The organism is Alcanivorax sp. REN37 (genome assembly GCF_041102775.1).
GTDB lineage: Bacteria > Pseudomonadota > Gammaproteobacteria > Pseudomonadales > Alcanivoracaceae > Isoalcanivorax > Isoalcanivorax beigongshangi.
The window spans coordinates 2,513,905-2,571,575 of record NZ_JBGCUO010000001.1 but is presented as its reverse complement, the minus strand read 5'-3'; the positions used below and the strand labels follow the sequence as shown (position 1 = coordinate 2,571,575).

51 protein-coding genes and 1 tRNA gene are annotated in these 57,671 nt (G+C 59.5%); 40 read left to right on the top strand and 12 right to left on the bottom strand.

Annotation, left to right across the window (positions count from 1 at the left end; genetic code table 11):
- Positions 1–37: 37 nt before the first annotated feature.
- Positions 38–124, bottom strand: a tRNA-Leu gene (locus AB5I84_RS11675).
- A gap of 111 nt (positions 125–235) precedes the next feature.
- Between AB5I84_RS11675 and queA the strand changes: the two genes are divergently transcribed.
- The 5 genes from queA to secF are packed head-to-tail and all read left to right on the top strand — an operon-like array spanning position 236 to position 5,676.
- Positions 236–1,273 carry a tRNA preQ1(34) S-adenosylmethionine ribosyltransferase-isomerase QueA gene (gene queA / locus AB5I84_RS11670; RefSeq protein ID WP_369456037.1) on the top strand — a complete coding sequence of 346 codons (1,038 nt, stop codon included), beginning with the start codon at positions 236–238 and terminating at the stop codon, positions 1,271–1,273.
- Between the two features lie 24 nt (positions 1,274–1,297).
- Positions 1,298–2,419, top strand: a complete 1,122-nt coding sequence (tgt, locus tag AB5I84_RS11665; RefSeq protein ID WP_439650213.1) for a tRNA guanosine(34) transglycosylase Tgt — start codon at positions 1,298–1,300, stop codon at positions 2,417–2,419.
- A gap of 12 nt (positions 2,420–2,431) precedes the next feature.
- Positions 2,432–2,812, top strand: coding sequence for a preprotein translocase subunit YajC (yajC, locus tag AB5I84_RS11660; protein ID WP_369456035.1), 381 nt, complete (start codon positions 2,432–2,434; stop codon positions 2,810–2,812).
- A 22-nt stretch (positions 2,813–2,834) separates the two neighbouring features.
- Complete coding sequence (gene secD / locus AB5I84_RS11655) at positions 2,835–4,730, top strand: protein translocase subunit SecD (RefSeq protein WP_369456034.1); 1,896 nt, start codon at positions 2,835–2,837, stop codon at positions 4,728–4,730.
- 7 nt (positions 4,731–4,737) lie between these two features.
- The gene (secF, locus tag AB5I84_RS11650) at positions 4,738–5,676 is read left to right on the top strand and encodes a protein translocase subunit SecF (protein WP_369456033.1); all 939 of its coding nucleotides are present in this window, start codon (positions 4,738–4,740) and stop codon (positions 5,674–5,676) included.
- Positions 5,677–5,727: 51 nt separating this feature from the next.
- Here secF and AB5I84_RS11645 read toward each other — a convergent pair whose 3' ends face one another.
- Positions 5,728–6,393, bottom strand: a complete 666-nt coding sequence (locus AB5I84_RS11645; RefSeq protein ID WP_369456032.1) for a class I SAM-dependent methyltransferase — start codon at positions 6,391–6,393, stop codon at positions 5,728–5,730.
- Positions 6,377–7,195: an inositol monophosphatase family protein gene (locus AB5I84_RS11640; RefSeq protein WP_369456031.1), complete on the bottom strand. Its 819-nt coding sequence runs from the start codon at positions 7,193–7,195 to the stop codon at positions 6,377–6,379. The genes AB5I84_RS11645 and AB5I84_RS11640 overlap by 17 nt, the downstream gene beginning before the upstream one ends.
- 142 nt (positions 7,196–7,337) lie before the next feature.
- On the opposite strand from AB5I84_RS11640, the gene AB5I84_RS11635 reads away from it, so the two are divergent.
- The 9 genes from AB5I84_RS11635 to dacB all read left to right on the top strand — a co-directional run bounded on the left by AB5I84_RS11635 (position 7,338) and on the right by dacB (position 16,155).
- Positions 7,338–8,117, top strand: coding sequence for an RNA methyltransferase (locus AB5I84_RS11635; RefSeq protein ID WP_369456030.1), 780 nt, complete (start codon positions 7,338–7,340; stop codon positions 8,115–8,117).
- Positions 8,118–8,126: 9 nt separating this feature from the next.
- Positions 8,127–8,903 carry a serine O-acetyltransferase gene (cysE, locus tag AB5I84_RS11630; protein WP_369456029.1) on the top strand — a complete coding sequence of 259 codons (777 nt, stop codon included), beginning with the start codon at positions 8,127–8,129 and terminating at the stop codon, positions 8,901–8,903.
- A gap of 64 nt (positions 8,904–8,967) precedes the next feature.
- The gene (locus AB5I84_RS11625; RefSeq protein WP_369456027.1) at positions 8,968–9,444 is read left to right on the top strand and encodes a Fe-S cluster assembly transcription factor; all 477 of its coding nucleotides are present in this window, start codon (positions 8,968–8,970) and stop codon (positions 9,442–9,444) included.
- Positions 9,445–9,487: 43 nt separating this feature from the next.
- Entirely contained in the window at positions 9,488–10,633 is a 1,146-nt protein-coding gene (locus tag AB5I84_RS11620) for an aminotransferase class V-fold PLP-dependent enzyme (RefSeq protein WP_369456026.1), read from the top strand.
- Between the two features lie 101 nt (positions 10,634–10,734).
- Entirely contained in the window at positions 10,735–11,847 is a 1,113-nt protein-coding gene (gene potA, locus AB5I84_RS11615) for a spermidine/putrescine ABC transporter ATP-binding protein PotA (RefSeq protein ID WP_369456025.1), read from the top strand.
- Positions 11,840–12,697 (top strand): spermidine/putrescine ABC transporter permease PotB, encoded by an 858-nt coding sequence (potB, locus tag AB5I84_RS11610; protein WP_369456024.1) that lies wholly within the window; start codon positions 11,840–11,842, stop codon positions 12,695–12,697. Before potA ends, potB begins: the two co-directional genes overlap by 8 nt.
- 11 nt (positions 12,698–12,708) lie before the next feature.
- Positions 12,709–13,464: a spermidine/putrescine ABC transporter permease PotC gene (gene potC, locus AB5I84_RS11605; RefSeq protein ID WP_369456023.1), complete on the top strand. Its 756-nt coding sequence runs from the start codon at positions 12,709–12,711 to the stop codon at positions 13,462–13,464.
- Positions 13,461–14,516: an extracellular solute-binding protein gene (locus AB5I84_RS11600; RefSeq protein ID WP_369456022.1), complete on the top strand. Its 1,056-nt coding sequence runs from the start codon at positions 13,461–13,463 to the stop codon at positions 14,514–14,516. Before potC ends, AB5I84_RS11600 begins: the two co-directional genes overlap by 4 nt.
- 226 nt (positions 14,517–14,742) lie before the next feature.
- Positions 14,743–16,155 carry a D-alanyl-D-alanine carboxypeptidase/D-alanyl-D-alanine endopeptidase gene (gene dacB / locus AB5I84_RS11595; protein ID WP_369456021.1) on the top strand — a complete coding sequence of 471 codons (1,413 nt, stop codon included), beginning with the start codon at positions 14,743–14,745 and terminating at the stop codon, positions 16,153–16,155.
- 578 nt (positions 16,156–16,733) lie between these two features.
- On the opposite strand, the gene AB5I84_RS11590 is transcribed toward dacB, so the two are convergent.
- From AB5I84_RS11590 to sufB, 7 genes are all read right to left on the bottom strand, one after another.
- Positions 16,734–17,183 carry a SufE family protein gene (locus tag AB5I84_RS11590; RefSeq protein WP_369456020.1) on the bottom strand — a complete coding sequence of 150 codons (450 nt, stop codon included), beginning with the start codon at positions 17,181–17,183 and terminating at the stop codon, positions 16,734–16,736.
- 8 nt (positions 17,184–17,191) lie between these two features.
- On the bottom strand, positions 17,192–17,761 hold the full coding sequence (gene sufT / locus AB5I84_RS11585; protein WP_369456019.1) for a putative Fe-S cluster assembly protein SufT: 570 nt from the start codon (positions 17,759–17,761) through the stop codon (positions 17,192–17,194).
- Positions 17,761–18,078, bottom strand: a complete 318-nt coding sequence (locus AB5I84_RS11580) for a HesB/IscA family protein (RefSeq protein WP_439650212.1) — start codon at positions 18,076–18,078, stop codon at positions 17,761–17,763. Before AB5I84_RS11580 ends, sufT begins: the two co-directional genes overlap by 1 nt.
- A 70-nt stretch (positions 18,079–18,148) precedes the next feature.
- The gene (locus tag AB5I84_RS11575; protein WP_369456017.1) at positions 18,149–19,375 is read right to left on the bottom strand and encodes an aminotransferase class V-fold PLP-dependent enzyme; all 1,227 of its coding nucleotides are present in this window, start codon (positions 19,373–19,375) and stop codon (positions 18,149–18,151) included.
- Positions 19,376–19,378: 3 nt separating this feature from the next.
- Entirely contained in the window at positions 19,379–20,620 is a 1,242-nt protein-coding gene (gene sufD, locus AB5I84_RS11570; RefSeq protein ID WP_369456016.1) for a Fe-S cluster assembly protein SufD, read from the bottom strand.
- On the bottom strand, positions 20,617–21,375 hold the full coding sequence (gene sufC, locus AB5I84_RS11565) for a Fe-S cluster assembly ATPase SufC (protein ID WP_369456015.1): 759 nt from the start codon (positions 21,373–21,375) through the stop codon (positions 20,617–20,619). The genes sufD and sufC overlap by 4 nt, the downstream gene beginning before the upstream one ends.
- A 35-nt stretch (positions 21,376–21,410) precedes the next feature.
- On the bottom strand, positions 21,411–22,853 hold the full coding sequence (gene sufB, locus AB5I84_RS11560) for a Fe-S cluster assembly protein SufB (protein WP_369456014.1): 1,443 nt from the start codon (positions 22,851–22,853) through the stop codon (positions 21,411–21,413).
- A 296-nt stretch (positions 22,854–23,149) separates the two neighbouring features.
- Here sufB and ndk point away from each other — a divergent pair, with 296 nt between their 5' ends.
- The 12 genes from ndk (at position 23,150) to AB5I84_RS11500 (ending at position 37,115) form a co-directional block, all read left to right on the top strand.
- A complete protein-coding gene (gene ndk / locus AB5I84_RS11555) occupies positions 23,150–23,581 on the top strand; it encodes a nucleoside-diphosphate kinase (RefSeq protein WP_369456013.1) in 432 nt (143 codons plus the stop codon).
- A 25-nt stretch (positions 23,582–23,606) separates the two neighbouring features.
- A complete protein-coding gene (gene rlmN, locus AB5I84_RS11550) occupies positions 23,607–24,761 on the top strand; it encodes a dual-specificity RNA methyltransferase RlmN (protein ID WP_369456012.1) in 1,155 nt (384 codons plus the stop codon).
- Positions 24,758–25,552, top strand: coding sequence for a type IV pilus biogenesis/stability protein PilW (gene pilW, locus AB5I84_RS11545; protein ID WP_369456011.1), 795 nt, complete (start codon positions 24,758–24,760; stop codon positions 25,550–25,552). Before rlmN ends, pilW begins: the two co-directional genes overlap by 4 nt.
- Positions 25,549–26,358, top strand: coding sequence for a RodZ domain-containing protein (locus tag AB5I84_RS11540; protein WP_369456010.1), 810 nt, complete (start codon positions 25,549–25,551; stop codon positions 26,356–26,358). The genes pilW and AB5I84_RS11540 overlap by 4 nt, the downstream gene beginning before the upstream one ends.
- A gap of 78 nt (positions 26,359–26,436) precedes the next feature.
- On the top strand, positions 26,437–27,516 hold the full coding sequence (gene ispG / locus AB5I84_RS11535; protein ID WP_439650211.1) for a flavodoxin-dependent (E)-4-hydroxy-3-methylbut-2-enyl-diphosphate synthase: 1,080 nt from the start codon (positions 26,437–26,439) through the stop codon (positions 27,514–27,516).
- 67 nt (positions 27,517–27,583) lie between these two features.
- On the top strand, positions 27,584–28,852 hold the full coding sequence (gene hisS, locus AB5I84_RS11530) for a histidine--tRNA ligase (protein ID WP_369456008.1): 1,269 nt from the start codon (positions 27,584–27,586) through the stop codon (positions 28,850–28,852).
- A 54-nt stretch (positions 28,853–28,906) separates the two neighbouring features.
- Positions 28,907–29,554, top strand: coding sequence for a YfgM family protein (locus AB5I84_RS11525; RefSeq protein ID WP_369456007.1), 648 nt, complete (start codon positions 28,907–28,909; stop codon positions 29,552–29,554).
- 28 nt (positions 29,555–29,582) lie between these two features.
- The gene (gene bamB / locus AB5I84_RS11520; RefSeq protein ID WP_369456006.1) at positions 29,583–30,740 is read left to right on the top strand and encodes an outer membrane protein assembly factor BamB; all 1,158 of its coding nucleotides are present in this window, start codon (positions 29,583–29,585) and stop codon (positions 30,738–30,740) included.
- 75 nt (positions 30,741–30,815) lie between these two features.
- Positions 30,816–32,213 (top strand): ribosome biogenesis GTPase Der, encoded by a 1,398-nt coding sequence (gene der / locus AB5I84_RS11515; RefSeq protein ID WP_369456005.1) that lies wholly within the window; start codon positions 30,816–30,818, stop codon positions 32,211–32,213.
- Positions 32,214–32,281: 68 nt separating this feature from the next.
- Complete coding sequence (locus AB5I84_RS11510; RefSeq protein ID WP_369456004.1) at positions 32,282–34,342, top strand: TonB-dependent receptor plug domain-containing protein; 2,061 nt, start codon at positions 32,282–32,284, stop codon at positions 34,340–34,342.
- On the top strand, positions 34,315–35,202 hold the full coding sequence (locus AB5I84_RS11505; RefSeq protein ID WP_369456003.1) for a hypothetical protein: 888 nt from the start codon (positions 34,315–34,317) through the stop codon (positions 35,200–35,202). Before AB5I84_RS11510 ends, AB5I84_RS11505 begins: the two co-directional genes overlap by 28 nt.
- Positions 35,199–37,115, top strand: coding sequence for a response regulator (locus tag AB5I84_RS11500; protein ID WP_369456002.1), 1,917 nt, complete (start codon positions 35,199–35,201; stop codon positions 37,113–37,115). Before AB5I84_RS11505 ends, AB5I84_RS11500 begins: the two co-directional genes overlap by 4 nt.
- A 330-nt stretch (positions 37,116–37,445) precedes the next feature.
- Here the strand turns inward: AB5I84_RS11500 and xseA are convergent, their stop codons facing one another.
- Positions 37,446–38,798 (bottom strand): exodeoxyribonuclease VII large subunit, encoded by a 1,353-nt coding sequence (gene xseA / locus AB5I84_RS11495; RefSeq protein WP_369456001.1) that lies wholly within the window; start codon positions 38,796–38,798, stop codon positions 37,446–37,448.
- Positions 38,799–38,918: 120 nt separating this feature from the next.
- On the opposite strand from xseA, the gene guaB reads away from it, so the two are divergent.
- From guaB to AB5I84_RS11470, 5 genes are all read left to right on the top strand, one after another.
- Positions 38,919–40,388, top strand: coding sequence for an IMP dehydrogenase (gene guaB, locus AB5I84_RS11490; protein ID WP_369456000.1), 1,470 nt, complete (start codon positions 38,919–38,921; stop codon positions 40,386–40,388).
- A 133-nt stretch (positions 40,389–40,521) separates the two neighbouring features.
- Positions 40,522–42,087, top strand: a complete 1,566-nt coding sequence (guaA, locus tag AB5I84_RS11485; RefSeq protein ID WP_369455999.1) for a glutamine-hydrolyzing GMP synthase — start codon at positions 40,522–40,524, stop codon at positions 42,085–42,087.
- A 308-nt stretch (positions 42,088–42,395) separates the two neighbouring features.
- Positions 42,396–43,583 carry a tyrosine-type recombinase/integrase gene (locus AB5I84_RS11480; protein ID WP_369455998.1) on the top strand — a complete coding sequence of 396 codons (1,188 nt, stop codon included), beginning with the start codon at positions 42,396–42,398 and terminating at the stop codon, positions 43,581–43,583.
- Positions 43,571–44,698: a nucleoid-associated protein gene (locus AB5I84_RS11475; RefSeq protein ID WP_369455997.1), complete on the top strand. Its 1,128-nt coding sequence runs from the start codon at positions 43,571–43,573 to the stop codon at positions 44,696–44,698. Before AB5I84_RS11480 ends, AB5I84_RS11475 begins: the two co-directional genes overlap by 13 nt.
- Complete coding sequence (locus AB5I84_RS11470) at positions 44,698–45,708, top strand: GTP pyrophosphokinase (RefSeq protein ID WP_369455996.1); 1,011 nt, start codon at positions 44,698–44,700, stop codon at positions 45,706–45,708. The genes AB5I84_RS11475 and AB5I84_RS11470 overlap by 1 nt, the downstream gene beginning before the upstream one ends.
- Positions 45,709–45,718: 10 nt before the next feature.
- Here AB5I84_RS11470 and AB5I84_RS11465 read toward each other — a convergent pair whose 3' ends face one another.
- A complete protein-coding gene (locus AB5I84_RS11465; RefSeq protein WP_369455995.1) occupies positions 45,719–46,762 on the bottom strand; it encodes a LuxR family transcriptional regulator in 1,044 nt (347 codons plus the stop codon).
- A 53-nt stretch (positions 46,763–46,815) separates the two neighbouring features.
- On the opposite strand from AB5I84_RS11465, the gene AB5I84_RS11460 reads away from it, so the two are divergent.
- The 9 genes from AB5I84_RS11460 to AB5I84_RS11420 all read left to right on the top strand — a co-directional run bounded on the left by AB5I84_RS11460 (position 46,816) and on the right by AB5I84_RS11420 (position 57,034).
- On the top strand, positions 46,816–47,079 hold the full coding sequence (locus AB5I84_RS11460; RefSeq protein WP_439650202.1) for a helix-turn-helix transcriptional regulator: 264 nt from the start codon (positions 46,816–46,818) through the stop codon (positions 47,077–47,079).
- Positions 47,080–47,083: 4 nt separating this feature from the next.
- Positions 47,084–47,947: a helicase RepA family protein gene (locus AB5I84_RS11455; protein ID WP_369455994.1), complete on the top strand. Its 864-nt coding sequence runs from the start codon at positions 47,084–47,086 to the stop codon at positions 47,945–47,947.
- Positions 47,934–48,689, top strand: a complete 756-nt coding sequence (locus tag AB5I84_RS11450) for an ABC transporter ATPase (RefSeq protein ID WP_369455993.1) — start codon at positions 47,934–47,936, stop codon at positions 48,687–48,689. The genes AB5I84_RS11455 and AB5I84_RS11450 overlap by 14 nt, the downstream gene beginning before the upstream one ends.
- Positions 48,690–49,777: 1,088 nt before the next feature.
- Positions 49,778–50,554 (top strand): P-type conjugative transfer protein TrbJ, encoded by a 777-nt coding sequence (gene trbJ / locus AB5I84_RS11445; protein ID WP_369455992.1) that lies wholly within the window; start codon positions 49,778–49,780, stop codon positions 50,552–50,554.
- A gap of 202 nt (positions 50,555–50,756) precedes the next feature.
- Entirely contained in the window at positions 50,757–52,052 is a 1,296-nt protein-coding gene (trbL, locus tag AB5I84_RS11440; protein ID WP_369455991.1) for a P-type conjugative transfer protein TrbL, read from the top strand.
- A 55-nt stretch (positions 52,053–52,107) separates the two neighbouring features.
- The gene (locus AB5I84_RS11435) at positions 52,108–52,305 is read left to right on the top strand and encodes a hypothetical protein (RefSeq protein WP_001076797.1); all 198 of its coding nucleotides are present in this window, start codon (positions 52,108–52,110) and stop codon (positions 52,303–52,305) included.
- Between the two features lie 20 nt (positions 52,306–52,325).
- Positions 52,326–52,580 (top strand): hypothetical protein, encoded by a 255-nt coding sequence (locus AB5I84_RS11430; RefSeq protein WP_369455990.1) that lies wholly within the window; start codon positions 52,326–52,328, stop codon positions 52,578–52,580.
- A 72-nt stretch (positions 52,581–52,652) separates the two neighbouring features.
- Positions 52,653–52,880: a type I toxin-antitoxin system ptaRNA1 family toxin gene (locus AB5I84_RS11425; RefSeq protein WP_208159749.1), complete on the top strand. Its 228-nt coding sequence runs from the start codon at positions 52,653–52,655 to the stop codon at positions 52,878–52,880.
- 839 nt (positions 52,881–53,719) lie between these two features.
- On the top strand, positions 53,720–57,034 hold the full coding sequence (locus AB5I84_RS11420; RefSeq protein ID WP_369455989.1) for a VPA1262 family protein: 3,315 nt from the start codon (positions 53,720–53,722) through the stop codon (positions 57,032–57,034).
- The last annotated feature ends 637 nt before the right edge of the window (positions 57,035–57,671 follow it).

The following is a 57,671-nucleotide window of genomic DNA, read 5'->3' as shown; positions in this document are numbered from 1 at the left end:
GCGTTCTCCTCGGCGGAGTCGCAACGCTATGAAGCAGTGGTACCAGAGGCCGGACTCGAACCGGCACGGGTTTTACCCCAACGGATTTTGAATCCGTCGTGTCTACCAATTTCACCACTCTGGCAACGTGGGCGCGCAGTATAACAACTTCGCTGGCGCAGGGAAGCGTCTCTGGTATGAAAACCGGTCGATCGGTATGCTGTGCGCCCCCTGTCCTTCGTGCCGGTCAAGTACGATGCGCGTTGAAGATTTCGATTTCGATCTGCCGGAAGCGCAGATTGCCCGGCGTCCGGCGGCCCAGCGCACCGGTTCCCGTTTAATGGTGTTGGGTGAACAGACCCCAACCCATGGTCGTTTCACGGACTTACTGCAGCTGCTCAATCCCGGTGATCTGCTGGTGTTCAACGACACCCGCGTGATCCCGGCGCGGCTGTGGGGGCACAAGGACAGCGGCGGCCGCGTTGAGGTGCTGATCGAGCGGGTGCTCGATGATCAGCGTGCGCTGGCCCACATCCGCGCTTCTAAGGCGCCGAAGCCGGGCACCACATTGCTGTTCGAGCAGCAGGTGCAAGCCACCATGGTGGCGCGGCATGAGGCGCTGTTCGAGCTGGCGTTTGCTGGGCCCGAGCCCTTGCTGGCGGTGCTGGACCGGATTGGCCACATGCCGCTGCCTCCTTATATAGACCGGGCCGACGACAGCCAGGACCAAGAGCGCTACCAAACCGTCTATGCCCGTCATCCCGGCGCGGTGGCCGCGCCCACCGCCGGGCTGCACTTCGATGCGCCGCTGCTGGCCGACCTGGCGGCGCGCGGCATCGGCCAAGCCTTTGTGACGTTGCACGTCGGCGCCGGCACCTTCCAGCCAGTGCGGGTAGAGCAGGTGGAAGACCACACCATGCACCGCGAGCGCTATCAGGTGCCGGCGCAGCTGGTGGAGCAGATTGCCACGGTGCGCGCCGCCGGCGGCCGGGTGGTGGCGGTCGGCACCACCTCGCTGCGGGCGCTGGAGTCGGCGGCGGCCAGCGGTGTGCTGCAGGCGGGCAGCGGCGACACCGACATTTTTATTCACCCCGGCTACCGTTTCCGGGTGGTGGACGCGCTGCTGACCAACTTCCACTTGCCGCGCTCGACGCTCCTCATGCTGGTCAGTGCCCTCGCCGGCCATGACCGGGTGATGGCGGCCTACCAGGACGCGGTGGCGCAGCAATATCGGTTCTTCAGTTATGGCGATGCCATGTTTATTCCTCAGCGCTGGGATGCCGGCGCGCACTGATCAGGAGGGCGCACCATGTCGCGCATGAGTTTCGACTTGCTCGGACAGGACGGGCTGGCCCGCCGTGGTCGGTTGACGTTTCCGCGCGGAACGGTGGAAACCCCCGCGTTCATGCCGGTGGGCACCTACGGCACCGTCAAAGGCATGTTGCCGAAAGACCTGCTGGAGACCGGCGCTGAAATCTGCCTCGGCAACACCTTCCATTTGATGTTGCGGCCCGGCACCGAAGTGATCGAGCAGCACGGCAGCTTGCATGATTTCATGCGGTGGCCGAAGCCGATTCTGACTGACTCTGGTGGTTTTCAGGTGTTCAGCCTCGGCGCCATGCGCAAGATCAGCGAGGAAGGGGTGGCGTTCCAGTCGCCGATCAACGGCGACAAGGTGTTTCTGTCGCCGGAGCGAGCGATGCAGGTGCAGCGCAGCCTCGGGGCTGATATCTGCATGATCTTCGACGAGTGCACGCCGTTCCCCGCCACCGAGGAGCAGGCGCGCCATTCCATGGAGCTGTCACTGCGCTGGGCGCAGCGCAGCAAGGCCGCCCATGAAGGCAATGACGCGGCCTGCTTTGGCATCGTGCAGGGCGGAATGTATCCGGCGCTGCGCAAAACCTCGCTGGATGGTCTGACCGCTCTGGATTTTGACGGTTATGCCATTGGTGGGCTGTCGGTGGGCGAGCCGCAGGCGGAAATGCTGCGCATCCTCGACGACCTGACGCCGCAGATGCCGACCGACCGACCGCGCTACCTGATGGGCGTGGGCAAGCCGGAAGATTTGGTGGAGGGGGTGCGGCGTGGCATCGACATGTTCGACTGCGTGATGCCCACCCGCAACGCCCGCAATGGTCATTTTTTCACCCGCGAAGGAGTGGTGAAAATCCGCAATGCCGTCCATCGGCACGACACCCGTCCGCTGGATGAAACCTGTGACTGCTATACCTGTCAGAACTTCTCGCGCAGTTATCTCCACCACCTGGAGCGCTGCGGCGAAATGCTCGCTTCACAGCTCGGTACTATCCACAATTTGCGCCATTACCAGCGCCTAATGGCTGGATTGCGAGGGGCAATTGAAGCGGGTACATTGTCCGACTTTATTGACGATTTCTATCAAGCTCGGGGCCTCGCAACCCCTGGGCTATCCACCGACTGACGGGAGCCACCCATGTCTTTGAACCACATCCAGTCCCGCGTACTGCGCGCGCTGCCGCCCACGCTGTTGGCCCTGCTGGTCAGCAGCCCTGCTTTTGCTCAGGCGGCGCCGGAGGGCGGCGGTGCCTTCCAGCTGATCTTCATCGTCATCATGGTGGTGGTGTTCTACTTCTTCCTGATCCGTCCGCAATCTAAGCGCGCCAAGGAGCACCGTGCGCTGGTAGCGGCATTGGATAAGGGCGACGAAGTGGTGACGGTTGGCGGCATGCTCGGCAAGGTCAGCAAAGTGACGGACGACTACGTGATCGTCGAAATCGCGCCGAACATGGAAATCAAATTCCAGAAGCACGCCATCTCGGCGACGCTGCCGAAAGGCACCATCAAGTCCATCTGAACGCGCACCATCGGAGAACTCCATGAACCGCTACCCGCGCGGGAAATTCATCCTGCTCCTGGTGGTGCTGCTGGTCAGCGGCCTGTATGCGCTGCCCAACCTGTACCCGGACGCGCCGGCGATCCAGATCACCCGATCTGAAGCCGGCGCAGACGTCAGCACGGACGCCCTTGACCGGGTGCGCACGGCTTTGGATGAAGCCGGCATTGGCCATGAGCAAGGCGAAAAAGTGGGGGATTCCTTCCTGCTGCCGTTGTCCGGTGGCGAGTCCCAGCAGGCCGGGGCGGATGCCCAGCTGCGGGCGCGAGACATCGCCGCCGGCATTCTTGGTCGCGATTATGTGGTGGCCCAGAACTGGGCGCGTACCACGCCGGGCTGGTTGCGTGCCATTGGCGCCTCGCCAGTGGGCCTTGGACTCGATCTGCGCGGCGGGGTGCATTTTACCCTGCAGGTGGATATGGACACCGCCATTGAGCAGCGGTTGGAGTCTTGGGCTAGCGAGCTGCGGGTGATCCTGCGTGACGCCGGCATCCGTTACCGCGAAGTGCGCCACCAAGGTGAAACTCTACTGGCCCGCTTTGACAGCGCCGACGACGTCGACGCCGCCCAACGTGCCCTGCGCAACAAATTCATGGAATTCACCAGTCGTCGCGACGGCACTACGCTGCGCTTCACCATGACGCCGGAAGCGCTCAAACAGATCCAAGATTACGCCATCGACCAGAACCGTACCGCGCTGAACAACCGCGTCAACGAGTTGGGCGTGGCGTCGCCGGTGGTGCAGCGCCAGGGTGCTGACCGCATCGTGGTGCAGTTGCCGGGCGTGCAGGATGCCTCGCAGGCGCGGCGTATTCTCGGTCGTACCGCCACCCTAGAGTTCCGTCTGGTGGCTGACGACGCCGACCCAAGCCGGGTCGCCGCCGGCATCGCACCGCCGGGCACCGAGATCTTCCCGTTCAAGGGCGAGCCGAACAACCCGGTGGTGCTGCGTCGTCAGAATATTGTTACCGGCGACCAGGTGACCCACGCACAGATGGGCTTCGACCAGACCAACGGCGAACCGGAGGTGAACATCACCCTCGACGCTGCCGGCGCCCGTGCCATGCAGCGGGTCACCTCGAAGAACGTCAACCGCCCGATGGGGGTGCTGTTCATCGAAACCCGCACCGAGGCGCGCACCGTGGTCAATGCTGACGGCGAAGAAGAAGTTCGCAACGTCAGCACCAAGGACGCCTACGTGATCAACGTAGCGACCATCCGCGATACCCTCGGCAGCCGGTTCCGCATCACCGGCATGGACAGTCCGGCGGCCGCCGCTGAGCTGGCACTGCTGCTGCGTGCTGGGGGCTTGGCGGCACCGATGTACATTGCCGAAGAGCGCACCATTGGCCCCAGCCTCGGGGCGCAGAACATCCAGTCCGGTATCAACTCCATGGTGGTCGGCATCGGCTTGGTGCTGCTGTTCATGCTGGTGCGCTACAAGATGTTCGGTCTGTTCGCCAGTGTGGCGCTGCTGGGCAACCTGGTGATCACGGTAGGGGTGATGTCGGCGATCCCCGGGCTGACCATGACGCTGCCGGGTATTGCCGGGATCGTGCTCGGTATGGGCATGGCGGTGGATGCCAACGTGCTGATTTACGAGCGTATCCGCTTTGAGTTGCGCGACGGTGCGTCGCCGCTGGCGGCGATTGAGGCGGGCTATAATCGCGCCTTCCAGACCATCCTCGACGCCAACCTGACCACATTGATCGTGGCGGTGATCCTGTTCGCTGCGGGCTCCGGTACCGTGCAGGGCTTCGCGGTGACGCTGTTCATCGGCATCCTGACCTCCATGTTCACGGCCATTCTGGGTACCCGGGGGATGGCGGAACTGGTGTACGCGAGCGGCAAGAAAACGCCGACCCGGCTGAGTATCTGAGGTGACTATGAACAGGACGAACACGACGCCGGACCGCGATATCAACTTCATGAGTCTGGCCACCGCCATGGGCGTACTGTCGCTGGTGGTCTGTATTGCCTCGCTGGTGCTGCTGGGCGTGCGCGGGCTGAACCTGGGCCTCGACTTCACTGGCGGTACGGTGCTGGAAGTGACTGCTACCGAGGAGATCCAGCTCGAACCAGTGCGTGAGGTGCTCAGCGCCGAAGGCTACAACGATGCCTTGGTGCAGTACTTCGGCTCTACCCGTGAAGTGTCGGTACGGGTGCCGCCGCGTGATGGCGAGAACGGTGACGAAATTGGCCACCAAGTGTTTGCGCTGATCAAAAGCGTAGCGGTGGGAGCCGAGTTGCAACGGGTGGAGTTTGTTGGTCCGCAGGTGGGCGATGAGCTGCGCGATCAGTCCGGGTTGGCGATCCTGATGGCGATGCTGTTGATGTCGCTCTACATCTGGTTCCGTTTCTCGAATAAGTTCGGCATCGCCACGGTGGTAGCGCTGGTTCACGACGTCATCGTGGTGCTCGGTGCCTTCGCGCTGATGCAGTGGACCTTTGACCTGACGGTGCTGGCAGCGGTGTTGGCAGTGGTGGGTTACTCGATCAACGACACCATCGTGATCGCCGACTTCATCCGTGAGGACTTCCGCTCCTCCCGTGGCAGTCAGGACACCCGCGAGATCCTCAACCGCGCCATCACCCGAACACTAAGCCGAACCATGATCACCGGTCTCACCACACTGTTGGTGTTGGTGGCGCTGTATGCTTTCGGTGGCGAGATGATTCGCGGCTTCTCCATTACCCTGATCATCGGTGTGATCGTCGGCACCTACTCGTCGATCTACGTGGCCAGCTGTGTGTTGCTGGCCATGAAAGTCACCAAGGAAGATTTCTTGGTGCCGGAAGTGAAGGACGTGGAAGAGATGCCCTGAGCATCGGCCGACCAAAAAGCCCCGCGCTGCGGGGCTTTTTTTATGCGCGGCTCATGGCCGCTGCAGTAGCGCAATATCGGTGGCGGGCAGGTGCAGCACCAGATCCCAGCGCGCGGCAATCCATTCGAATGTGGCCGGTTTGTAGAAACAGACATGGGACGGATCGCGGCGGTAATGCCAGCGCTCGAACTGGGGATCGGCCATCAGCCAGCGGGTCATCACCCCGAGCACGCCGCCGGGGCGCAGCAATCGCTGCAGCAGCGCAAAGCTATCGCCAGGCTGGTGGAAATGCTCGGCGACTTCGGTGCAGCTGATGAAATCGTAGTTGCGCGTCAGCAACTGCGGGTCGTTGGCGTAGAGCGGGTCGTAGTCGGCACAGGAAAAACCTGCCTCGCGAAACATCAACGACAGCGTCGGACCGGGGCCGCAGCCGAAATCGAGACCGGTCGCCGCCGGTGGCAGCAGGGCTTGCAGCGGCGCGGCGAGGCGCGCCAAAAATGCGCGATAACCGGCATCCTGCGGGTCATTGCAGTGTAAGTCGTATTCGGCTTTTTCTTCCGCCAGCGTCGGCAGCTGGGCCGGCGCGACGAAGGTTAGGCGGCACTCGCTGCAGCGGTAATAATCCAGCAGCTTGTCGCCTTGCGGGGCGGTACAGAACAGCGAACTGCCCGCTGTATGGCACAGCGGGCAGGCAGGGCGCTCAGCGACGCAAGGCATCGGTGAGGTGGGGCTGGATCTTTTGCAGCAGCGCTTTGAACACCTTGTTGCTGCCGGCCACCACGTTGCCGGATTTCATGTGGTTGTGGCCACCGGTGAAGTCGCCCACCAGACCACCGGCTTCGGTGATTAGCAGGCAACCCGCGGCCATGTCCCACTCGGCCAGACCCATTTCCCAGAAGCCGTCCAGACGGCCGGCGGCGAGCCAGGCCAGATCCAGCGCGGCGGCACCGGGGCGGCGCACACCGGCAGCGTCTTCCATGATGTCGCGCATCATGCCCATGTAGGCGTCCACGTGCAGGGCCTGATCCTTGCGGAACGGGAAGCCGGTACCGATCAGTGCGCCTTCGATGCCGTTGCGCTCGGCAACGCGGATGCGACGGCCGTTCAGCATGGCGCCACGGCCACGGCTGGCGGTGAATTCTTCTTCACGCATCGGGTCCACCACCACCGCGTGCTCGACGCGGCCATCACAGGCCAGCGCGATAGAGATCGCGAATTGCGGGAAACCGTGGATAAAGTTGGTAGTGCCGTCGAGCGGATCAATGATCCACTGCCAGCGGGCGTCCTCGCCCTGGCCGGGCAGGATGCCGGATTCCTCGGCGACTACACCGTAACGGGGGTAGGCCTTGCGCAGCGCGTCGATGAGAAAGTTCTCGGCGGCGCGGTCGATGTCGGTAACAAAGTCGTTGCGGCCTTTCTGCTCGACTTTGAGGCGTTGAACATCATCCGCCGCGCGGCGGATGAATTGGCCGGCCTGACGGGCGGCACGCAGGGCAATATTGACGTGCGGGGCGAGCATAGGAATCCGGATGTCTGTTAAAGAACGGGGAAGCGCGCAGTCTACCAGAATCGACGCCGATTGGCAGATGAACGTTGCGCAGTCGCGGTGCTACACTGGCCCGCTTTCGGCACTCCCGCCGCAGCGCTTCAGGACAGCTCAGATGCTCGAACACATCCGCATCGTCATGGTCGGCACCACTCACCCTGGCAATATTGGGGCCGCGGCCCGGGCGATGAACACCATGGGCCTGTCAGACCTGCGCTTGGTGGCGCCGCTGCACTATCCCCACGCCGAGGCGAGTTCCCGCGCCAGCGGCTCGGCCCACATCCTGATGCAGGCGCAAGTGAGCGACAGCCTCGACGAAGCGCTGGCCGATGCCACCTTGGTAGTGGGCACCAGCGCCCGTCAGCGCCGTATTCCGTGGCCGTGTCTGTCGCCGCGCCAGCTCGGCGCGCGGGTGGCGGAAGGCAGCGGCAGTGAAAAAATCGCCATCTTGTTCGGCCGCGAGGATCGGGGGCTGACCAACGATGAGCTGCACCGCTGCCACTATCATGTGGCGATTCCTACCAACCCCGATTACGGCGTGCTCAACGTCGCGGCGGCGGTGCAGCTGCTCAGCTACGAGCTGCGACTGGCGCTGCTGGGCGATGCTGAGGGCGATCTGGCGCCGCTGCGCGACAGCGCTCACCGCATGCCGCTACCGGAGCTGGAATGGGACAGCCCGCGTGCCGGCGCGGCCGAGGTAGAGCAGTTCATTGGCCATTTCGAGCGCGCCATCAGCGCCGCCGGTTTCATCGACCCAGCGGCGCCGGGCCATGTGATGACCCGCATGCGCCGCCTGTTCCAGCGCGCCCATCCCGACCAGGTGGAAATCAACATTCTGCGTGGCATCCTGACCCAATTTGAACAACACCTGCCGCCGCCGGCGCCGCAGGACTGAGGAGCCGTTATGTTTGAAGGCGTGCGCGAAGACATTCGTTCTGTGTTCGATCGCGACCCGGCAGCGCGCAATGCGCTGGAAGTGCTGCTGACCTACCCGGGACTGCACGCGCTGCTGCTGCACCGGCTAGCGCACTGGTGCTGGGGGCGCCGCCTGAAACTGGTGGCGCGGCTGGTGTCCACGTTCAGTCGCTGGGCCACCGGCATTGAAATCCATCCCGGTGCGCGCATTGGCCGGCGCTTTTTCATCGACCACGGCATGGGTGTGGTGATCGGTGAGACCGCCGAGATTGGTGACGACGTCACTCTTTACCAGGGCGTCACGCTGGGCGGCACCAGCTGGAACAAGGGCAAACGCCACCCGACGCTGGGCAACAATGTGGTGGTCGGTGCCGGCGCCAAGGTGCTCGGCCCGTTCACCGTTGGTGAGGGCGCCAAAGTTGGTTCCAACGCGGTGGTGACCAAGGCGGTGCCGGCCGGCGCCACCGTGGTCGGTATTCCGGCCAAGATCGTGCGTGGCGCGCCGCACCCGGAGCGGGTGACCGAGGGCGACGTGGAGTTCGAGGCCTACGGTGTCACCAGCGACATGCAGGACCCGACCTCCCAGGCGATCCGCGCACTACTGAATCACATGCAGGCGGTGGACGCCAAGGTTGACCGGGTCTGCACGGCACTGGCGGAGCAGGGCATTCGCGGCTGTGATGAGAAATTGCCGGTGCTCAGTGATGATGACCTGATGCTGGAAAACGGCAACGGCAGTAAAAATTCAAATGAGAATCATTCCTAATACTTGACCGCTTTGGTCGGGATTTAGTACGCTCGACGGCATTCCATTGCACTGAGAGACCGTCATGCGTCTGACCACCAAAGGCCGCTACGCCGTTACGGCGATGCTCGATCTGGCGATCCATGCCCAGCATGGGCCGGTATCCCTGGCCGATGTGTCAGAGCGCCAGGGCATCTCCATTTCTTATCTTGAGCAACTGTTCGCCAAGCTGCGTCGGCGCAGCTTGGTGAGCAGCGTGCGCGGTCCCGGCGGCGGCTACCAGCTGGCCGGTGAGGGCATCGGCATCAGCATTGCCGAGATCATCGATGCGGTGGACGAGAATGTGGACGTCACCCGCTGTGGCCGCCAGGGCGATTGCCAGGACGGCGAGGTGTGTCTGACCCACCATTTGTGGTGCGATCTGTCTGACCAGCTGCATGGTTTTCTGTCCGGCATTACGCTCGGCAGCCTGATGGACCGTGCCGATGTGCAGCACGTGGCCAAGCGCCAGAAGCATCGCCAGCAGCAACGCGAGCGCGTACCCTTGAGCATCATCAACTGATCCGTTGGATCAGCGTCCCTGCGACCCATCCGACAGCTGTGCCATGAAACCCATCTATCTCGATTACGCGGCCACCACCCCGGTGGACCCGCGCGTGAAGGCGGCCATGATGGACTGCCTCGATGCCGACGGCCTGTTCGGCAACCCTGCATCCCGTTCCCACCTGTATGGTTGGCTGGCGGAAGAAGCCGCTGAAGACGCCCGCCGCCAGGTAGCGGATGCGCTGCAAGCGGACCCCCGTGAAATCGTCTGGACCAGCGGCGCCACCGAGGCCGATAACCTGGCCCTAAAGGGCGCGGCGCTGGCCCGCCGTGAGCGCGGGCGGCACATTATTTCGTCTGCCGCCGAGCACAAGGCGGTGTTGGACCCGCTCCATTGGCTGGGAGAGCAGGGCTTCGACATCACGCTGCTCAATCCCGGTGCCGACGGCATCATCAGCCCGCAGCAGGTGGCCGACGCGCTGCGCGATGACACCATCTTGGTGTCACTGATGCATGCCAACAATGAGACCGGGGTGCTGACCGATATCGCTGCCATCGGCGCGCTGTGTCGCGCGCGTGAGGTGCTGTTCCATGTGGACGCCGCCCAGACCTTCGGCAAGGAGCCGTTGTCGATGGCGACACTGCCGGTGGATCTGCTGTCGGTGTGCGCCCACAAACTCTACGGCCCCAAGGGTGTCGGCGCGCTCTACGTGCGACGTGCGCCGGGGCTGGTGCTCGACGCACAGATCCACGGCGGCGGCCACGAGCGCGGACTGCGTTCCGGCACCTTGCCGACCCACCAGCTGGTGGGTTTTGGCACCGCTGCCGCCTTGGCGATGGCGGAACGAGAGTCCGAGCAGGCGCGGTTGCAGGCGCTGCGTGCGCGATTGTGGGCCGGGCTGGAGGCCACCGGCGCGGTGCGCCTCAATGGTCATCCAACCCAGCGTGTGGCCGGCATTCTCAATGTGGCGTTTCCGGGCCGCGACGGTGAGCTGCTGATGACTGCCTTTGCCGGCATCGCCATTTCTTCCGGTTCTGCGTGTACCTCCGCCTCGCTGGACCCCAGTCATGTGCTCACGGCCATGGGCCTCGGCGCTGCCGATGCGTTGTCGTCCCTGCGCTTTAGCCTTGGCCGTTTCACCAGTGAAGCGGATGTGGACGTCGCCATCGGCGTGGTCAGTGAGGCGCTAACACGACTGTCCGCCTGACTCTGCCGGGGTTGTAATTGTTGCGCCCGGATGGGTGACAGCCCCGGACCCTTTTCGCACAATGCGCGCTGTTGAAGGGGCGGTGCGAGACGGTGACCACCATGAAGGACGCGACGAGCGCAACGGTCCAGGTGCGCCTTGAAGGGCTGTGCAAGCAGTTCGCAGGCAAGGCGGTGCTGGACGGTTTTGATCTGGATATCCACCAAGGTGAGTTTCTCACGCTGCTAGGGCCGTCCGGTTGTGGCAAGACCACGCTGTTGCGGTTGTTGGCTGGTTTTGAGCGCCCCGATGCTGGGCGCATCTTGCTGGAAGGCGAGGACATCGGCGCCTTGCCACCGAACCAACGCCCGCTGAATACGGTGTTCCAGAGCTACGCCCTGTTTCCACACATGACGGTGTTCCAGAACGTGGCCTATGGGCTGCGCATGGAAGGCCGGCCGCTGGCGGAGCAGCGCCAGCGCGCCATGGACGCGCTGGAGATGGTGCAGTTGGCCGATTACGCCGAACGGCGGCCGCACCAGTTGTCGGGCGGCCAGCAGCAGCGGGTGGCGATTGCCCGCGCGGTGGTCAAGCGTCCACGCGTACTGCTGCTGGACGAGCCGCTGTCAGCGTTGGACTTCAAACTGCGCAAAACCATGCAGTTAGAGCTGAAGCGGTTGCAGCGCGAGCTTGGCATCACCTTTGTGTTTGTCACCCACGATCAAGACGAAGCACTGTCGATGTCGGATCGGGTGGTGGTGCTGAATCAAGGGCACATTGAGCAGCTTGGCACCCCGCGTCAGCTCTATGAACATCCCTCCAGCCTGTTCGTCGCGCGCTTCGTTGGCGACGCCAACCTGTTGCCCGGAGAAATCACCGCGGTCTATGACGATGGCCAAATTGAGGTGGCGCTGCTGGGCCAGTCGCGTCGCCTGCGCCGGCCTCATTTTGACGCGGTACCGGGACAGCCAGTGCAGGTGTTGCTGCGACCGGAAGACATGCGCTTGGAAGCACCTGGCGCGCCGGGCTTCCCCGGCCGGGTGCTGGAGCGCAGCTACAAGGGCAGCACCTTGGATGCGCTGGTGCGGCTAGAAGCCGGCCCGGACATCCTCGCCAGCGAGTTCTTCGACGAAGACTATCCCGATTTTGACCACCAGCGTGGTGAACCGGTGTCGGTGTCGTGGGTGCCGCTGTGGGAATGGGTGCTGCCGGACGAGGCCGAGCACCGTGTTTAAGTCCACCAACCTGTTCCGCAATGCGGTGCTGTGGTTGATCTGGGGCTGGCTGATTGCCTTCGTGCTAGTGCCGAACCTGCTGATTCTGGTGATGAGCGTGCTGGAGCGGGATCCGCGCGATTTTGTGCGCTGGAGCCTATCGCTGGACAGCTATGCGAGGCTGCTTGATCCGCTCTACGCGGGAGTATTTCTGCGCTCACTGTGGATGGCGCTGGTCACCACCGGCCTGTGTTTGGCGATCGGCTATCCGTTTGCCTGGGCGATCAGCCGGCTCGGGCCGCGCTGGCGGCCGGTGATGATGTTCCTGTTGATCGTGCCGTTCTGGACCAACTCGCTGGTGCGTACTTACGCCATCAAGGTGCTGCTGGCTAACAATGGCCTGATCAACCAAGCGCTGCTGGCACTGGGTTGGATCGATGCGCCGGTGCAGCTGCTGTACACCGAGGCGGCGGTGATCGTCGGGCTGGTGTATGTGTTGATCCCGTTCATGATCCTGCCGCTTTATTCCGTGTTCGAGCAGTTGCCGGGCCCCGTGCTGGAAGCCTCGGCGGATCTGGGCGCCAATCGCTGGCAGACGTTCTGGCGCATTGTGGTGCCGATGACGCTGCCAGGCATCATCGCCGGCTGCCTGATGGTGTTGCTGTCGGCGCTGTGTCTGTTCTATGTGTCGGACGTGCTCGGCGGCGCCCGCGTACTGCTGGTCGGCAACCTCATTAAGGGGCAGTTTCTGGACGCCCGCGACTGGCCATTCGGCGCCGCGCTCAGCGTGTCCTTGGCGGTGGCAATGGCGGTGCTGTTGCTGGCGTACTGGCACAGTGTGCGCCGCGTGCGCCAGCAGGTGAGCCTGTGAGCCGGCTCGGTTTGCGTCTTTACGTAGGGCTGGTCTATCTGCTGCTGTACCTGCCGATCCTGGTGCTGGTGGCATTCGCGTTCAACCACAACCGCTCGGCCTACAACTGGGGCGGCTTCAGCCTGCGCTGGTTTGAATCGCTGTTCGCCAATCGGGCGTTAATGGAAGCGGCCGGTCATTCGCTGCTGCTGGCAATGGCGGCCGCCACGCTATCGACGCTGATCGGCGCGCTCACCGCCATTGCACTCACACGCTACCGTTTCCGTGGCAAGCCGGCGCTGAGCGGCATGCTGTTTGTGGTGATGATGACGCCGGATATCGTCATGGCCATTGCGCTACTGGCGCTGTTCATCTTGCTCGGCGTGCAGCTCGGCTTCATTTCATTGCTGATCGCCCACGTGACGTTTTGCCTGCCGTTTGTGGTGGTCACCGTCTATGCGCGGCTAAGCGGCTTTGATGATCGGCTGGTGGAAGCGGCGCGTGATCTCGGCGCCAGTGAGTGGCAGATGCTGCGCACCGTATTGCTGCCGGTGATCTGGCCGGCGCTGATGGCCGGCTGGCTGCTGGGCTTTACGTTGTCGCTGGATGACGTGGTGGTCAGCACCTTCATGACCGGGCCGGACTTCGATGTGCTGCCGCTGCGCATTTATTCCATGGTGCGGGTGGGGCTGTCGCCGGAAGTAAACGCGCTCGGCACCCTGTTGCTGGCGCTGTCGTTGGTGTCACTGTTGCTGTCGCACGTCTTGATTACGAGGAAATCGCCATGATCGGAACCCTGCGGGTGTGGGCGGGCGCGCTGTGCGCCGGGGTGGTAATGCTGGTCGGTTGCAGCGACAAGGCGCCGGAGCAGGTGCTGTATTTCTACAACTGGTCGGAGTACATGCCGCAAAGCGTGCTGGATGATTTCCGTAAAGAGACCGGCATCCGCGTGGTCTACACCACCTACGACAGCAACGAAGCCATGTACGCGCGGCTGCGGTTGCTGGACAGCAGTAACGCCTATGATTTGGCGGTGCCGTCCACCTACTACGTCAGCAAGATGCGCGCCGAAGGGCTGCTGCAACCGATCGATCGCAGCCGGCTGACGCACTTCGAGCAGTTGGACCCGCACTTGGTGGATCAGGCCTACGATCCGGGCAGCCAATACTCGGTGCCTTACCTGTGGGGCACCACCGGCATGGCGGTCAATACTGCCGTGATTGATGCCGGCAGCGTCGATGGCTGGGCTGACCTGTGGCGGCCGGAACTCAAAGGCCGAGTGCTGCTCACCAATGATGTGCGTGAGGTGTTTCACCTCGGCTTGCGGGTGCTGGGTTATTCCGGCAACAGCACTGACGAAGCGGAAATTGCTGCGGCCTACCAGAAACTGAAAACGCTGTTGCCGTCGGTGCGCGCGTTCAACTCCGACGCGCCGCGCATGCCGTTCTTGGAAGGCGAGGCGGACATCGGTGTGATCTGGAATGGCGAGTTGGTGATGGCGCAGGAAGACATGCCGGCGCTGCAATACCTGTATCCGAAAGAAGGCGCGGTGGTGTGGGTCGACAGCTTTGTGATTCCGAAAAATGCCCGCAACGCCGATGCGGCGCATCAGTTCATCGACTTCGCCCTGCGCCCGGAAATTGCCGCCCGCATCAGCGAGGAAATTGGTTATGCCACCCCCAACCTGGTGGCGCGCGATCTGTTGCCGGATGCGGTGCGCAACAACCCAGCCAGCTACCCCACTGATGCCGACCTCGAGCAGGCGGAATTCCAGACCGATGTGGGCGAGGCGCTGCTGGTGTACGAGCGCTACTGGGAGCTGCTGAAAGCCGGAAAATAAGTTGATTTATCACACCTTTACATAAATACGCCGTCCCGCTCGGGACGGCGTCCGCACCACTCAGTACCCTCTTGCAGTGCCAGTGCCAGTGCCAGTGCCAGTGCCAGTGCCAGGGCCAGTGCCAGTGCCCGTGCCAGTGCCAGTGCCAGTGCCAGTGCCAGTGCCAGTGCCGCTTGGCGGGACGCCCCTCTTACAAGACTCGGAATGTCTGATGCGGAATCTCGGAGTGCCCATCCTGTTGCTGGCGCTGTTGGCGTTCGGCGCCCCGGTCCAGGCCGCCACCGATTGGGTGGCCGCTGTACGCGCTGCGGCGCAGCGGGCGCAGGTACCGGAACGGGCGGTGGCGGTGGCCGCCATCCCGATGGCCGGTGGCGGACGCTCCCAGTACCTCAATGCCGACCAGCCGTTTGCGCCGGCCTCCACGATGAAAGTGGTCACCGCCTATGCCGGGCTTGAGCTGGTGGGGCCAGCATTCCGCTGGTACACCCGGCTCTATACCGACGGCCAAGTGCGCGGCGATACCCTGCAGGGCAATCTCTACTTTGTCGCCTCCGGCGATCCCAAGCTGACCCAAGAGCGGCTATGGCTGATGCTGCGGGAACTGCGCAGCCAAGGTATCCGCCAGATCGATGGCGACCTGGTGCTGGACGACAGCTATTTCCATCTGCCAGCCACCTGGCCAGTGTTCAATGACGATGGCAATGACCCGCTGGCGCCGTTCTTGGTCGAGCCCCATGGGTTGCTGACCAACCTCAACAGCCACCAGATCACGCTGCGCGCCCGCGATGGCAAGGTCAGTGCCTGGATGGAGCCGGCCATGGCTGGGTTGAAGTTGGAAACCGACATCACGGTATCGGCGCCGGGCGCCTGCCCGACGCGGCGCAACTTCAGTTGGCAGCCATCGCAGGACCGTCGTGGCCAAGTCACCCTCACGGTACGCGGCACGCTGCCGAACGGCTGCACCGTCAGTCGCTATGCCTCGGTGCTGTATCCGGACGCCTATACCGCCGGCCTGCTGCGCGGTATCTGGGCGGAAATGGGCGGGCACTGGCGCGGGGATGTTCGGCTGGGCCAACTGCAGGCGGGCACCACCTTGTTGGCCAGCAGCCCGTCGCCGGATTTGACCACCATGGTGCGCGACATCAACAAATACAGCTCCAACCCGATGGCGCGCATGTTGTACCTGAATATCGGCGCCCAGAACCGGCTGCCCGGTGATGCCAATGACTTTGTGTCCACCGAGCGAGTGATCCGCGAGTGGATGACCAAGAAGGGCATTCCGGTGGCGGGGCTGGTGCTCGATAACGGTTCCGGGTTGTCTCGGCTGGAGCGCATCAGTGCGCGGCAGATGACGCTGCTGCTGGAGCAGGCATGGCAAAGCCCGTTTGCGGCCGAGCTAGTGGCGTCCATGCCGCTGGTGGCATTGGACGGCACCTTGCACAGCCGCCTGCGCAATACCGAGTTGGTGGGCGAGGGCCACTTGAAAACCGGCTCGCTTAGTGGCGTGCGTGCCATTGCCGGCTATCTGCGCGACCGTGACGGCGTGACCTGGGCGGTGACCATCTTCATCAACCACCGCGGCCATGTGCCGGACCGGGTGATCGACGACATGCTCAAGGCGCTGCGCAGCGCCGGTTGAGGGCGGGGCTACTGGCACCTTGAGCGTGGGTCCGCACCAATGCGCTGACTGCTGACTGCTGACTGCTGACCGCCGACCGCTGACTGCTGACTGCTGACTGCTGACCGCCGACCGCCGACCGCCGACCGCTGACCGCTGACTGCTGACCGCCGACCGCCGACCGCTGACCGCTGATCGCTGACCGCCGTGCCGTTCTCCCTGGAGCCGCTCCTGCACACAACGCCCGCCGGTAACCGCCGTGGCGGTGCGTTGCTGCCTCATCGCTGTTATGCCGCTGCGCATGGAGCTGCGATGCGCGACGCCTGCGAGGGCGGTCACGGCAACGCACGCACGGGTTCCGTCACCGGTTGAAGAGCGTGCGAGTCTGCTTCGGCTCGCGCCGGAGGCCGGGTGGTGGCACCCAACGGTGACGCTCAGCGGACCGTGAAATTGCCAGCTGTGGGCAGGGGCGGTGTGGTGCGTGGCTCAGGTGACTTGGATGGCGCAGCGCCGTCAGGCGCTGGTCAGGGGGGCGAAGGTGCGGGATCCGATTACAGCGCGAAAGTCTGGCCGGCGGTGAAAGCCTAGCCGGTGCCGGCTCAGCCTTGCGCTGTTTCTGCCGCTGCGCGGATGCGCGCCACCATGGCGCGGATGCCGTTACCACGGGTCGGGCTGAGGTGCTTCAGCAGATCGATGCGCGCAAAGTAGTCTTCCATGTCGAAGGCCAATACGTCTGCCGGACTGCGGTGATTGATCGCCGCCAGCACGATGGCACCGAGGCCGCGCACAATCAGCGCGTCGCTGTCGACGCCGAAATCCATGCGCTGTGACGCAGCGTCGTGGGCCACCTCTAGCCACACCTGGCTCTGGCAGCCGCGTACCAGACGCTCATCAGTGCGCAGGTCGTCGGGGAACGTGGGCAGGCTTTTGCCGAGGTCGATGATGTACTGGTAACGCTGTTCCCAGTCATCGAAGAAGCTCAGGGTGTCGACCACATCGTCAGCGGTGATGCTGCGCCCCAGTGCCGAGGCGCTCAGATCAAGACTCATGCAATTTCCTAGAACAGCCCCAGCTCGATCAGGGCGGCATCGCTCATCATGTCGCGGCTCCAGGGTGGGTCGAACACCAGTTCAACTTCCACCAGATCCACATTCGGTACCAGGCGCAGGCGGTATTCCACATCCGCCACCAGCACCGGGCCCATGCCACAAGTGGGGGCGGTGAGGGTCATGCGCACCTGCACCACGTTTTGTTCGCCGCGGCGGATCACATCGCAGCCGTACACCAACCCAAGTTCCAAAATCGACACCGGGATTTCTGGATCGAACACGGTGTCGAGCACGTGATCCAGATCGCTCTGGCGCACGCTGCCGTCGGCGGCGGGCGGTTCGAATTCCAGCTGCAGCGGCTCCATGCCCAGCGCATCGGCGTCGGTACCGTCGATGCGCATCATGTTGCCCTGGAAGGTCACGGTGAAGGTGCCGCCCAGTGATTGGCGCAGGTTGACGAAGCTGAACGCCGGCAACGTCACCGGGTCGCCGGTGGGGACGCGGCGAGCGGTGACGTCACGGGTGAGGGCAACAGTGCGTTGTTCGCGGGCGGCGACGTTGATCGGCGGTGATGACATCAGGCGGTAACCGAGAAGCTCTCGCCGCAGCCGCACTCGCCTTGGGAGTTGGGGTTGCTGAACTTGAAGAACTGGTTGACGCCTTCGGTGACGTAGTCGATCTCAGCGCCCTTCACCAGCGGCATGCTGTGGGCATCGACGTACAGCGTCACGCCGCCTTCCAGCTCGATGCTGATATCTTCCGCGCTCGGCTCAGTGACGTAATCGAGCACGTATTTGTAGCCGGAACAGCCGGACGGTTTCACCGCCACACGCAGGCCGGCGGCCTGGTTGCGTTCGATTTCCTTAAGTGCCTGGCGGCGAGCGCTGTCGCTCATGGACAGTGCCGGCGCACCGGGCTGGTACATCTGAACGGTCATGGCAACTCTCCTAGGATGACGGGCGCGCTTACAAGAAGCGCGCGGCTTTTTCGAGCGCCGTGAACAAGGCGTCCACGTCGTCGCGGCTATTATAGGGCGCCAGCGAGGCGCGCACAGTGCCGGGAATGCCGAGCAAATTCATCAGCGGCATGGTGCAGTGGTGCCCGGTGCGCACCGCCACGCCCTGCTGGTCGAGCAGGGTGCCAACATCATTGGGGTGGGCGCCGTCGAGCAGGAATGACAGCGTCGCCACCTTGTCCGCGGTATCACCGATGATGCGCAGTCCCGGGAACGCTCGCGCGCGCTCGGTGAGGTAATCGCGCAGGTCATTCTCGTGGGCCAAGAACGCGCTGCGGTCCTGCCGCGCCAGCCATTCCACCGCCGCACCGAGGCCGATGGCGCCGGCGATGTGCGGGGTGCCGGCTTCGAACTTGTAGGGCAGTTGGTTCCAGGTGGCGGTTTCGAAGGTCACCGTCTCGATCATCTCGCCGCCGGTCTGGTAGGGCGGCAGGGCGTTGAGGTGTTCCTTGCGACCGTACAGCACCCCGATGCCGGTGGGGCCGAACATCTTGTGGCCGGAAAACGCCATGAAATCGCAGTCGAGCTCGCGCACGTTGATCTGGAAATGGGAAATTGCCTGCGCGGCATCCACCACCACCAAGGCGCCGACGTCACGGGCACGGGCGATCAGCGTGTGCAGCGGCGTCACCACGCCCAGCGCGTTGGACGCCCAGGTTACCGCCAGCACCCGAGTGTTGGCGTTGATCAGCTGGTCCAGATCGGTCAGGTCGAGGCTGGCGTCGGCCTGCAGCGGAATCACTTTCAGCGTGGCACCGGTGGCGGCACAGGCCTGCTGCCAAGGCACGATGTTGGCGTGATGTTCGAGGCTGGAGATCAGCACTTCATCGCCGGGCCGCAACTGTGACCGCAGGCCGTGGGCCACCAAGTTGATGCTTTCGGTGGTGCCACGGGTCCAGATCACTTCTTCGCGGTCGGCGCCAATGAAGCGCGCGACGCTGTCGCGGGCGTTTTCCAGCGCCGCTGTGGCGAGGTCGCCTAAATAGTGAGCGCCACGGTGCACGTTGCTGTTCTGGTGGCGGTAGTAATGCGCCACGGCGTCGATCACCGCGTTCGGCTTCTGCGTGGTGGCGGCGTTGTCCAGGTACACCAGCGGTTTGCCGTAGGGCGTCTCGCTGAGGATGGGGAATTCCTGGCGCAGCCGTTCTGGCAGCGACAAAGTGATCGGGCCGCTCATGGCTTAAGCCTCCGCAGTTTCGTCCAGCGCTGCCGCCAGCCAGGGGCGCGCCCAGTCCGCCACCGCCGGGTCCGGCAGTGCGTCCAGCAGTTCGTTGACGAAGCCGAGGCCCAACATGCGCCGGGCTTCGGCGGCGTCGACGCCGCGCGAGCGCAGGTAAAACAGCGCCTGCTCATCAAGTTGGCCACAGGTGGTGCCGTGGCTGCATTTGACGTCGTCGTTGTAGATCACCAGTTCTGGTTTGCTGTTCACCTCGCAGCCCGGCGACAGCAGCAGGTTCTTATTGCTGAGCTGGGCATCGGTGCCCTTGGCGCCAGGGAAGATGTGGATGCGGCCGTTGAACACCAGCTTGGCGGTATCACCGGCCATGCCCTTGTAGACCTGCTCGGAGGTGGCGTGTGGGGTGCGGTGCTCCAAGCACACCTGGTTGTCGGTGTGGGTGCTGCCACGGCCGACGAAGATGCCGTTCAGGGCCACGTGGGCGCCCGGCTCGGCGAGGATCGCGCGCACATCGTTACGGCGCAGCGCGCTGCCTTGCATCAACTGATCGCACTCGATCACCGCATCGCGGGCCGGGGCCATCACCAGCGTGCCGATGTGCAGACTTTCCTGCGCTTCTGCCTGCAGGCGGTAGTGCACCAGGCGGCTGTTAGCGCCGGCCACCAATTCGGTGACGGCGTTGGTCAGCACCGGGCCGAGCGCACTGTAGCGTTCGATCAGCGTCAGCCGGCTGTTGCGGCCAAGCACCACGCGCAGGCGGGTGTGGCAGTGTGCCGGGGCGTCGCTGTGGGCTTGCAGCAGGACTTCCACCGGCAGTTCGATGTCGGTGTCGTCCGCGACCGTCAGCAGCAGGCCGTCTTCCAGCGTGGCGTTGTTGAGCCACGCGAACGGGGTCTGCAGCGCGTCGCTGATGACTTCGGCGTCCACCGCCTGGCTACCGTCGAGGCGCGCCAGTGACAGGCCGGCGGGCAGGGCCGGCGGCGTCTGCAGGCGGCCGTTGCACAGCACCAGTTGCAGTGGCGCCAACGCGGCCAGTGGACGCGGAGTAGCGATGGTGGCACGGGTGGCCAAGTGGCCTTGCTCCAGCGGGAACAGGGAGGTGTATTTCCACGCCTCGGTGCCGCGACCCGGGAAACCCAGCTGGTCGAGCCGCGCCTGGGCGTCGCGGCGCAGCGCCGCCAGTGCGTCGTCGGCGACAACGTACTGGGTCTGCGCTTGGGCCATCAACAGCTCAGCGGTGCTCATGCGGATGCTTCCTCTTCGCCGGTGAGCCAGCCGTAACCGCGCTGTTCCAACTCCAGTGCCAAGTCCTTGCCGCCGGACTTGAGGATGCGGCCGTTGGCGAGTACGTGAACGTAGTCGGGCACGATGTAGTCGAGCAGGCGCTGGTAGTGGGTGACCATGATGATCGAGCGGTCCGCTGCGCGCAGCGAGTTGACGCCTTTGGCGACCACTTGCAGGGCGTCGATATCGAGGCCGGAGTCGGTCTCATCGAGCAGCGCCAGCTTCGGCTCCAGCATCAGCATTTGCATGATTTCGTTGCGCTTTTTTTCACCGCCGGAGAAGCCCTCGTTGACGCCGCGTTTCAGGAACGACGGGTCCAAGCTCACCTGGCGGCAGGCTTCGCGCGCCTCGCGCAGCAGCGTCACCGCGTCCCACGGCTCTTTGCCCTGGGCGGTGCGCGTGGCCTCCAGCGACGCCTTGAGGAATTCCATGTTGCTGACGCCGGGGATTTCCACCGGGTACTGGAATGCCAAGAAGATGCCCGCGTGGGCGCGTTGTTCGGGGCTCAGCTCGGTGACATCTTGGCCGTCAAAGCGCACCGTGCCGCCGGTGACGGTATAGCCGTCGCGCCCGGACAGCACGTTAGTCAGCGTACTTTTACCGGAGCCGTTCGGCCCCATGATGGCGTGCACCTCACCGGGTTGGACGGTCAGGCTCAGGCCTTTGAGGATTTCGTTGCCGCCCACTTCAGCGTGCAGATCGATAATTTCCAGCATCGGGGTTCAATCCTGTTGGTGATCGGGTGTGGGGGTCAGCCCACAGCGCCTTCGAGACTGACTTCCAGCAGCTTGCCGGCTTCTACGGCAAACTCCATCGGCAATTCCTTGAACACTTCCTTGCAGAAGCCGTTGACGATCATCGACACCGCTTTTTCGGGGTCGATGCCACGGCTTTGGCACAAGAACAGCTGATCGTCGGACACCTTGGAGGTGGTGGCTTCGTGCTCCACCATCGCGCTGGGGTTGCGGCTTTCGATGTACGGGAAGGTGTGCGCGGCGCAGCTATCGCCCAGCAGCAACGAGTCGCACTGGGTGAAGTTGCGGGCCCCTTCGGCGCGCGGGCTGATGCGCACCAGGCCACGGTAAACGTTGCTGCTGCGGCCGGCCGAAATGCCCTTGGAAATGATGGTGCTCTTGGTGTTTTTGCCAAGGTGGATCATCTTGGTGCCGGTGTCTGCCTGCTGCAGGTTGCGGGTCAGCGCCACCGAGTAGAACTCGCCCACGGCATTGTCACCGCGCAGAATCACGCTGGGGTATTTCCAGGTGATGGCGGAGCCGGTTTCCACTTGCGTCCAAGAAATCTTGGCGTCGGTATGGGCCACGCCACGCTTAGTGACGAAGTTGTAGATGCCGCCCTTGCCCTCGGCGTCGCCGGGGTACCAATTCTGCACCGTGGAGTACTTGATGTTGGCGCCTGGCAGTGCCACCAACTCCACCACCGCGGCGTGCAGCTGGTTTTCATCGCGCATCGGCGCGGTGCAGCCTTCCAGGTAGCTCACATAAGAGCCTTCGTCGGCAACGATCAGGGTGCGTTCGAACTGGCCGGTCTTGGCTTCGTTGATGCGGAAGTAGGTGGACAGCTCCATCGGGCAGCGCACGCCCTTGGGGATGTACACGAACGAACCGTCGGAGAATACCGCCGAGTTCAGCGCCGCATAGAAGTTGTCGCCCTGCGGCACCACGGTGCCGAGGTACTTCTGGATCAGTTCCGGGTACAGGTGTACCGCCTCGGAGATCGGGCAGAAGATGACGCCGGCTTCCAGCAGCTTCTCGCGGAAAGTGGTGCCGACGGAGACCGAGTCGAACACTGCGTCCACCGCGACCCCGGCCAGCATCTCCTGCTCGTGCAGCGGAATGCCCAGCTTTTCATAGGTGCGCAGCAGCTCGGGATCGACCTCATCCAGGCTTTTCGGGCCGTCGGCCATGCTTTTCGGCACGGAATAGTAGGAGATCTCGTTGAAATCCACCGGCGGATGGCTCAGGTGGGCCCACTCCGGGTGGGTCATGCCCTCCCAGGTGCGAAACGCTTTCAGGCGCCATTCCAGCAGCCATTCCGGCTCGTTCTTCTTCGCTGAAATGATGCGGATCACGTCCTCGCTGAGGCCGGGGGGCAGGGTGTCGGACTCCACAGCGGAGACGAAGCCGGCCTCGTAGTCGCTGCGAATCAGTCTGTCCAGTTCCGCTTGACTGCTCATAGGAAGTTGACCTGTGTCGTCGGGCGACCTGGGCCCGGGCGGGTGGCTGGGTAATACCAGAGTAATTTGGTCGGGTATTATAGGGCACTCGGTCCCCGATTGAAAATCGCGCGTGCCAACAAGTCGGAGCCGCGGCTGCGGCGGTGTCGGCGACCAGCGGGTTTCGGGGCCGCGCCAGCGCGGCGGCAACGGTACCATAATTCCGGTGTGATGCGTATAATCCGCCGGTTCCGGTGGTGCCGAGGGCATGTTGCCCGTGCCACCCATTCCAACCTTGTTTGCGGAGTTTTTCCCCGATGGCTGTTGAGCGCACCCTTTCCATTATCAAACCCGATGCCGTGGCCAAGAACGTGATCGGCCAGATCGAGTCCCGGTTTGAAAACGCCGGCCTGCGCCTGGTCGCCATGAAAATGGTGCAACTGAGCCAAGAGCAGGCTGAAGGCTTCTACGCTGAACACCGCGAGCGCCCTTTCTTTGGTGACCTGGTGTCGTTCATGACCAGCGGCCCGGTGGTGGTGCAAGTGCTGGAAGGTGAAGGCGCGATTGCCAAGAACCGCGAGCTGATGGGCGCCACCAACCCGAAAGACGCAGCAGCTGGCACCATCCGCGCTGATTTCGCTGAGAGCATCGACGAGAACGCTGTGCACGGCTCCGACTCCGAGACCTCTGCTGCTCGCGAAATCGGCTACTTCTTCAGCGCTGACGAGCTCTGCGCCCGCATCCGCTGAAGTGCCCATTAATCCCGGAGTGGTTATGACGGAACAGGCGAAGGTCAATCTGCTGGGCTTCTCATACGCTGAGATGGAGGCGTTTTGCCTCGGTATCGGCGAGAAGAAATTCCGCGCCCAGCAACTGCTGAAATGGATCCACCATCATCAGGCGGATGATTTCGAGCAGATGACCGACCTCGGCAAAAAGCTGCGTGAGAAGCTGGCTGAGGTGGCTGAGATCCGTCCGCCGGAGGTGCTCCATGAAAGCATCTCCCGGGATGGCACCCGTAAATGGGTGTTGCAAGTCGATGGCGGTGGTGCGGTGGAAGCGGTGTTCATCCCAGATGGCCGGCGCGGCACGCTATGTGTGTCGTCGCAGGTCGGTTGCTCGGTGGATTGCAGCTTCTGCTCCACCGGCAAGCAGGGATTCCAGCGCGACCTCAGCACCGCCGAAATCATTGGCCAGGTGTGGCTGGCCTGCAAAGCGTTCGGCCCGCGCCGCAACATCGGCGAAAGCCCGGTCACCAACGTGGTGATGATGGGCATGGGCGAGCCGCTGCTCAATTACGATAATGTCGTACGCAGCATGCGGCTGATGCTCGATACCTTGGGGTATGGCATTTCCAAACGTCGCATCACGCTGTCCACCTCCGGGGTGGTGCCGATGATCGACCGCCTCAATGAAGAGTTGGACGTGTCGCTGGCGATTTCGCTGCACGCGCCCAATGATCCGCTGCGCGATGAGCTGGTACCGCTCAACCGCAAATATCCTTTGGCGGAGCTGCTGGCGGCGTGTGAACGCTACGCGCGCAGCGGCGACCGTCAACGCTCCATCACCATGGAGTACGTGATGTTGAAAGGGGTCAACGACCAGCCCGAGCACGCCCGCCAGCTGGTCAAGCTGCTGCGCGGCAAAATGCCGGTGAAGCTGAACCTGATCCCGTTCAACCCGTTCCCGCATTCCGGTTATGAGCGCCCCGCCAAGCCGGACGTGCTGGCGTTCCACAAATACCTCAACGACCACGGCCTGATGACTACCATCCGCACCACCCGCGGTGATGACATCGACGCCGCCTGCGGGCAGTTGGTGGGTGAGGTGATGGACCGGACCCGCCGCGCCGAGCGCTGGCAGAAAACGGTATTCATGCGTGCCGGCACCGATGGTGAAGAGCAGCAGACCGTGCGGATGGCCCCATGACAGTGGTGCACCGGTTGTCGCGTGCTCTGGCGGGCGCCGCTTTCGTCGCGCTGTTGGCCGGCTGTGTCGCGGGCGCTGAACGTATCGGTGAAGTCCGCATCGATGAAGCGGTGCAACACCGGGTGGCCGCCGGCATGGAATACCTGCAGATGGACAAGCCGGAAGAGGCGCGCCAACACTTCTCCCGCGCACTTGAATTGGATCCGCGCAGCGCGCCGGCTAACAACGCCATGGCGCTGCTGTACCGCTACGAAGGCGACAGCGTGCGCGAAGAGCAGCACTACAAGCGCGCGCTGCGCATCGACAGCGATTATGCAGTGGCGCGCAATAACTACGGCATCTTGCTGTACCAGCGCGGCGACTACCGCGGCGCGGTGCGCGAGTTCGAACGGGTGGCTAACGATCCCCGTTACAGCGGCCGTGGCCGTGCGTTCGAGAACCTCGGCCGCAGCTATCAGGCGCTGGGGGACAATGCGCAGGCCGAGAAGGCTTTCCAGCGCGCGCTGCGGTTGACGCGCAACCCTGAGCGCTCGCTGCTGGCGCTGACCCAGCTGACGCAGGAGCGCGGCGATCTGTCGCTGGCCAAGCGTTACTACGACCAATATGCTGCCAACCAGCAGGCGCCCAGTGCCGCCGGATTGCTGGTCGGTATTCGCCTCGCCGAGCGCCGTGGCGCTGACGCCGAGCGGCAGACGCTGACCCAGCGATTGGAACAGGATTATCCGGATTCAGCGGAGCTGCGCGCCCTGAGGTCAGGGCGTTCGAGCGCCGCCCCAGGGAGCTCATCATGACGGATGCACAGACTCTGCCCGGCCAGCGCCTCAAGGAAGAGCGGATCCGGCAGAACCTTACCGAGCAGGAAGCCGCGGCCAAGCTGCACCTGTCCACCACCTACCTGAAAGCACTGGAAGCGGATGATTACCGCCGCCTGCCAGAAGCCACCTTCGTCAAAGGCTACGTGCGCAACTACGCACGGCTGCTGGGTCTGCCAGCCGAGGAGCTGGCGGCGCAGTACCACGCCTTGGTGAAAGATGAGCGTGAGAGCACGCTGCGCACCCCGATCCATGTGATCCCGCACCAGCGCCGCAACCTGTGGCTGTGGCCAGTGTTGATCTTGGTGCTGGCGGTGGTGAGTGCGTTGGCCTGGTGGGCCACGCGCCCGTCGCCGCCCGACAACCTAGAGCCGGACCTGCCGGCCGCCACCGTGACGGTGCCGGATAACGCGGCGCCGGACAGCGCGCCTGAAACCCCGGCCGAGATCGAACTGCCGCCGTTGGATGCCGGCCCAGAGGCCGTCGACAGCGCGCTGTCGGAGCCGCCGACCCCGCCGGCCACGCCGGACCCGGTGATCCCGGAAATCGACCGCATGACCATGAGCTTCGCCGACGCCTGCTGGGTGGACGTGCTCGACGCTGACGGCAAACGTTTGTTCCAAGGTGAACAAACCGCCGGCAGTCAGATCGAAGTCACGGGCGAGGCGCCGTTCCGCGTGACCTTGGGTAATGCGGCAGCGGTCAGTGCCATCGAGCTCAATGGTGACCCGCAGACCCTGCCGCGCTCCGTGCGTGGGCGGGTGATCCGCATCAACGTTCCGTAGTAGGCCGTCAGCGCCGGGAGTTCCCCCGTGGAAAGCCACTCCGAGATTCAGATCACGCGCCGACCGACCCGCAAGATCATGGTCGGCAACGTGCCGGTCGGCGGTGATGCGCCGATCTCTGTCCAAAGCATGACCAACACCAATACCTGTGACGTGGACGCCACCGTGGCGCAAATCCGCCGTCTGGAGCAGGTCGGCGCCGATATCGTGCGCGTGTCGGTGCCGACCATGGACGCCGCCGAGGCGTTCGGGCGCATCCGCCGCCAGGTGTCGGTGCCGCTGGTGGCGGACATTCATTACGACCACACCATTGCGTTGCGGGTGGCGGACGAGGGCGCCGATTGCCTGCGCATCAACCCCGGCAACATCGGCAGCGATGACCGGGTACGCGCGGTGGTGCAGTCGGCCCGTGATCACGGCATTCCGATTCGCATCGGTGTCAACGGCGGTTCGCTGGAAAAAGAGCTGCTGCGCAAGTACCACGAACCCTGCGCCGATGCGCTGGTGGAGTCGGCGCTGCGCCATGCCGAGATCCTCGATCGCTACGACTTCCAGGACTACAAGGTCAGCGTAAAAGCGTCGAATGTGTTCATGACGCTGGAGGCGTACCGCAAGCTGTCTCGCCAGCTGGAGCAGCCGCTGCACCTCGGTGTGACCGAAGCCGGTGTGTTCCGCTCCGGCACCGTCAAGTCGGCGGTGGCGCTGGGGGCGCTGCTGATGGAAGGCATCGGCGACACCATCCGCATCTCGCTGGCGGCTGATCCGGTGGAAGAAATTCGCGTCGGCTTCGACATCCTCAAGAGCCTCAATCTGCGCAAGAAAGGCGTCAACATCATCGCCTGCCCGAGCTGCTCGCGGCAGAACTTCGATGTGATCGCCACCGTCAACGAGCTGGAAGCGCGGCTGGAAGACGTCAGTGAGTCCATCGACCTGGCGGTGATTGGCTGTCTGGTGAACGGGCCCGGCGAAGCGCGCGAGGCTGACATCGGCCTCACCGGTGGCACCCCCAACAACCTGTCCTACGAGGACGGTGACAAGAGCCATCACGTGCGCGCCGAAAGCCTGGTGGACGAGCTGGAGCGCATGGTGCGCGCCAAGGCTGAGCAGCGCCGCAAGGATCGTGAAGCCGGCGTCATCGTGCGGTCCGGCGAGGCCTGAAACCGCTTCCTTTGAATACCGCGGGCGCCGTACCGGCGCCCGTTGCCGTTACTGTCGGGGAGTACCCGTGAGCAAGAAAATCGCCTCCGTGCGAGGCATGAACGACATCCTGCCGGCGCAGTCGCCGCTGTGGCAGTGGTTGGAAGCGCGGGTGGCCGGGGTGCTGGCCGCCTACAGCTACAGTGAAATCCGTACGCCGGTGCTGGAGCGGACCGAGCTGTTTCAACGCGGCATCGGTGAAGTCACCGATATCGTCGAAAAAGAGATGTACACCTTCGATGACCGCAGCGGCGAGTCGGTGACCCTGCGCCCGGAAGGCACCGCCAGTTGCGTGCGCGCCGCCGAGGAGCACGGGCTGCTTTACAACCAGACCCAGCGGCTGTGGTACCGCGGCCCGATGTTCCGCTACGAGCGGCCGCAGGCCGGCCGCTACCGCCAGTTCCATCAGATCGGTGCCGAGACGTTCGGCATGGACGGCCCGGACATCGATGCCGAGGTGATCCTGCTCACCGCCCGCCTGTGGCGCGAGCTCGGTCTCACCGAGCAGGTGACCTTGGAACTGAATACGCTGGGTGACAGCGATGAGCGCGCCGCCTACCGCGATGCACTGGTGGCGTACCTGTCTGATCATCAGGACCAGCTCGATGAAGACAGCCGCCGCCGCCTGACCCGCAACCCGCTGCGGGTGCTGGACAGCAAAGATCCGTCCACTCAGGCGGTACTGCAGAACGCGCCGTCGCTGCTGGATTATTTCGGCGACGCCACCAAGAGCCACTTTGAAACGCTGCGGGCGATGCTCGACCAAGCCGGCATCGCCTACCGCATCAATCCGCGCCTAGTCCGCGGGCTGGATTACTACAACCGCACCGTATTCGAGTGGGTCACCACCGCCTTGGGCGCCCAGGGCACGGTCTGTGCCGGCGGCCGTTACGACGGTTTGGTCGCGCAGCTGGGCGGCAAACCGACCCCGGCGGTGGGCTTCGCCGTGGGCGTCGAGCGACTGATTTTGCTGCTGGAACAGCAACTTCCGGAACTGACGCCGGCGGCAGAGCTCTATATCGTCTCCAGCGACGCCACCGCAGCGCTGCTGCTGGCCGAACAGCTGCGTGATGCGCTGCCGGGCCGGCGTGTGCAGTGCCATTGCGGCGGCGGCAGCTTCAAGAGCCAGATGAAAAAAGCCGACCGTAGCGGCGCCAATTGGGTGCTGTTGTTGGGCGAAGATGAGCTGGCTGCGGAGGAGGTCACGGTGAAGTGCCTCGCCGACGGTCAGCAGCAACGCATGGCACGCGCAGCGCTGGCGACCGAATTGGGCCAGTGGTTGGCAGCACGGAATTAACGGGAAGGGCCGGGCGCTGTCCGGCTTGCAGCGAGGCAAGGAGAAAGGTCGGTCATGAGAAGCGAAGAAGAACAGATTGAAGTGCTGCGTGACTGGTGGGCACGCAACGGCAGCGCCGTGTTGATTGGGGTGCTGGTGGCGGTGGCCGCGGTGGTGGGCATGCGGTTCTGGAATAGCCACAACGCCAACCAAGCGCAAGGTGCTTCCATCGCCTACGAGAAAATGCTCGGCGCGCTGGCGCAAGTGGAAGGCCGTGACGACACTGTGGCCTGGGCCGAGGTGGAAGAGCAGGCCGACCAGCTGCGCAAGGATTACGGCAGCACCGTGTACGCCAGCCACGCTGGCTTGGCACTGGCACGCAAGGCGGTGGCCGCCGGCGACTACGATGCCGCGGCGGGATACCTCAACGATGTGATCAAAGCCGACCGCAACGACGCGCTGGTGTACACCGCTCGTCTGCGACTGGCGCGGGTGGACATCCAGCGTCAGGACTTCGACGCCGCGCTGGCCACCCTGAAAGGCCGCTTCCCCGTCGACTGGTCCGCCCAAGTGGCAGAGTTGCGCGGTGATGCACTGCGCCAGAAGGGTGAGGCTGGAGCCGCCCGCGGTGCCTACGACGAAGCGCTGGCCGCTGCCCCGCAGGGCGATTCGCTGGCCGAGCGCATCCGCATGAAACTGGACGATCTTGCGCCTGCGTCCTGAACGCAGTGTGTAGGGCAAGGAGACTTAGGTGATCAAGCAGCGTCGTTTGCTGGGGCCGCTGGCCGCACTGGCTGCCCTGTTGTGGCTGGCCGGGTGCAGCAGTAACCCCAACGCCATCGAACCCAATCCACTGCCGGAATTCAGCAGTGAATACCGGGCTAAGACGCTGTGGAGCCGCCAAGTGGGCGACGGCGTCAAGAAACAAGCGTTGCGGCTGACCCCGGCAGAAACCCATCGCGGCATCTATGCCGCTGACTATCAGGGCGTGATCGCCGGCTTCGCCCATGAGCGCGGCAAGCGTCTGTGGCGGGTGAAAACTGGCGAGCGCATCAGCGGCGGCTTGTACGCCGGCTACGGGCTGGTGATGTACGGCACCCGTGAGGGTGACGCAGTGGCGCGCTCGGAAGACGACGGCAGCGAAGTTTGGCGCGTGGCGCTCGGCTCAGAGGTGCTGGCGCCGCCGGCGGTGAATGCCTCTATTGCGGTGTTCCAGAGCATTGATGGCCGTGTGTTTGCACTCGACACGCTGTCCGGTGAGCAGCGCTGGAGTTTTGATAACCCGGTGCCGATCCTGATCCTGCGTGGTGCCGCCACACCGCTGATTGCCAACGACCGCGTCTACGTGGCGTTCGCCAACGGCAAGGTGGCGGCGCTGGATGCCGACACCGGTGCGCCGCTGTGGGAGCGCCGCGCGGCTGAGCCCACCGGGCGTTCCGAGTTGGAGCGGCTGGTGGACATCAGCAACAACATGATCGTCGAGGGCGGCGGTGTATTCGTCGGCAGTTTCCAGGGCAGTGTGTCGGTGCTGGATGAGGAAAGCGGCCGCCCCTATTGGACCAAAGAAATGTCCACCACCACACAGATGGCCAGCGGTCGCGGCGTGCTGTTCCTCGCCGATCACACCGGCCATGTGTGGGCCATCGACCAGCGCAGCGGCGATACACTGTGGAAGCAGGACGCGCTGTATGGCCGTGGTCTTACCGGCGTGGCGCTGCAGCATGGGCAATTGGTGACCGGCGATGCCGAAGGCTACTTGCACTGGATGGACGCTGAAACTGGCCGCATCACCGCCCGCGCCCGGTTGCACCGCAAAGGCTTCGCGGCCGCACCGCTGGTGCGTGACAACGTGCTGTACGTACTTGGCCAACGGGGCAAGCTGGCGGCCTATACGCTCGAACCGCGCTGACCGCGGCGCCATAAACGAGTAACATTCCGGACGCCCGCACTTCGCGGGCGTCCTTTATTGAGTGATCACCTGTCGATGAAACCCGTGCTGGCCCTGGTGGGGCGCCCGAATGTGGGCAAGTCCACCCTGTTCAACCATCTCACCCGCACCCGCGATGCGCTGGTGGCCGATTTCCCCGGCCTCACCCGTGACCGCAAATACGGCAGCGGCCGCATTGGCGATCGCCCCTATGTGGTGATCGATACCGGCGGTATCGGTGAGGGTCTCGAAGGGGTGGTGGAAGCCACCACCAATCAGGCGATGCAGGCGCTGTCGGAAGCCGATGCGGTGTTGTTCCTGGTGGATGGCCGTGCCGGCCTGACTGCTGCTGACCAGCAGTTGGCGCAGCAGCTGCGCCAGTTGGACAAGCCGGTGCATCTGCTGGTGAACAAGATCGATGGCGTCGATGAGCACGCCGCCAGTGCCGAGTTCTACGCCCTGGGTCTCAGCGATCTGCACCCCGTGGCGGCGGAAACCGGCCGCAACGTGCGCCGCATGATCGAGCAGGTGCTGTCCGGATTCCCGTTGCCTGAGGAGCGCGACGCCGAGCAGGAAGCCGAAGAAAGCGGCATCCGGGTGGCGGTATTGGGACGTCCCAACGTCGGCAAGTCGACGCTGGTGAACCGCCTGCTCGGTGAAGAGCGAGTGGTGGTCTACGACATGGCCGGCACCACCCGCGATACCATCGAAATCCCCTATACCCGGCACGGCCAGCGCTACACGCTGCTGGACACCGCCGGCATCCGCCGCCGCGGCAAGGTGTTCGAGGCGGTGGAAAAGTTCTCGGTGGTGAAAGCCATGCAGGCGGTGGACCAAGCCCACGTGGTGCTGCTGGTGATCGACGCCCAAGAAGGACTCACCGAGCAAGACCTGCATCTGCTGGGTTACGTCATTGAGGTGGGCCGCTGTGTGGTGATGGCGGTGAACAAGTGGGATGGCCAGCCCACTGAACAGCGCGAAAAAATCCGCGCCGACCTGCAGCGCCGCCTGCATTTCGCGCCCTGGATGCGCTTCCACACTATTTCTGCTCTGCACGGCACCGGCGTCGGCGATCTGTATCCGCTGATCCACCGTGCTTGGGAATCGGCGTTCCCCAAGGTCAGCACCAACCGGTTGACGCGCATGATGGAAGAAATCACCGCCCGCCATCAGCCGCCGATCGTGGGCCGCAACCGCATCAAGTTGCGCTATGCGCACATCGGCGGCAGCAACCCGCCGCGTATCATCATCCACGGCAGCAAGGCTGACGCGGTACCGGACGCTTATCGCCGCTACTTGGAAAACCGTTTCCGCGAGCTGTTGAAGTTGGAAGGCACGCCGGTGCGGGTGGAGTTCAAGAGCGGCGCCAACCCCTACGAGGGCAAGAAGAACGAACTGACCGAGCGCCAGATCCGCAGCAAGCGCCGGATGATGAAGTTCGTCAAGAAAAGGTAACCGGCATGGTGCGGCGGGGCTGGGGATGGCTGCTGCTTCTGGGGTGGTCCGGCGGGGTCGGGGCGGATGTGCCTTGGTCTGCCGAAGCGCCGCTGCCGGCAGTGCTCACGCCAGCTCGTATGAGCCAGCCGCAATCGGAAGTGCCTGGCAGTGTTACCGTCCTTGATCGTGAGCTGATCCAACGCAGCGGCGCCCGCGAGCTGGCCGAGGTGATGCGCTTCGTGCCCGGCATGCAAGCGTTGAATGTGGACGGCAACGTGCCCACCGTGGGCTACCACCCCACGCTTGCCCGTGATACCCGCCGTATGCTGGTGCTGATCGACGGCCGCTCGGTGTACCAGCCGGGGCTGGCGCGAGTGATGTGGAACAACCTGCCGCTGGACCTGGCCGACGTCGAGCGCATCGAAGTGTCGCGCGGCCCCAGTGCCGCCAGCTACGGCGCCAACGCTTACACCGCGGTGGTCAACATCGTCACCCGCCACCCACTCGATGTCACCCGCACCGCACTGGCGGCTGAAACCGGCAGCAATGGCATTCACGGACTGCGTGCCCATCAGGGCCTGCGCTGGCAAGACGGCGCCTTGCGCTGGAGCCTGTCCGAGCACGGTGACCGTGGCTATGACCACCGTGATCTCATTGATGGCTTACGCCAGCACGACAGCAAGCGCATCCGCCAGGGCAATCTGCGGCTGGTGTACGAACTGGATGCCAGCAACACCGTGGAACTGTGGCTGGGCGGCGCCGAAACCCGCCAACAGCGACCGCCGGAGGCCGGCTGGTCGCAGTTCGCGCGCTGGACCGACAGTCGGTCCGACAGCCACCAGAACCTGTTCGTACAGGGGCGCTGGCAGCATCAGCTTTCTCCCGAGCATCAACTGCAGCTGCAGGGCTACGCTCAGTGGAGCCGCACCGACGACACCCTCAGCCTGTGTGCACTGGATCCGTTGACCGGCCAGCCTGGCCCCGGCGGGGGGCTGCTGTTTTCCCGGGAGCTGCGTGATCTGTTCGAAGCACAGGGGCGCGACCTCAATGCCACGCTGGCGGCGCTGCCCGGGGATGCCGCCTCAGTGCAGCGCTACCAGACGCTGCTCGCCAGCGGCGCTGCGCCGCTGTGCGGGCGCGTGGACCGGGGCTTGCAGGAAGGGCGCCTGGATTTGGAGCTGCAGGACACCTGGCAGCTACACCCGCGCCTGCGGCTGGTGTCTGGCGCCCAGTTGCGCCATGACAGCGCAGACAGCGAGTTCTACCTCGGCGGGCAGCGTGATAACCGCAGCCACGCTTTGTTCGGGCAGTTGGAGTGGCGGGTGCTCGATCCGCTGCTGCTGCACTTCGGCAGCTTCTACCAGCAGGACCAAATCAATGGCCGTCAATTGAGCCCGCGCGCGGCGCTGGTGTGGCGGCCTGCGCCCGGGCACGGGGTGCGGTTGGTGCACTCGCGGGCGGTGCGCACGGTGGACTTGTTTGAAGCCCATGCCGATTACGATATCCGCCTGCACGGACTGTCTCCGGCCTGGCGGCAGCAGGCAGCGGCGCTGCTTGGCGATACGCAGGCGCGCTTGTTCCTGACCCAGAGCGCCGACGGCAGCTTGCAACCGGAGAAAATACGCGCCAGCGAGATCGGCTATTTCATGGGAAAGGGGCCGCTGGTATTGGACCTGCGGGTGTTCGATGAGCACCTCACCAGCCTTATTACCCATCCGATGAATCCGGTGGAATTCGAAGCCCACAATAATGATTGGGTGACCCACCATGGCTGGGAGGCGACGCTGGATCTACGGCCGCATTGGCGTCACCAGTTGCGGCTGACGGCAGCGGAAATTCGCAGCCGCAGCAGCGCTCGGGCTGAGCGCCGGCTGGCCGCCCATCACAGTGGTTCGGCGCTGTGGCACTGGACGCTGGATCCCCATTGGAACCTGGGCCTGCGCTACCTGCGTGCCCAGCCGCTTAACACGCGCCGTTACGAGCAACTGGGCGCCATGCTCCAGTATCAACAGCCGCTGGCGGCTGCTACCACCCTGCAATGGACGCTGTCCGGTGAATACAGTCTGAGCCGTGACGCGGTGGTATTTGCGGAGAACTATTATCGGGAGCGCTACCGGGTATGGCTGGGCGCGACGCTGTCATTCTGAGCCGCGTGCGCGGCCTCAGCGGCATCTTGGCGCTGCTGTGGCTGCTGCTGGCAGCGCTGCCGCTGCGCGCCGGGCCGCTGCCCGTGGCGGTGCTGGGTTCCTCCGATCAGCTGCGCGCTGAGTTTGCCGCCGCGCTGACGGCAGTGGCCGATCAGGTGACCTTAGTGCCACCGGCCGCGGCGCAGTTGTGGGTGGCGTTGGGGGATGACGCCTTCCAGCAGGCATTGGCCGGTGATCGGCCGGTGTGGGGAGTCGGCATTGCGCGCGCCCAGTTATTGGCGGCGCTGGAACGAGGTTGCCACTGCAGCGGCTCGTTTGCCGAGAATGATCCGCACCGCCAGTTACAGCTGCTGCATTGGTTGTTCCCGCGCGCCAGGCGGGTAGGGGTGCTGGTAGGGCCGGACAGCCAGTGGCAATTGCAGGGCTTGCAGGACAGTGCACGGGCGCTGGACCTGCAGTTGCAAGTGCAGGCGGTCACTGACCAGACCTCGATGGCGCGCCAGCTGCCACGTCTGCTGGCGCACACCGATGTGCTACTGGGTGTCTCCGACAGCGCACTGTTCAATGCCGCGTCGGCGCGTTTGGTACTGCTCACCGGTTATCGTCAGCAGGTGCCAGTGGTCGGCCCCGGCGAAGTATTTGTGCGCGCCGGCAGCGTGGCATCCAGTTACAGCACGCTGGAAGACTACGCCGCCGACGCCGCGCTGGCCCTGACCACTTTTCGCGCCCAACGGCGTTGGCCTCAGGCGCGGTTCCCGGTGCATTTCTCAGTGTTGGTGAACCAGCATGTGGCACGCGCCTATGACGTGCCCTGGCTGGATGAGCAGCAACTGCAGCAGTTGCTGGGAGGTACGCCATGAAGCGCAATGTCTCGCTGCGGGTGCAGCTGCGTTTGCTGGGCATAGTGCCAGCGCTGATCCTGCTGTTGCTGCTGCTCGGCTTGGTGACCTGGCAGCGCTTCAATGACGCCGCCGCCGAGCTGGCCGGCAAGGGCCATTTCATTGCCCAGCACCTGGCCACCTCATCCGAGTACGGGGTGCTGTCCGGCAATTTCGAAGACCTGCGCCAGCAAGCGCAACTGGCGTTGCTGGATGCCGAAGTGCGCTATGTGCTGTTCACTGATGTGCGCGGTGATGTGCTGCTCTACCAGAGCGCCGGTGATGCCGATATTCGCCAACAGCAGCGGGCGCTGCTGACGTTTTCGTCGCGCATCTATCGGCAGCCGGTGACGGTGCCGGATGGCGGCACCGCAGTGACGCCGGCGCAGGTGGTCACTGACACGCCGCTGCCGATTGGGGAGGTAGTCGTCGGGCTCTCCAGTGAGTCGGTCTCAGCGCGGCAGCGGCAGATTTTGCTGGCGTCACTGGCGCCGGCGCTGGCGGCACTGTTGGCGGCGTTTTGGATTGCCGGGCGTTTGGCCGGCACGCTGTCGACACCGCTGGCGGCGTTGTCACGGTTGGTGCGGGTGATCCGCGCCGGCGGCTATCACGTGCGCGGCACCAGCAGTCTCGGCGGTGAACTGGCCGAGCTGCAAACCGACATCAACGAGTTGGCCTCGGCGCTGGAGCGGGCCCGCCGCGAGCAGGATGCGGCGATGAATGAGCTGCGCGCCGCGCAGCAACGCGCAGAAGCCGCCAGTGATGCCAAGAGCGGTTTTTTGGCGATGATGAGCCACGAGTTGCGCACCCCGCTCAACGGGGTGCTCGGCATGCTGCAGTTGATGGAAACCACCGAGCTGAGCCAAGAGCAGCGCGAATACGCCAGCGCGGCGGTGGAGTCCACCAACCATCTGCTCAACGTGATCAACGATATTCTCGATTTCTCGCGCATCGAATCCGGGCGCATGGATCTGGAACTGCGCTTCTTCCCGGTCGCAGAGTTGATCCGTAACTGCGTGGCCAACTTCCGCTACCTGGCCGAGCAGAAAGGGCTGGCGTTGACGCTGGACGGGCTCGACAGCGTGGCGGATCTGGCGGTGCGCTCTGATTCCACCCGGTTGCGGCAGGTGCTGGGCAATCTGGTGTCGAACGCGGTGAAATTCACCGATCGCGGCAGCATCCATGTGCAGGTCGGCTGCGAGCCGGTGGCGGGCAGTGATCGGGTGCGGCTGACGCTGGCGGTGCGCGATACCGGTATCGGCATTCCTGATGACAAACTGCATGGCCTGTTTTTGGCATTTTCCCAGCTCGATTCATCCACCTCGCGCCGTTATGGCGGTGCTGGCTTGGGTCTGGCCATTTCGCGCCGCTTGTGCGCCATGCTTGGCGGCGAATTGACGGTGAGCAGTCGCGCCGGTGGCGGCTCCACATTTGTTGCCGAGTTCGTGCTGGATGCTCGCCGTGGCGGCGCCAGCGCACCGCTGGCGGCACCAGAGCGGCTGCAAGTACTGCGTGGCACGGTGCTGCTGGTGGAAGACAACAGCATCAATCGCATGGTCACCGAGCGCATGTTGCGCGACAGCGGAGTCACCGTGATCAGTGCCGAGAACGGCGAGCAGGCGCTGGTGCGACTGGCCAGCGCGCAAGTGGACTGCATCTTGATGGATGTGCAGATGCCGGTCCTCGATGGCCTCGAAGCCACCCGCCGCCTGCGCGCGTGGGAGCAGGATCAGCAGCGTACCCGGTTGCCAGTGGTGGCACTGACCGCCAATGCCTTGGCCGGTGAGCGCGAGCGCTGTCTGGAGGCGGGCATGGACGATTACCTGTCGAAGCCATTCCTGCGGCGCCAGTTGCTGGAGGTGGTGGGGCGTTATTTGCCCTCGGCTGAGGCATGACCCGCTAGCCGGTGTGGCCTGCGCGGACTAGTAGAGGAGGCGGCGCAACCGGCGTGATTGAGGCCGTCACGCGCCCAGTTGGCAGTGTCGAGCGGCGTGATTCCGATGAGGTGGGGACGGTGTGCGGCGCGGAATCGCTCTGATGGGGTGGCGTGCTCTGGCTGGGCTGGCGAGGGATGCCCACTTATCCTGCCTGTTGAACCTGTTGAACCTGTTGAACCTGTTGAACCTCCCGAGTGCTCGGAGATCACGGACGCCGCTCCGTGGGCCAGGCACTCCTCACACCATCGAAGTCGCGGTCACGCCGTTACTCAGTGATACCAGAACAGTTCAGCCCTCGGTCGGCGTCACGCTGACCACATCTGCCTCTAAGCGGCCGTCTGCGAGCCGCACCATAATGCGCTCCCCGGCGCTGACTTGACTGACCGAGCGCAGCGCCTGCTCCTGTTTGAAACCGATTGCATACCCCCGTCCCAGCGTCGCCAGCGGGCTGCTGGTGTGCAGGCGGTGGCCAAGCGTGGCCAGTTGATCCTGCCGCTGTTGTAAGCGGCGTTGGATGGCGGCATCCAGTCGCCGCCGCTGGCTGTCCAGCTGCTGCCGGGCGCGCAGCAAAGTGGCGCTGGGGCTTTGCGACCTGAGCCGACGCTCCAAGTAGTGCAGGTGGCTACGCTGTTGCTCGAGCCGCTGGTGCAGCGCCCGGCGCAGGCGGCCGTCTAACTCGTCCAACTGCTGGGCGTACTGCTCCAGTTGCTCACGCGGATGACGCAAACGGCGCTGCAGATGGCGCAGCTGCTCCAGCGGCAGTGACAGCGTGCGCGACATGGCGCGCGCCAGCCGCTGCTGCTGGAGGCCCAGTTGTTGCGCCACCCGGCTCAGGTCCGGTCCTACCAATTCGGCGGCGGCGGATGGCGTCGGCGCGCGTAGGTCGGCGGTGAAGTCGGTGAGCGCGCTGTCCACTTCGTGGCCGACGGCGGACACCACCGGGATAGCGCTGGCGGCCACGTCGCGCGCCAACTGCTCATCGTTGAAGGCCCACAGGTCCTCCAGCGATCCACCGCCCCGGCCGAGAATCAGCACATCGCATTCCTGGCGGGCATTGGCCAGTGCCAGTGCCGCGCGCAGCTGGGCAGGTGCATCTTGACCCTGCACGGCGCTGGGGTAGATCAGCACCGGGATCTGCGGGCAGCGGCGGCGCAGCACCTGCAAAATGTCATGCAATGCAGCGCCACTGGGCGAGGTGATGACGCCGATTTGCCGCGGCAGCGTCGGCAGCGGCCGCTTGCGCTCCGGCTCGAACAGCCCTTCCTGCTGCAATAGCGCTTTGAGCCGTTCGAATTCCTGGCGCAGCCGGCCCTCGCCGGCTTCTTCCATGTGCTCGATCACCAATTGGTAGCTGCCGCGCGGTACGTACAGCGTTACCCGCGCGCGCACCAGCACCTGTAAACCGTTGCGAGGCTGGAATCGCAGCAGTTGATTGCGGCCACGGAACATGGCGGCGTTGACCTGAGCGCGGTCGTCTTTGAGCGAGAAGTAGAGGTGACCGGACGCGGGCCGCGACAGGTTCGACAGCTCAGCTTCGAGCCAAATCAGGGCAAAGCCGCCCTCCAGCAGGCCCTGGGCCTCCAGATTGAGTCGGCTGACGCTGTAGATGCGCCGTTCGGCGCTGGCAAGGTCGGTATGCATGGCGCGAAGTGTAGCGGCCCAGAATGGATTTTACGCCCCCGGCGCGGCGGCCGTTTACCCTTCCGCCCCCAGAGCCTATAATTGGCCGCTTCATTTTCCCCACCTTTGCGACGGTGCCTTATGCTCAGAATTGCGCAAGAAGCACTGACCTTTGACGATGTTCTGCTGGTGCCAGCCTATTCGGAAGTGCTGCCGAAGAACGTTTGTCTCAAGTCACGACTGACCCGCGATATCAGCCTCAACATTCCTCTGGTGTCAGCGGCCATGGATACGGTGACCGAATACCGTCTGGCCATCGGCATGGCCCAGGAAGGCGGCATCGGCATCCTCCACAAGAACATGGATCTGCACGAGCAGGCACGTCATGTGCGGCTGGTGAAGAAATTTGAAAGCGGTGTGGTGCGCGACCCGATCACGGTCGGCCCGGAAACCACTGTCGCTGAGCTGCTGCGCATCACTGACAGCCACCACATCTCCGGCGTGCCGGTAGTGCAGGGTGATCAGGTGGTGGGCATTGTCACCAGCCGCGACACCCGCTTCGTGACCGAATTCAAGCAGCCGGTCTCGGCCATCATGACCGAGAAAGAGCGGCTGGTGACGGTCAAGGAAGGCGCCAGCGCCGAGGAAGTGCAGCAGTTGCTGCAGCGCCACCGCATCGAAAAGTTGCTGGTGGTGAATGATTCCGGCGCCCTGCGTGGCTTGATCACCGTCAAAGACATCGAGAAATCCAAACGCTTCCCCAACGCCTGCAAGGATGACCAGGGCCAGCTGCGGGTGGGCGCAGCGGTGGGCACCGGTCCGGAAACCGAAGAGCGCGTTGAAGCGCTGGTGGACGCCGGTGTTGACGTGCTGGTGGTGGATACCGCCCACGGCCATTCCCGTGGCGTGATCGAGCGCGTGGCGTGGGTGAAAAAACACTTCCCGCAGGTGCAGGTGATTGGCGGCAACATCGCCACCGCTGAAGCGGCGATTGCGCTGGCGGAAGCCGGTGCCGATGGCGTCAAAGTGGGTATTGGTCCGGGCTCAATCTGCACCACCCGCATCGTTGCCGGGATCGGCGTGCCGCAGATTTCTGCGGTGTCTGATGTGGCGGACGCGTTGGCCAAGTACGACATCCCGCTGATTTCCGACGGCGGCATCCGTTTCTCCGGTGACGTGGCCAAAGCAGTGGCCGCCGGTGCCAGCGCCATCATGATCGGTTCGCTGCTGGCGGGTACCGAGGAAGCGCCGGGCGAAGTGGAGCTGTTCCAGGGCGGCTATTACAAGGCCTACCGCGGCATGGGCTCCTTGGGCGCCATGTCCGGCAGTTCCAACTCCAGCGACCGCTACTTCCAGGACGCTTCTGCCGGTTTGGAGAAGCTGGTGCCGGAAGGCATTGAAGGCCGCGTGCCCTACAAAGGCCCGATGACCGCCATCGTTCACCAGCTGGTGGGCGGGCTGCGGGCTGCCATGGGGTACACCGGTTGTGCCGACGTGGAACAGATGCGCACCAAGCCCACCTTCGTGCGTATCACCGGGGCGGGCATCAAGGAGTCCCACGTGCACGACGTGACCATCACCAAGGAAGCCCCTAACTACCCGATCAGCTGATCGGCGGTGTGCTTCCGTCAGACGCAGGATCGGTCGGTGAATCTCCCGGCCGATTTTGCGTTCTGAGCCCCGCACATTGTGCGGCAACCCTTTGATTTCCGGCGCTCTGCGCGCGACTTAGTGGCTATCGACGATGAAAGACATCCATTCCCAGCGCATCCTGATCCTTGATTTCGGTTCCCAGTACACTCAACTGATCGGCCGCCGCATCCGCGAGATCGGCGTGTACTGCGAGATCCGTCCCTACGATCTGGAGGCTGAGGAGCTGCGCGCCTTTGCTCCGGCCGGTGTGATTCTATCCGGCAGCCCGGAAAGCGTGACCGCTGACAGCACGCCGCGGGCACCGCAAGCGGTGTTCGAGCTGGGCGTGCCGGTGCTCGGCATCTGCTACGGCATGCAGACCATGGCCGCCCAACTGGGCGGCGCTGTGGAGCAGGGCCAAACTCACGAGTTCGGTTATGCACGGGTAGAGAAGCAAGCCGACAACGCGTTGCTGGCTGGCATCGTCGACCATGAACAAGACGGCAAAGAATGGCTGGATGTGTGGATGAGCCACGGCGATCGCGTCACCGCGCTGCCGCCGGGCTTCACTGCCGGCGCTGCCACCGATGCCTGTCCGATTGCCGCGATGGGCGACGATAAACGCCGCTTCTATGGCGTGCAGTTCCATCCGGAAGTGACCCACACCCTGCAGGGTGGCCGGCTGCTGGAGCGCTTCGTGCGCGACCTGTGTGGCTGCGAACAGCTGTGGACGCCGAGCAACATCATTGAAGATGCGATCCGTACCATTCGCGAGAAGGTCGGCACCGATGACGTGATCCTGGCGCTGTCCGGCGGTGTGGATTCCTCAGTGGTGGCGGCCCTGCTGCACCGCGCCATCGGCAGCCAGCTGACCTGCGTATTCGTCGACCACGGCCTGCTGCGTCACCGTGAAGGCGACCAGGTGATGGAAATGTTTGCGCAGAATATGGGCGTAAACGTCATCCGCGTGAATGCCGAGGACATCTATCTGGGCAAACTCGCTGGCGTCACCGATCCGGAACAAAAACGAAAAATCATCGGCAATACTTTCATCGAGATTTTCGACGAACAGGCCGCCAAATTGAGCAACGCCAACTGGCTGGCGCAAGGCACGATTTACCCGGACGTGATCGAGTCAGCCGCCACCAAAGGTGCGCACCTGATTAAGTCGCACCACAACGTCGGCGGCCTGCCGGAAGACATGAAGCTCAAGCTGATCGAGCCGCTGCGCGAGCTGTTCAAAGATGAAGTGCGCAAGATTGGTTTGGAACTGGGCCTGCCCTACGACATGGTCTACCGCCACCCGTTCCCAGGCCCGGGCCTCGGCGTACGCATCCTTGGCGAGGTGAAGAAAGAATACGCCGATATCCTGCGCGCGGCAGACCACATCTTCATCACCGAGCTGCTGGAAGCCGGCCTCTACCACAAGACCAGCCAAGCGTTCGCAGTGTTCCTGCCGGTGAAATCCGTCGGCGTGGTGGGCGATGCCCGCCGCTACGAATACGTGATCGCGCTACGCGCGGTGGAAACCATCGATTTCATGACCGCTCGCTGGGCGCACCTGCCCTATGAGTTTCTGGAGAAAGTCTCCACTCGCATCATCAACGAGATCTCCGGCATTAGCCGCGTGACCTATGACGTGTCGAGCAAGCCGCCGGCGACGATTGAGTGGGAGTGATCACACGTTAGGCATTAGCTGGTACAAACTGGCATTAAATTACACTTAAGTCCATGTTTTTATGGGCTTTTTTGTTTTTATGTCTGGCATTGTTTGGCAACTGATGGCAGCGGGAAGCACCGCTTGAGCATGGTATCCAAGGTGGTATTATCGAGACATGATGCCATGAGTGATGGCCGATACCATGCTGCTTGATCCTGTGTATTCATGGTGTCGAAACTATTTAACTATATGTTTTTATTGATTTTATTGCTCGATTTTTGGGTGATCTTCCAGCATGGTATTGGAATTGAAGAAGGATAAGACTCTTGCTGACCGATACCAAGCTGCGCAACCTCAAGCCGAGGGATAAACTCTACAAGGTGAATGACCGGGATGGCCTCTATGTGGCTGTCACTCCTGCCGGCTCTATCTCATTCCGTTACAACTACTCGATCAATGGCAGGCAAGAGACAATCACTTTTGGCCGCTATGGCGTTGGGGGTATCACTCTGGCAGAAGCCCGTGAGCGACTTAGTGAAGCCAAGCGGATGGTCGCTGATGGAAAGTCGCCAGCGAAGGAGAAGGCACGGGACAAGGCGCGTGTAAAAGGGGCTGAAACCTTTGGTGCCTGGGCGGAAAAGTGGCTACGGGGCTACCAGATGGCCGACTCTACCCGTGATATGCGCCGCTCGGTTTATACGAGAGAGCTGGAAACGAAATTCGGCAATCAGAAGCTGACCGAAATCACCCACGAGGACTTGCGAGCACTTACCGACGCCATCGTAGAGCGCGGTGCGCCTGCTACGGCGGTTCATGCGCGTGAGATTGTACTCCAGGTATACCGCTGGGCCACTGAGCGAGGCCAGAAGGTTGAGAACCCAGCAGACCTGGTGCGGCCAGCAAGCATTGCCAGGTTTGAGCCGAGAGATCGAACCCTGACGCCCGAAGAAATTAGGATCATGTATCAGTACATGGGGCGTATTGGTACATCACCATCGATCCGCGCAGCGGTAAAACTGTTGTTGTTGACGATGGTGCGAAAAAGCGAGCTGACGAATGCTACCTGGAGTGAGATCAACTTCAGCGAAGCGCTCTGGACGATCCCTAAAGAAAGGATGAAGCGGCGAAATCCTCACCTAGTGTTTCTATCTAGGCAGGCCATGGACATTCTCATCGCTTTGAAGACGTTCTCCGGTGGATCGGATTATGTTCTGCCGTCGCGTTACGATTCTGACGTGCCCATGAGCAGTGCCACGCTAAACCGGGTGATGACGATGACTTACAAGCTGGCTCAGAAAGAAGGGCAGTCTCTTGCCAAGTTTGGCCCCCACGATCTGAGGCGTACAGCAAGTACCTTACTCCATGAAGCTGGCTATAATACTGACTGGATTGAAAAATGCTTAGCTCATGAACAAAAAGGTGTTAGGGCTGTTTATAACAAGGCAGAATATAGAGAGCAGCGAGTATCAATGCTGCAAGACTGGGCGGACATGATAGATGATTGGGTCTCTTAACGCCGGTGGTTTTAAATAAAAAAATAATGCAGGGAGTGGCGCTTTTAATGACTTTTACATTTGATAATCTTAATTTCCACAGAATAATTTTACACAACGTCTATAAGCCTAACGATGAAGGGCGTGTTGATCCGTTTCCTAGTCGTGTATTAACACAGTTAGCTGGTGCTGGTTTAGATAAGCTACAACAGCGTATCAGTAGTGTACTCGGTAATGGTTCGCACAGCTTGCAAATGGACATAGCTCAGGATGGCGCTGCTAGCTGTTTTCATTGTGCTACCCGACTCTTAACTGATGATGATGCTAGTTTTATAAAAAATTCAGTAGAAATTGCTGAGTTGCATACCACCGCTCATACAAGCAAGAGCTGGCCTGGAGGAACTTTAGTAATTATTGATGGAACTGCTGGAGCTGCGAATAAAAGATGCTTGTTCATCATTAAAGCAGAGCAGCAAGCAGGGTTCGTTGGAAAAGAAGAGGGTGATAAGGTTGTTATGGATTACTTGGACAACTTAATACTTACTCCTCAAGCGAAACTCTACAAGGTTGGTGCATTTGTTGAAATGAGCAGGGAAAGTGTTGGTAATGAAATTAGAATTACTGACGACTTTGAAGCCTATGTTTTTGATAGTAACATCCAAGCAAAAGATGATAGAAAGGCTGCAAGGTATTTTTATTCTGGTTTCTTGGGCTTAAGAATTCCTGAAAACTCAGAGCAGAGAACTCGGGACTTTTTTGAATATACGAAAAATTTCATTAATGATTCTGATCTGTCGACGGAAAGTAAGGTCGATCTTCAACAAGCTCTACACACATACCTGAAAACTGATCAGAGCAATACAATTCAGACTAGTGGTTTCGCTGACCAATTCATGGAAGAGGAATTAAGAGATGATTATGCTGCTTACATGGAAAGTAAAAATTTCCCAACTAATGCAATAGTTAAAGATAACTCTTTAATTAAGAGGAGGTTGCAACATCGTAAAATGAACTTCTCTTCCAGCGTTAAGTTGACAGCTCCAGCAGATACTTTTGAAGAAATGGTTCAGGTTATTGACGTTACTGATGAACATACTACCCTGAGAATACAGGGTAAGCTGACTGAGCAAGAATAATGAACCGCGACGAGTTCATCCAGTTGTATGAAGCTGAATTGCCCATGTATAAAGCATGGGCTGACTTTGTGCTGACTAAAATTGATTCCAGTATTTTATCTCATGCGGGAACAAAAAGTGCGTACTTGGAATGGGTGAAAATACCACCATCTCAAAGAGTAAAACAGGTGGATTCTCTGGTCACGAAGGCATTTATCAGGAAGCGGAACAAGTATAAAGACCCTTACAAGGAAATCACTGATAAAGCAGGCATTCGATTTGTTGTGCTGCTAACATATCAACTTGAGCTGTTGTGTAATATAGTTGAAGAAGCTACAAGTTGGGCTTATTCAAAGGATAAAGAATTTGATGAGTGGAAAGGTGATGATCCGAGATTATTTGATTATCAGTCTGTTCACTATATTGTTTACGCCGCTAGGGATATTGAGCACAAAGGTGTTCAAATAAAAGAAGGCACCCCCTGCGAAGTGCAATTAAGGACTTTGCTTCAACATGCTTATGCGGAGCTTGCTCATGATACTATCTATAAAGGTAATATAGCGGCTTCACCAGAGGTCCACAGAACATTCGCAAAAAGTATGGCTCTGATGGAAACTACTGATGATTTATTGTGTAATGCAAAGATTTTGTTAGAAAATGCGACGGCCGATATAAATGCATGGAAGAATGCCATCAACACCGAAGCGAAAAAACGTCTTGGTGACATTCAGCTCATTGATGATAGTAAAAGTGCAGACCATTTACTCAACTCAATTAGTGATTTATTGCAAAAAACTTCAGCGGATGAGTTTTTAGCTTTCCTTGAAGATCCAAATTATTCCTATGTAAGTGAAAAAATTAAAGAGAGGCAAGCCGGTTCGGTAGAATTTAGGCATCCGTTTGTTCTTTTAATGTACTTTCTTGCAAAAAGGTTTCGTGCGTCATTACATCGAAAATGGCCTCTTGATCTTGAGCCTCTGGAGGGTGTTTACAGCGATTTAGGGCTTCAGCCTCCTTGGGCCACAACCTAAATTTTAGCCGCTAAAATTTCTGTTGGCTTTTTCCTGGCCTGTTAGCAGGAAGCAAAAAATCTTTGCGAACTGCTGCTAATGCTTTAGATACTGCTTGAGGTGTCATTGGTTGTTGTTTTCTGCTTAGTAGCTTTTTGCCAATTTGAGATTGAGTGTAACCATAATGCTGAAGTACCAGCATTTTCTTCTTATTGTCTGAAAGCTTAGAGTCGACCATCTTTCGAGCCAGATTGCGAAGATCCGCTACGTCTGCTGGCTGTAATGTTAAATTCAACATGAATAGGAAGGAATAGTCATCGATCAGTTTGTCTCCTGACATAGCATGAGGCTTAGCGCGATGTGCAGATTGATGAGTTAACCTGGAAAGTTCGATATTGAATTGTGCGAGGGAGCGCTTTGCCTGTTTGTAACTTGGATTCCACTCGTCATTGGCAAGTTTGGGGCGATGCTCTTTACAGTAATTGTGGCTAAGTTCTAGTTTCTTGTGGTCAATAAGTTCAACCTCATTTGTTTGTCTCTGCTCTACTGTGAGCATGAATTTTGAGTACTCCGTAAGGTTTCCACAGAATTCGCAGAAACTATGTTTTCGTTGTACGTTTAGGTTGACGCCTTTGGTCGCTGTTGATTTCTTCGGACGCTTACAGGCGCAATCCCAGGTTAATTCAATTAACGATTCAATGGTTGCGGCGAAGCACTGATCTCTTTGGGTTTGTTCATCACTTGTCTTTATGAACTGACGTAGCAGTTGGCGCTGCATGCGCACCATTGCTTCCAGCCCTATCAGCCGGATGATTTCGCTAAATCCAACTCCTGAGCCAATACCCGCAACATGGTTTTTATAGCTGTTTGGGAGGGAATCCATGTACTCAGCTATGGCAGGATCGATCAGTTCTTGTATCAGGCGAAGAATGGGATAGCGCCGAGAGAAGGCAGAGTAAGGTCCCCAGCGCGTTCTAAATTTGGCTATAGCAAGAGAAACAGGCTGGGCGCAGCCTGGAAGGATGGCTATGTAGTCTTGCCCTAGGTCTAGTCTAGCTTGGTGTTCGATATTCATAACAACTTTATAGTCCAAAAATAAAGCTTAATCAAGTTGCATTGCTTGGCACGATGAAGCCTCAACAGGTAAATGGAGGTTCAAGCATGCAAACAATGGCAAATAAGGTTCTCATCAACAGGAAACAGCTCCTGGAGATGATTCCACTTTCAACGCGCACAATTTATAACCTGGAACAGCGTGGGGAGTTTCCGAAGCGCATAGCCCTTACAAGCAGAAACGTCGCGTGGGACCTGTCGGAAGTAGAGCTGTGGATTGAGGAGCGTAAGTCTTCAGGAATCCTGGCTACTCGGCCTGGCAACACCATAGGGGCCTAATAGTATGGCCCTTGATCTTATGGCGGCCTTTTCGGAAACGCCGCCGCCTCTTGATTATGTTTTACCTAACATGGTTTCCGGCACGGTAGGGGCCTTGGTTTCACCAGGTGGTGCCGGAAAATCCATGCTGGCCTTACAGCTTGCGACGCAGATCGCTGGAGGCCCGGACTTGCTGGAAGTCGGAGAATTTCCTGTTGGGCCAGTTATCTATCTTCCCGCAGAAGATCCTCCCGCTGCTATCCATCACCGATTACATGCGCTTGGAGCGCATCTCACCGCCGAGCAGCGGCAAGCTGTTGCTGAAGGCTTGCTGATTGAGCCGCTGATAGGAAGGTGCCCCAAAATTATGTGTCTCGATTGGTTCGATGGCCTTAAGCGAGCGGCTGCGGGCCGCCGCCTTATGATCCTAGACACCTTACGTCGTTTCCACATCGAAGATGAAAACGTTAGCGGTCCAATGGCGCAAGTGATCGGACGTATGGAAGCCATAGCCGCCGATACAGGGTGCTCTATCGTATTTTTGCACCATGCCAGTAAGAGCGCCGCCATGATTAGTGCGGGTGACCAGCAACAGGCCAGCCGTGGGTCGTCTGTTCTGGTCGATAACATTCGCTGGCAATCGTACCTGTCTGGCATGACGCAAACCGAGGCTGAGGAGTGGGGTGTTGATGATAGTCAGCGTGGGTACTTCGTCCGCTATGGCGTTAGCAAGGCGAATTATGGCTCTCCTTTCGCCGAGCGTTGGTTCAGGCGTCACGAAGGCGGTGTACTGAAACCTGCCGTGCTGGAGAGGCAGCGTAAGGCCAAAGGAGTATTACCGTTCAAGAAATCTAAAGTTGTTATGGAAGGCGCTGATGACAACTGGTAACAAGGTCACTCCAACTAGTACCAGTGCACAGGCAAGAGTGATGCTTTACCAGGCCAGTCAGCGCCCAAGCCTGATGGAGGCCGACTGGATGGAAACATCCTTTGGCCGCTGTCGCATTAAGGGAAGGCTTGGTCAGCGGCACGCAGATGTTGTTGAGGCTATTTTGCACTGTGCCGAACGTCGACGCGATGTTTCTGATGGTGGTGTAGAGCTATTGGTAGACCCTGCCAAAGTGCGGAAAACGTTGTCAGATAGCCGGTATAGTTCCTCCCATCTTGAGAAGCTGCTGGCAGAGCTGCGAGCAGCAACTGTAACGATTGAAACACCACAGTTCGATTTTCCGATAATCGGCGGCTTGATCGATCATGTTATCCCTTCACCTATGACACGCCCTGATCCCTTGACGGGAGGAGAGCGAAATCTGTGGAGAGTTCGGCTTGGTATCGCCTTGGTCATGTTATTGGAGCACGACCTTAGTCTGTACTACGATCCTGCCCCAATTGCTCGCTTGCAGCACGGGATTAGTCAGGCGGTCGCTCGACACATATTGACCCACAAGAATGATCCAGCCGGAGGGTGGCATGTTGATACTCTCATTCGCGCAGTCTGTGGTGAAAACATCAATAGTAAGAGGATGCGAAATGGGCGTTCCAGGCTTAGGGAGGATGCAGAAAAATTGCATGAAGTTGGAATAACGATAGATGCTGAGAATAGGATAAGGCGCCTCACACCCGCCCGATAGCGTCCCGCACCCGCCCGATGGCGACTCACACCCGCCCGATTCTTTGCTGTTTTGGCAGGATATTCAGGATATCTCAGGATATACAGCAACCTCCAGCTGGATGCTGGAGGTTGATTATCTATCGGCCTCCGGCCGATGTTTTAACGCCAAGAGAGTGGCCGATTCTGCTTCCTCGCCAAGGCAATCACCTTTCCTTGGCGTTCAATCCGTCCGAAGGACGACCAAAGCCGCCTTATAAGCCCCAGGAGCGTCGTTCAGGGGTAGCGAGGGCGATGCCTGGAGCGCCTCTCTGGCGGCTCAGGAAGCCGTATTCATACATCAAGATGAATAGCCACTTAAGCCGGTAGTAGGCTGAAAATGTGTGCGGTTTGTAGGTTGTAGTTGCACCATACAACATACTACAACACTACATTTACTATCCACACTGACGTTGTGCTCAAAAATCTGTGCGAAATTGGGCGCTAGCGGCTCGACACGCACGGAGTGTTGGTAGCGATCCTTCCTGACCTGATGACCCAACCGATACCAATCTGAAACCGTCAAAGAAAAGGCCAACGAGAGTGTCTAGTGGGTTTCAAAATCCATGGGATACAGCGATTTACATTCGATGTGTTGCTAACGATCGTACGTTTCATTGACACTTGAGGGGCGCTATCCCTCCTGAATTGGTAAAGCTGTGTATTTCTGTGTTTTTTTGCTGTGTAAACCCCCGCGTTAGCGTAGTAATTACCTGATATTACGTGTTTATTTAGTGCTTCTGTTCTAGCAAGAAGGTGAACAGGCGATTTTATATGGTTTGCACTAAAAAACAGATTTTCGCGGCAACACTTTCCTTGGCGTAAACAACGCTGAAAGGCGGGCAGGATAGGTGAAGTTAGCTAATCGGCGGAGCCAATTAACTATCTTCACTTTTCCTTATTCGCGCCGGGGCGCTCAACGGAGAATCCTGCTCTGCGAGGCTACTGGCTACCGCCGTAGGAGTTATTGGCTTAAATATCTCAATGTCAACTTTTATGTCCAATTATTGAGCTTATACGTTATGCATTGAAAGGCACGATAAAGCATTCATTGGTAATGGAGATCAACGTATGCAAAAAGTTAGAAGAAAAAATTTAGCCGCTAAAATTGCTCTGTCCGTCGTTATGACGACCTGTACTTTGCAGCCTGTCTACGCCGGTATTCCAGTAGTTGATGGCACCAATCTGACGCAAAACATCATGTCTGCTTTGGAAGCGGTCGCGCAGACGGCCAAGCAGATTCAGGAATACCAAACCCAACTCCAGCAGTACGAAAACCAACTGCAAAATACGATGGCCCCGGCGGCCCATATTTGGGACCAGGCGCAGCGCACCATCAACGATCTGAACCAGGCGACCAACACGCTCGCCTATTACCAGAACCAGCTTGGCAGCCTCGATGCTTACCTGGGCAAGTTCCAGGACGTGGCCTATTACCGCAGCTCGCCTTGTTTCTCGGCGGCGGGATGCAGTGATGCCGAACGAGCCGCAATGGCCGAGAACCGTCGCTTGGCGTCTGAATCGCAGAAAAAGGCCAACGACGCGCTGTTTAAGGGCCTGGAGCAGCAGCAAGACAATCTTGAAGCTGACGCCCGACAGCTTAACCGCCTGCAATCTGCCGCCCAGGGCGCAGACGGCCAACTAGCGGCCATCGGGTACGCCAATCAGCTCGCCAGCAACCAGGCTAACCAGCTCCTGCAAATCCGTAGCCTGCTGATTGCTCAGCAGAATGCCGTTGGCACTCGAGTGCAGGCGGATGCTGACCGCGAAGCTCAATATCAAGCGTCCCGTGAAAGGTTGTTCGATATGGGAGAGCCAACCTACCGTTCAGAAAACAGGGGGTTCTAATCATGAAGAATATCACCCGAGTTTTTATCGTTAGCGCGTTGGCCTCTTTCGCTCTGGTGGGGTGCGGTGAAGATGACGGGCCTAAGCCTGCAACGATCAACTGTGACAACCCAAACCTGACGAAAGAGCAGAGGGAAGAAGGGAACTGTCTTTGGGATATGGGCGAACCCACTGATCGCTCCAAGAACAAGGGGTTCTAACCATGAGCAAGATATTCATTCGACTTGTGATGCTCCTGGCAGTTTTACTGACTTCACAAACTGCGTCAGCGGCCATTGAGCCTAATGGTGTCTTGGATGAAGTGGCCGTGCGTTTCATGACGGGCAGTGCTACTTGGGGCACGGTAATTACAAACTATGCCGCCTGGCTGTTCTGGACGCTGGGCACTATATCCCTTGTTTGGACTGGCGGGACCTTAATCCTTAAACAAGCGGATATAAGGGAGTTCTTTGCCGAGTTCGTGCGCTTCATCCTGACGTTTGGTTTCTTTCTCTGGTTGCTCAGAAACGGTCCAGACTTTGCGACGTCAATCATCGACTCGTTGAGAATGATCGGTGCTCAAGCAGGTGGCCTTCCGAGAGACCTAACCCCATCAGAGCCTATTAGTATTGCGTTCGACATCATTGTGAAAGCTGGTGAGTCCTACAGCATCACAAGCCCGATAGATAACTTGTCTATCTTCTTAATCACGCTGGCAATTTTGGCATGTATGGCGGTAGTGGCGGCAAATGTGTTGTTGGCCTTGGTGACGGCTTGGATATTGATCTATGCCGGTGTCTTCGTGCTGGGTTTTGGTGGTTCGCGCTGGACTTCAGATATAGCAATCAACTACTTCAAAAGCGTATTGGGCGTTGCTTTGAAGTTGATGACAATGACGTTGCTTATTGGCATTGCCATGTCGATCATGGACGGTTTCTATGCCGATCTATCCAATGATGCCCCTATGCGTGAACTGCTGGTGATCTTTGTCGTTTCACTGGTTCTCGTGATGCTCATTCACTCGGTTCCCAATGTGGTCGCCAGCCTTGTTCCTGGAGGCGGCGCGGCGGCAGGTGCAGGCAGTATCAGTGCCGGAGCGATGGCCGGAGCGGCTGTTGCCAGTGGTGGTATGGCTGCCGGTGCAGCAATGGCTACCGCAGGCGGTGCGTCTGCTATTCAGGCTGCATTTGCAAAAGCAGGTGAGAACGTAGCGAACAATACTGACGTTATGTCGAGCCTGGGCGAAGCATTTAGCGGTGGCGGCGATTCGGATGAAGCTGGCTCCTTTTCCCAAGCCTCTGGCCAATCCTCTAGCGGTGGCGAATCTTCTGGCGGCGGCTTTAAAGGCAGCGCTGTAAAAGCGGGTCGTATTGCAGCGGATACCGGTGCGAATTTGATGAAGGGAATGAGTGATATGGCCGGGGATCGAATTGGCCGCACTGCTGGAGGCCGTTTAGCTAGCTCGATCCGAAATAGTACGAAAGATGACGGGGATGACGACGACAAGGAGGGCGACTGACGACGCTTCCCCTGTATTTGACAACGATAGCTTAGGCGGCGTCGGTACTGGCTGGATGAATCAAACCGGCGGCTTTGATGGCCTGTCCAGTGAGGACCAGGAAGAAGCCCGCCAAGCACACGCAGAATGGCAAGAGCGCGACCCGGAAAAGCACACCTTCGACGTTGAGGACTACGTGTCGTATGCCCAGGAACGCCAGCAGGAGCGCAACGAAGAGGTTGCCAGTTTTGTTAAAAAGGGTCGCATGGCCTAACTAGATAAGGATTACTGATTATGGAGTTTAGCTTTCCACCTCAAAACCTTGCGGAGGTATTTGGTTTCTTCGCAGTGATGTTCATTGTGATGCTGGCCTTCTATTTTTGGGGGCAGTGGCTGCACAACACCGGACGCGGCCCGAAGATGAAAGCCATTGCCGTTAAAATGGAGGTATTACAAAACAGGTTGGCCGGGCGTGCTTACAAGGACATGATGAGATCGGTCGATCAAATCGACAAAATGAGACGCTGGCCGTTTGGCCGACGCAAGTAGTTAGAAAGCACACGGGCCGGTGATGGTGCACCGGCCCGCATTTTCACATACCACCTGACAGAGAGGTGACACATGACAACCACACATAATATCGAAGTTCAGCAAGCAATTCATCAGGCTGCGATCAAGCTGGCCGCCCTGGAGTTCATCGACCAGGAAACCGCCCGGCAGGTTTTGCCAGTCGCGGAGGCGGTCGCCAATATGTTCACGATCCTGTACTATCAGGCTGAAACTGGCCGAGTGACAACGGAGGACTTCCAGAAGGCGTTAGCCACCATCCGGCAGGCTATGCCCAGCTAACCACGAAGAACGACAGTAGAGGCGGCTACGGGCCGCCTATTGTGTCTTTGGTGGTGTGTAATCGACGGGCGTTAAATCGTCCCCCCTCTCCGTTAAATCGGCCCCCCTTAACGGTCACGCCTGCTTCGGTCTTGATGGTTTGAACGCCAGGAACGGGGTGGCTGGGGCGGTGTGTAATAGACGGTTGTAGGAGAGGAATAAAGATTCATACTACAAAGTCTGAGTCACGCTACAACTGAGTAATAAAGTATCATACTGGTTGTCTTGAGCATCTACAGATTGAACTGTCCCATTCAAACACGTTTCTGGACAATAACGACTTAGAGTAGATACCCTATAGTCCCGCTTTCAGATAACTTCTCGAATCCCAAAATGACAAAGAGACCACCGTTAATGGAGGTGGTCAATTTGCAAGGAGTTGGACATAAGCTGCATCCCCCGAATTACGATGTCAGATTCACTTTATGCAGATTTTTACGAAGAACATGCAAAGCATGGTTTATCCCTGGAACACATTTGCCCCCAAATTGCTTAAAGTGGGAAGCTCCTTCGGTTAGTAACAAGATCTTCAACCAACATAATCTAAACCAAATATTGAAGAGTTTTGAGTCGTCACTTAAGCAAATAGTGGATTGAGTCGATTTCGAGCCATAAAGCTAGTAGACCGCCCAAATGGGTTTTAATGCGGTAACGTGGCAACTCGTATTGAGATGTCCTTTGGTTGCTCAAGAGAATTAGTCGGAACTCATAAGGCGCTGTATTTTAAATGAATTTAAAATGTATGATACCATGATGTTATCAAACTATAACCATATAACCTTGAGACAAAAGGAAACTCTATGATTAACTATCTCAATACGTTGTTTGCAGATTTCAGGTTGTATAGCCTTTTTGGGGATGATGACAATTTCACCGTAACCCAACTATGGGTGTTGGAGATCGAAAGGGAAAGTTCGAGCGAGCTGCGCTTCCTATATGCTCGAACACTACCAAGTACCTATCAATCGGACACTTGGCAAGGTAGCGTTAGTACCAAAACACAACTCTATGATAATTGCTCAGTCAAGACTCATACCTTGACACTTCATACCTCTACCAAGAAATTAAAAGCTTTCCTTGAACACTTCATCAACGGAGCACCGCTCCAGAAAGCCAGCCAACTCGCCGAAGTCAATATCAGCGACAAATTAGCCAATACAGTAGGTGTGAATACATTTGGTGAGAGTCCCCTCATTCGCTCTGTAATGCATCTGCCGACACGCGATTATTATCAATTCCAGACCAGTCGGTTAAGCCCAACTAGTTATTGTAGTGTTGACAGCGGCGCAATTTCTCCAGAGGACAAACCAAAGATATTCAGTGTCCCTGAGGGATGTGACATGATGATTGCCGAAGCTGCGTGCCAAGCATTAGATGCTGATACTGGCTTAGATTTCTCCAAAACGGATTCCTGGAGAATTAGTGACTTCGAGTTCATTTGCGCTCCAGGACTAAATGCCGCAGAGCGGTGTAAGTATGATATATCCTTGAAAGGCAAGCAGTCGTCTCTGACACTATTCGAATCATTAACTCGAGAACCCTCGGATTTATTAGTTATTATCAAAGCTTACAGTGAGGGTAGCATTCAGTCCTCTTACATTACCAACCTCAGCAAGAGCTCTTCTTACCCACTCCATCACCAGTTTGAACTTAAAGTGTTTCAAAACCAATCTAGCACAGCTTATACAATGGAAATCTATGCACTTGGACCTAACGGAGAACATTCATCCCTCCTGCTTCAAACGGGCAACCATTTCATGCGCCAAATGAATTTCAATTTACAGCTAGTTGAACCTATCAGGGCATACGAGCAATTCTCATGGTTGGACAAGAAAGTACCAAAAAGAGAAAAGGTCAAATTGGAAGCAGCCAAGCAGGTTGGGCGTGCTATTCGCCCCTCTCGATCACAGATGAGCGATTATACAGCTGATCCATGGGTTCCACTTAATCGGCTCATCCAAGATAGAGTCAGGCAGCTATGCCCCAATAAATCCGACGGTCGGTTCTTTCCCACTCTCAACAATAGCAACGGTATGAGCCGTCTTGAGTTAAAGGACTGGCTCAAGAGCATCTTCGAACAACATCACGACGCGAAAATCGCTTGGATCGATCCGTATATGGAGGACGTCGGTATTGAGCTTCTCAACAGGTTGGGTACAGCTAGCGCTGATTACTTGATCATTACGACGGAGAAAACGTCTAATGATGATAGTACAAAAGAATCCGGCCAGCCCACCCGAGTTGACAATCTTCTGGCAAGATGTTCGGGCTGGAACAATGGCTATTTTGGAAGCGTTCATCTCAAGGTACTCGCAGTGCCAGAGAGTAAACTCCATGATCGCATGATCCTTATTCGCTCCGCCAATGGTCAGCCTTTATCAGGGTATCATCTTTCAAATTCAGTTCAGAGGGCCAGCGAAAACCACCCTCTGCTAGTGACCCCAATTCCTCTGGACGTGGTTCCACATGTATTTGAGTATGTTGATCAGATTATCCAAAACACACTCCATAGAGACGATAAGACGCCGCCTCCAGCAAGGATAATTTTCAATTCTACCGATATTAAGCCACGTGATGAAGAAAAGCCCAAGGGGTTGAGCCACAATTCTTCATTCGCTGAACCACAATGCGCCGGTAGTGTTATAGCTTGGTGGCTCGACGACGAACAGCTCTCAGATTTTTCCGGTTCCGAACTCATGGAGAAGATGAGTACTAAAGGATACGTTAAGGATGGAAAACTAGATCCTGAGCACTTTGACGCTCTTCCGGCCAAATTCTGGAAGGAAGGGCTACCAATGGCAGATTTCCACTCAGCCTGGGATGCCCTTGGTTGTGTGATAGCAAACTCCCCAGCTAGTCGCTATTCCGTTAGCCTCTACAATAAGGAGCAGTCGGTATTATCCGAACAAGTGAAGCTTGCACTGTTGGAGCACATCTCCCCCTCCAGAGCAAACGCGCTGCAACCACGCCTCACAAATAAACAACTTGATATTGAACACTACCGTTCTCAGGGACTTATAGAACTATTGCTTTCAAAATGTGACCCGTTTAGTACATTCACATACTCACCCGTAGATACCTCATATAGCGACTACTTCTCTATACAGCTCCTATGGTCGGAAGCTCCAAAGCAGTTTGCATCTTGGTTAAATACAATACTCTCTAAACCAATCAAGCAACCTCGCTCCCATGCGCTTGTGGTTGAAGCCCTTAAGCATATTTGTTTGGTTGTTAGCTTCGACAAGCATCAAGAGCAAATTGATGCACTGTTGCAGAGTAATGTGAGTGTCATAACCTGGATAGGACTTCATGCACTTGCAAAAAACATTAATGGAGGCGATTGGGGGATTGAAGCACTCTCGAAAATTGAGCATATCACACCTTCCGCTGTTCGACGTACCATCCAGTGTTGGCTGATCAACGAAGCTAACTACTTCAATTCGGATATTAAACCACAACTCATCGCTTCGTTAACTCAATCGTTGGAGGCACCTCTCAAAGACAATGAGCTCAAGGATATTCTTCTGCCCGTTCGTAATCACAATGGCAGACTGCACCATTTCAAACCATGGATTCTTGAATCCATGCTTGTTCCTATGCTGGAACAAAGAATAATAGACATTACTCAAGTTGCTCATCAGTGGTTGACAGAGCTGATTAACCAATGGCAAACGGCGCTCAAGAATAACCGCCTCGATTTCATGCTTGAAACAGACGGTGCGTTCACAGATGAGCTGGCTGTGTTGACCAAATACCTAAGCCCTGACGTTCGAGAGAAAATTTTCAGCAAACTCCAGAAGGTTTTTAATACGCTGGCTCGAACTATCAGGATACCGATGAGCGCTCAAATAAGCTGGAACTCATACAGTAATGCGCATCAAGTTAACCTATGGCTCTATGCATTCGCTAATAGGATGGCAGAGTTGCTACCTGATAAGCCATCACCTTTGAATGAGCTTTTGTTGGAAAGCAAAGAAATTATAGAACGAATTTCCCCATCTACTTGGGACAGTTTTTCAATCAAAAAACTCTCTATTTACGCAATGGATGATCCCAAATATATTAGGTCACATAACCTTCACCAAATTATTAAGAACACACTCACCACGCACTAACTCCTGTTTGTTAAGTAGTAAATTAGGCCACTTGAGTTGATTGTAGTGGCCACCCTAAAATGATCGCGATATAAAGGCTTCCCACATTTTTCTTATCCGTGTAGAAGGTCTGTTGTTTTGCTTCTAACGTAAAATTATCTAGTTTTTAGGTATGCTTTTCTGTGGTCTCGCATAACTATGCACACGAAAATGACTCGTTGAGAACACCGTTTTTGAACTTTTTTGGGAGATTCCTTTCATCCCCCTGCACTACCAACCATGAGTACAAGTACTGCTATTCCCATGGCACGATTCGCTACTGAGTAATAGCGTTAACAAGGAATGGGGCAAAAGCGTGTTTTGGGTTTTAGCAACAAGAGTCAGTACCACTTACACTGACTCGATATTGAGGTGGCGTTACTTGGTCGAGGATTTGCTTGGCTTTAAGTCCGGGGTGTTGCCTGGAGTTTTTTTGTTGTCACGTCGACGTTGATCTGGCTTGCCGGTCGACTTGGTTATTGGTTTTGGCCCTGGTTTCAAACCCATGATTTGATCCTTTTATTTAACGAGGTTATTCCTCGTGTATAATCTTTGGGCAGTGTTGATGGCTTTCAAGATGTGTATGAAAAACAATCTAAAAGTATCCCCAATATTTCTT

Bases quoted from the DNA above. Each gene is read 5' to 3' on its own strand.
- AB5I84_RS11600 (WP_369456022.1), top strand. From the start codon at position 13,461: ATGATCGGAACCCTGCGGGTGTGGGCGGGCGCGCTGTGCGCCGGGGTG.
- secF (WP_369456033.1), top strand. From the start codon at position 4,738: ATGAACAGGACGAACACGACGCCGGACCGCGATATCAACTTCATGAGT.
- sufT (WP_369456019.1), bottom strand. From the start codon at position 17,761: ATGTCATCACCGCCGATCAACGTCGCCGCCCGCGAACAACGCACTGTT.
- rlmN (WP_369456012.1), top strand. From the start codon at position 23,607: ATGACGGAACAGGCGAAGGTCAATCTGCTGGGCTTCTCATACGCTGAG.
- AB5I84_RS11460 (WP_439650202.1), top strand. From the start codon at position 46,816: ATGAAGCCTCAACAGGTAAATGGAGGTTCAAGCATGCAAACAATGGCA.
- tgt (WP_439650213.1), top strand. From the start codon at position 1,298: ATGAGTTTCGACTTGCTCGGACAGGACGGGCTGGCCCGCCGTGGTCGG.
- pilW (WP_369456011.1), top strand. From the start codon at position 24,758: ATGACAGTGGTGCACCGGTTGTCGCGTGCTCTGGCGGGCGCCGCTTTC.
- AB5I84_RS11625 (WP_369456027.1), top strand. From the start codon at position 8,968: ATGCGTCTGACCACCAAAGGCCGCTACGCCGTTACGGCGATGCTCGAT.
- sufC (WP_369456015.1), bottom strand. From the start codon at position 21,375: ATGCTGGAAATTATCGATCTGCACGCTGAAGTGGGCGGCAACGAAATC.
- AB5I84_RS11430 (WP_369455990.1), top strand. From the start codon at position 52,326: ATGGAGTTTAGCTTTCCACCTCAAAACCTTGCGGAGGTATTTGGTTTC.
- AB5I84_RS11425 (WP_208159749.1), top strand. From the start codon at position 52,653: ATGACAACCACACATAATATCGAAGTTCAGCAAGCAATTCATCAGGCT.
- AB5I84_RS11540 (WP_369456010.1), top strand. From the start codon at position 25,549: ATGACGGATGCACAGACTCTGCCCGGCCAGCGCCTCAAGGAAGAGCGG.
- AB5I84_RS11645 (WP_369456032.1), bottom strand. From the start codon at position 6,393: ATGCCTTGCGTCGCTGAGCGCCCTGCCTGCCCGCTGTGCCATACAGCG.
- sufD (WP_369456016.1), bottom strand. From the start codon at position 20,620: ATGAGCACCGCTGAGCTGTTGATGGCCCAAGCGCAGACCCAGTACGTT.
- trbJ (WP_369455992.1), top strand. From the start codon at position 49,778: ATGCAAAAAGTTAGAAGAAAAAATTTAGCCGCTAAAATTGCTCTGTCC.
- guaB (WP_369456000.1), top strand. From the start codon at position 38,919: ATGCTCAGAATTGCGCAAGAAGCACTGACCTTTGACGATGTTCTGCTG.
- AB5I84_RS11455 (WP_369455994.1), top strand. From the start codon at position 47,084: ATGGCCCTTGATCTTATGGCGGCCTTTTCGGAAACGCCGCCGCCTCTT.
- ispG (WP_439650211.1), top strand. From the start codon at position 26,437: ATGGTCGGCAACGTGCCGGTCGGCGGTGATGCGCCGATCTCTGTCCAA.
- AB5I84_RS11505 (WP_369456003.1), top strand. From the start codon at position 34,315: ATGGCTGGGCGCGACGCTGTCATTCTGAGCCGCGTGCGCGGCCTCAGC.
- der (WP_369456005.1), top strand. From the start codon at position 30,816: ATGAAACCCGTGCTGGCCCTGGTGGGGCGCCCGAATGTGGGCAAGTCC.
- AB5I84_RS11590 (WP_369456020.1), bottom strand. From the start codon at position 17,183: ATGAGTCTTGATCTGAGCGCCTCGGCACTGGGGCGCAGCATCACCGCT.
- AB5I84_RS11450 (WP_369455993.1), top strand. From the start codon at position 47,934: ATGACAACTGGTAACAAGGTCACTCCAACTAGTACCAGTGCACAGGCA.
- secD (WP_369456034.1), top strand. From the start codon at position 2,835: ATGAACCGCTACCCGCGCGGGAAATTCATCCTGCTCCTGGTGGTGCTG.
- AB5I84_RS11420 (WP_369455989.1), top strand. From the start codon at position 53,720: ATGATTAACTATCTCAATACGTTGTTTGCAGATTTCAGGTTGTATAGC.
- sufB (WP_369456014.1), bottom strand. From the start codon at position 22,853: ATGAGCAGTCAAGCGGAACTGGACAGACTGATTCGCAGCGACTACGAG.
- AB5I84_RS11620 (WP_369456026.1), top strand. From the start codon at position 9,488: ATGAAACCCATCTATCTCGATTACGCGGCCACCACCCCGGTGGACCCG.
- guaA (WP_369455999.1), top strand. From the start codon at position 40,522: ATGAAAGACATCCATTCCCAGCGCATCCTGATCCTTGATTTCGGTTCC.
- xseA (WP_369456001.1), bottom strand. From the start codon at position 38,798: ATGCATACCGACCTTGCCAGCGCCGAACGGCGCATCTACAGCGTCAGC.
- AB5I84_RS11640 (WP_369456031.1), bottom strand. From the start codon at position 7,195: ATGCTCGCCCCGCACGTCAATATTGCCCTGCGTGCCGCCCGTCAGGCC.
- AB5I84_RS11470 (WP_369455996.1), top strand. From the start codon at position 44,698: ATGAACCGCGACGAGTTCATCCAGTTGTATGAAGCTGAATTGCCCATG.
- cysE (WP_369456029.1), top strand. From the start codon at position 8,127: ATGTTTGAAGGCGTGCGCGAAGACATTCGTTCTGTGTTCGATCGCGAC.
- AB5I84_RS11465 (WP_369455995.1), bottom strand. From the start codon at position 46,762: ATGAATATCGAACACCAAGCTAGACTAGACCTAGGGCAAGACTACATA.
- yajC (WP_369456035.1), top strand. From the start codon at position 2,432: ATGTCTTTGAACCACATCCAGTCCCGCGTACTGCGCGCGCTGCCGCCC.
- AB5I84_RS11575 (WP_369456017.1), bottom strand. From the start codon at position 19,375: ATGAGCGGCCCGATCACTTTGTCGCTGCCAGAACGGCTGCGCCAGGAA.
- trbL (WP_369455991.1), top strand. From the start codon at position 50,757: ATGAGCAAGATATTCATTCGACTTGTGATGCTCCTGGCAGTTTTACTG.
- potA (WP_369456025.1), top strand. From the start codon at position 10,735: ATGAAGGACGCGACGAGCGCAACGGTCCAGGTGCGCCTTGAAGGGCTG.
- AB5I84_RS11525 (WP_369456007.1), top strand. From the start codon at position 28,907: ATGAGAAGCGAAGAAGAACAGATTGAAGTGCTGCGTGACTGGTGGGCA.
- ndk (WP_369456013.1), top strand. From the start codon at position 23,150: ATGGCTGTTGAGCGCACCCTTTCCATTATCAAACCCGATGCCGTGGCC.
- AB5I84_RS11500 (WP_369456002.1), top strand. From the start codon at position 35,199: ATGAAGCGCAATGTCTCGCTGCGGGTGCAGCTGCGTTTGCTGGGCATA.
- AB5I84_RS11635 (WP_369456030.1), top strand. From the start codon at position 7,338: ATGCTCGAACACATCCGCATCGTCATGGTCGGCACCACTCACCCTGGC.
- AB5I84_RS11580 (WP_439650212.1), bottom strand. From the start codon at position 18,078: ATGAGCGACAGCGCTCGCCGCCAGGCACTTAAGGAAATCGAACGCAAC.
- AB5I84_RS11435 (WP_001076797.1), top strand. From the start codon at position 52,108: ATGAATCAAACCGGCGGCTTTGATGGCCTGTCCAGTGAGGACCAGGAA.
- queA (WP_369456037.1), top strand. From the start codon at position 236: ATGCGCGTTGAAGATTTCGATTTCGATCTGCCGGAAGCGCAGATTGCC.